A 56,584-nucleotide genomic window follows, 5' to 3' on the forward strand; every position below is an offset into this window, starting at 1 on the left:
AATGCTGCGCAAGGTCGCCAAGATCGCCCAGGAAACCGATGGCGTGGCCCACACCATCTCGTTCCCGGGTCTGAACGCGCTGCAGTTCACCAACACGCCCAACACCGGCGTGGCCTTCATCCCGCTCAAGCCGTTCAACGAGCGCCACGGCCGTACCGCCGCGCAGATCAATGCCGAGATCAACCAGAAGATCGCCGGCCTGCAGGAAGGCTTCGCGTTCTCGATGATGCCGCCGCCGATCCTCGGCCTGGGCAACGGCAACGGCTACCAGATGTTCATCGAAGACCGCGGCAACCTGGGCTATGGCGCCCTGCAGAATGCGGTGCAGTCGATGCAGGGTGCAGTGGCACAGACCCCGGGCATGGCGTTCCCGATCACCAGCTACCAGGCCAACGTGCCGCAGCTGGATGCGGAAGTTGACCGGGTGAAGGCCAAGGCGCAGGGCGTGCAGCTCACCGAGCTGTTCGACACCCTGCAGACCTACCTGGGCTCGGCCTACGTGAACGACTTCAACCAGTTCGGCCGTACCTGGCAGGTGATCGCCCAGGCCGATGGTCCGTTCCGTGAAAGCGTGGAAGACATCGGCAAGCTGCGTACCCGCAACGACCGTGGCGAGATGGTGCCGATCGGTTCGATGGTCACCGTGAAGCAGACCTACGGCCCGGACCCGGTGCTGCGCTTCAACGGCTACCCGGCCGCCGACCTGGCCGGTGAAGCCGACCCGCGCGTGCTGTCCTCGGCCGAAGCCATGAACAAGCTGACCGAGATCGCCGGCAAGGTGCTGCCGGTGGGCATGACCACCGAATGGACCGACCTGAGCTACCAGCAGGCAACCCAGGGCAAGGCCGCCTTCATCGTCTTCCCGGTGGCGATCATGCTGGCCTTCCTGGTGCTGGCTGCGCTGTACGAAAGCTGGTCGCTGCCGCTGGCGGTGATCCTGATCGTACCGATGACCCTGCTGTCGGCCCTGTTCGGCGTGTGGCTGACCGGCGGTGACAACAACGTGTTCGTGCAGGTGGGCCTGGTGGTGCTGATGGGCCTGGCGTGCAAGAACGCGATTCTGATCGTCGAGTTCGCCCGCGAGCTGGAAATGGGCGGCAAGGGCATTGTCGAGGCCGCCCTGGAAGCCTGCCGCCTGCGCCTGCGCCCGATCGTGATGACCTCCATCGCCTTCATCGCCGGCACCGTGCCGCTGGTGCTGTCGCATGGCGCAGGTGCCGAGGTACGCTCGGTTACCGGCATCACCGTGTTCGCCGGCATGCTGGGCGTGACCCTGTTCGGCCTGTTCCTGACCCCCGTGTTCTACGTCGCCCTGCGCAAGTTCGTCACCCGCAACGGCGGTGGCCAGCTGGTGCAGCACGGCGAACCGACCATCCATCACTGACCTGGAAAACAGCGATTGCGCCGGCCCGGTGCCGGCGCCCGCTTTCCCCTATCGAGGCATGACCCCATGAACACCCATCAGAACAAGATTGCCCTGGTTACCGGCGCCACCCGCGGCATCGGCCTGGAAACCGTGCGCCAGCTGGCGCAGGCCGGCGTGCACACGCTGCTGGCCGGTCGCAAGCGAGAAACGGCGGTGGAACAGGCGTTGCAGCTGCAGGCCGAAGGCCTGCCGGTGGAAGCCATCCAGCTGGACGTGACCGATGCGGCCAGCATTGCCGAAGCCGCCGAACAGGTGCGCCAGCGCCACGGTCGCCTGGACATCCTGGTGAACAACGCCGGCATCATGATCGAAAACCCGGCGCAGGCGCCGTCCGAGCAGTCGCTCGATACCTGGCGCCGCACCTTCGACACCAACGTATATGCGCTGGTGGCCGTTACCCAGGCCTTCCTGCCGCTGGTCAAGCAGGCCAAGTCGGGCCGCATCGTCAACGTGTCCAGCATGCTCGGGTCGCAGACCCTGCATGCCGACCCGAACTCGGGTATCTACGATTTCAAGATTCCCGCCTACAACGCTTCCAAGGCAGCGGTGAACAGCTGGACCCTGGCCCTGGCCTACGAGCTGCGCAACACGCCGATCAAGGTCAACACCGTGCACCCCGGTTACGTGAAGACCGACATGAACGGTGGCAACGGCGAAATCGAAATCAGCGAAGGCGCCCGTTCCAGCGTGGAAATGGCGTTGATCGGCGAGGCCGGCGCCAGCGGCAGCTTCACCTACCTCGGCGAGGTGCTGCCGTGGTGATCCGTACCTTGGCCGCCGCCGTGTCCAGCCTGGTGCTGGCCGGCTGCGTGACCGTCGGCCCCAACTACAAGGCACCGGTGCAGGAACCGGTGGCCCTGCAGAGCGCGCAGCAGACGGTGTTCAGCACGGCCGCGCCGGTGGCCAGCTGGTGGGCGCAGTTTGACGATCCGGTACTGGAAGAGCTCGTCCACGGCGCCCTGTCGGACAACCTGGACCTGCGCGTGGCCGTGGCCCGCGTCAGCCAGGCCCGCGCAGTGTTCGTGGAAAGCCGCTTCGACCAGGCCCCGCATGTCACCGCCGGTGGCAGCTACGACCGCCGCAAGCAGCCCGATGCACAGCAGGGTGGCGAGCGGGTGTTCAGCGAAAGCTACCAGCTCGGCTTCGATGCCGGCTGGGAACTGGACCTGTTCGGTCGCAAGCGCCGCGCCGCCGAAGCCGCGCGTGCCGACCTGGGCGCCGAGCAGGCCAACCTGGCCGACGCGCAGGTGCTGGTGGCGGCCGAAGTTGCGCGCAACTACTTCGAACTGCGTGGCACCCAGAAGCGCATCGCGGTGGCCCAGCACACGCTGGAAAACCTGCGCGATACGCAGAAGCTGACCGAAGCACGCTGGGAATTGGGCGCCGGCAGCGAACTGGACGTGCAGAGCAGCCGTGCGCGCCTGAAGGCGATCGAGGCCGACATTCCGCTGCTGGAAGTGGCCGAAGCACAGTCGCGCAATCGCCTGGCCGTACTGCTGGGCCAGCGCCCGGAAGTGCTGACCGCGATGCTGGCCCCGCATGACGTGCCGGCATTCGCCAAGGCGCTGCCGCTGGGCGATACCCGCGAGCTGCTGCGCCAGCGTGCCGACGTGCGCATGGCCGAACGCCGCCTGGCTGCTGCCACTGCCCGGGTCGGCGTGGCCACCGCCGATCTGTTCCCACGCCTGTCGCTGTCCGGCTTCGTCGGTTTCCTCGGCGGCGATGCCAGCGGCCTGGTCAACGGCAACAACAAGGCGTGGTCGCTCACCCCGTCGATCAGCTGGGCTGCATTCGACTTCGGCACGGTGAAGGCGCGCCTGCGTGCCAGCAAGGCCGAAGCCGAAGGCGTGGCGGCGCAGTACGAACAGGCGGTGCTGCTGGCCCTGGAAGACACCGAAAACGCGCTGACCCGCTATTCCAAGCAGCAGGCGCGTCTGGCGATCGTGGTCGAGCAGGCGCAGGCGGCACGACGTGCCGAATCGCTGGCGCAGATCCGCTTCCGCGAAGGTTCGGAAGACTTCCTGACCCTGCTGGATGCGCAGCGCACCCAGTTGGCCGCCGACGATGCGCTGGCCGCAGCCGAGGCGGAAGTGAATGTCAGCGTGGTCGGTGTCTACAAGGCACTGGGCGGTTGGGGGCAGGCGCCGCAACCGGCGGTGGCCAGCCGCTGACAGCAGGCAAGGGCATCACGTCGTATCCAGCGTGGCTGGCGGCGTGATGCCCGCGCGCTGCACGGTCTGGCGGCAACGCCTGTCGGCGCCATGTCGTTTCTGACTCTGCCGGAATCTGCCTGCGCGGTGTACCTAGTGGGACACCCCCCCAGCAAGGACCGGCGATGCGTGACGAAAAGCGATCCACCCAGCGGATGCTGTTTGGCGATCCCGGCCTGCCTGGCGCAGGGCTGTCGGTGGCGGTGGTGGTGCTGATGGTGCTGGCCGCGCTGACCGGCGCCGTGGGTTTCATGCGCCTGCCCGATTCCATGCTCGGCGTCGGCCTGATCTGCGTGGCCCTATTCCTGGCGGTGGCCGCACGCATCTTCCAGGCGCGCGACCAGCACCAGGCGCTGTTCCGTCTGTTGGACAAGCGCCCCCCGCCCTGAGCAGAGGGCGTATCGGTCAGGGTGTCGGCCAGTCCAGTTCCACCACCAGCGGGAAGTGGTCCGAGGGCAGCACGCCGCCGATGCGGCGGTCGTCGGTGGTGAAGCTGCGCGCGTGGAAGCCGCGCACCAGCACCCAGTCCAGCTGCGTGGTGGCCTTACCGGTGAAATCATGGAAGGTCTTGCGCGGCCCCTTCGGAGCGGCCACCTGGGTGCGGGTGTCCTGCAGCACGCGGGTGAAGGCCTGGTAGGTGCCGCTGCCCGGTTCGCTGTTGAAGTCGCCGGTCAGCACCACTGGCAGATCCGCCGGCAGGCCGGCTACGCGCTGGGCGATCAGCTCGGCGCCTTTCTGCCGGCGCGGCTCATCCTCGTCGCGGTAGGGCAGGTGGGTGTCCATGAAGTAGAAGCGGCGGCCGTCGTCCAGGCGACGGAACAGCGCCCAGGTGACCATGCGCGGGTACAGGTTGCCCCAGGTGATGCTGCCCGCTACGTCCGGGGTGTCCGACAGCCAGAAGTCGCCGGACTGCTCGATCGCGAGCACCTTGCTGTCGTAGAACACGCCCATGTGCTCGTCGCCGTCGCCGCCGCGGCGGCCCTTGCCGAACCAGCGGTAGCCGGGCAGGTGCTCGGCCAGGTAGCTGGCCTGTTCGGGCACCAGTTCCTGGGTGCCGATCACCGCCGGGTGGGCCTCCAGGATGACCTTGACCATCGCATCGCGGCGGTCCGGCCAGCGCTTGCCCGGCTCGGTATCGGCCGGCGTGCGCACATTGAACGACATGACTTTCAGGGGTGCCGGGCTGGCAGCCCAGGCGGCGGCCGGCAGGGCCAGGGCCAACAGCGCGCAGAGCGCGGTGCGGCGGACGTGCTGCAACATCGTGGAATCCCTCCATTCCATGAAAACGATTCCAGAGGATCGCACGGATGGCACCCCGCGGATATGCCGGGTGTGGCCGCTGGCGGCCGGCAGGGGCCTCAGTCGCGTGGCGCGTCGTGCGCCTGCATGTCCTCGTGCAGGATGCGCCGCAGCTCGACGATGGCCGGTGTCGCTTCCTGCACGCTGTGGCCGGACACGATCACCTTTTCAGACCGCGCATGCGGCAGGTGCGAGCTCCAATAGGGCACCAGACCATCGCTGCTGTCCTGCAGCGGGCCCTGCGCACTGGAGCGGGCAATGATGGAGTGATAGCGCACCTTCGGCGCCATCGGCAGGTCGGCCACCGCCTTGATGAACGCATCGTCCTTGTCCAGGTTCTGGATGCTGTTCATGCGGTAACCGTGCTTGTCATCGTTGCGTTCGATCTGGCCGTCGTTGGCCAGGCTGGCCACGTCTTCCAGCACGGTCAACGGCAGGCGCACGAACTTGCCGATCCATCGGCCCAGGCGCGTGCCGGCCACATCGGTGCCACGGTGCGGGGTGGCGATGAACACCACCCGCGAAATCTCCGGTTCCGGCTGGAAGTTCAGCAGCGGTGCGCCGCGCGTGCGCAGCAGTTCGCGCTGCACCGGCGACATCTGCGCAGTGTCCAGCAGGGTCTGCACCAGATGGTCGCCGGACGAAGAAACCAACAGCCGCGAGATCACCCCGCCCATGCTGTGCGCGACCACCACCATGTCGTGCGAAGCCATATCCTTGCCGGCCGGATCGAAGTGCGCCAGCACATCGTCCAGCGTGTGGCGGATCGCATCGTGGCTGAGCGCGATCGGCATGTTGGTGGGGTAGTAGAACTGCCAGATCTGGAAGTCGCGACGGATCTCTTCGTCGCGCATCAGTTCGTTGGCCACGTTCACCCACGCTTCGGGGCTGCTGGCCAGGCCGTGGATCATCAGCAGCACGCGCCGGTCCGGGTCGAACGGCTGCATCATGAACAGATGCGGGCGCTCGATGCCGCCCTTGCCGCCGAACAGCGAGCGCAGCGACTGCCGGCTGAAATTGGAGCGCGCCAGCCACAGCGCGTAGCCGGCGGTGAAGTTGGCTGCCAGCGGCACCTGTTCGCCGTGCAGCTGCACTTCGGACACCTGGTAGGGGTCGTGGATTTCCAGCGTGGGCGCGTTGTCGTGCAGCACTTCCCAGAGGTTGGCGCCGGCAAAGCGCAGCAGCACCGTCATCGACGGCGAGGGCATCTCGCTCCAGTCGCGCACGGTCGCGGCGGCGGCCGCCTGCGGGCTGCCCGGCGCGGGCGCTGGCGCGGCAGGCTGCTCCGTGGGGTCGGCCATCACCGCCACCAGCTCGGCACCGAAGCCATCGCGGCGGTGCACGCTGCGCAGGGTGCCGGTGAAGGACATCGACGCGGCCGGCACCAGCTCGACCAGTTGTCGGCCGTCCTGGGTGGCACCGTCGGCATCGGGGGCCAGCACGAAGGTCCACGGCCCCACCTGCAGGCGAGAACGGTCGCTGCCGGCGTCGCCGCGCGAATACACCTCGAACAGCATCACCGATGCTTCCTGCACGGCCAGGTTGTAGTAATCGCGCACCTGGGTCTGGCGGTCTTCGAAGCCGCGCTGGTTGGCGGTGCGCTCGGTGAAGAACAGATACGCGTAGGCCTGGCGGGCCACCTGCATCCACGCATCCAGCCGCGGCTGGAAACCGGCATCGAGCGGGGCCAGCGGCTGCGTCGGCGTCGCCGCACGTGCCGCGGCCGGCGATTCGCGCTTGGGCGCGGGCAGGCTCATCGCATACTGCAGCCATAGTTCGGCCAGGCTGGAACGCTTGTCCTCCTCGCGCACCACGATGCTGGCTTCCATCGCCTCGATGCAGGCCGGCCCCGGCTTGGCGCACGCGGTTTCATCCAGCCCGGCCACGCGCAGGGTTTCCCAGGTAGCCGCACTCAGCTTGCCGCTGGTCAGGATGTCACCGCGCTTCAGCGCGATGTACTGGCCCGGGGTGACCGTGCCCACCTGCACCGACGGGCCGAACTGGCGAAGCGTGGCGCAGCCACTCAGCAGCAGCAGGGCGGTGGCGGCCAGCGCCATGTGGCGAACGACGGTGAAACCGGGTAATGCCATGCGGTCCTCCTGCGCAGTGGCGCCACTCTAGCCGGAGCGGCGTCAACGCGGAAGAAAGTGGTGGCGTGTGTGACACTGCGGGCCTTGCGCTTACACCCGGGGATGCCGATGCACCTGCTGGAAACCCGCATTCCGCCCCCGCTGGTCATGCTGCTGTGCGGCCTGGCGGGCTGGGCGCTGGGCGGCCTGCTGGCCCGGTGGCCGCTGCCGGTGCCGGCCTGGGCAGCGGTTTCCATCGGCGTGCTGGGCCTGCTGCTGAACCTGCTGCCGAAGTGGACCTTCGGCCGCGTGCGCACCACGGTGAACCCACTGCGGCCGACTTCGACCACGGTGCTGGTGACCAGCGGGATCTATCGCTACAGCCGCAACCCCATGTACCTGGGCCAGGCGCTGGTGCTGCTGGGCGCGATGCTGCTGCTGCGCAACGCGCTGGCGCTGCTGGTGGTGCCGCTGTTCGTGGCCTGGATCACCCGCCTGCAGATCGTGCCGGAAGAACGCGCGCTGGCCGCGCGCTTTGGTGCCCGCTACGAGGCATTCCGCAGCCAGGTGCGGCGCTGGCTGTAGGCGCCGTGCCGCGCAGGGTTACGGCGAGATCTGGCAGCTGACCGCGGCCGAATAGCCCTCGTAATCGTCGGCCGCGCCCACGTGCTGGGTGTGGCGTGCATCGACCCTGCGGATGTAGGAGGGCGCTTCGCTGTCGGCATCGTCGTTCACCGTGGTGACCGACAGGCTGCGGCCGACCTGCGCGGCGGTGATGCCCTGCAGGTACACATGGATGCTCTTCTGCCCGCCGGCAATCACGCTGACATCGGCACTGGTCACGCTGCCGCCCAGCAGCGCCACCTTGCCGCCCTTGGGCTGGAACACACCGCCCGGAACCGGGGTCAGCCCGGCCGAGCGCAGCGCCTGTTCGGCCTGGGCCTGGGTGAAATCGGAACCGGGCCGGCAGGCCAGCAGGGTTTCCAGGGCAGCGGTGGGCTTGGCGGCGGGGGCGGCGGTGGCGGTGGTGGTAGCGGTAGCGCCAGTGGCCAGAGCGAGCAGCAGGGTGGGCAGGCGGAGGTTCATTGCAGATCCTTCTGGGGTGGCCGGGCAGGGCGTGTGGCCGTTGGTTCTGCAGTGTGCGGCAGGCATGGGGGGACTGTCACCGCGCGCAGGAAAACGGCAACAAAAAAGCCGGAACCCCTTGGTAGGAGATCCGGCTTCTTGCGGCCTCGACAGGCCATACAGATGGTGGAGGTGGGCGGAATTGAACCGCCGTCCGAAGGCACTCCATCCCCAGCACTACATGCTTAGCTCACCGTTGGATCTCGCCCCCGAGCAGCACGGTGTGCAAAGCGCACCCGGGGACCAGCCTGTTGTGTTCTAGTGCCGGACTGACAGGCAGCCGCCCAGCGCGATTCCATGATAGTGACTCTACACCGCGAGCATGGACACAAGCGGTTTCGAGGCTTAGGCCTTAAGCGGCCAGAGCGTAGTTGTCGTCGTTGGCAACTAGAGTTTTGCAGCTGGATTTACGAGGAAAGCTACCCCCTCGGCATGCGCCAGGCGACTTCACAACCCCCGTCGAAACCAATGCACCCCCGGTTTCTACAGTGCTGCAAGGTACAAGGCCGGTTCCGTGTTGCCACGGCACAGGCCTGCCCAACGCCTGTAATGCTACGGCAAAAATGCTGAACCGTCACCTTCGCCGGTTTTTCAATCCGCAACAGGTTGTAGAGCCTTTGTCATAGCGGATTGCTAACTTCCCTGGCACGAAATTGCGACACACTGGCAGCGACCATCCGAGCCAGGATCGACACGGAGACAGTGGGTGACCGAAGCCAAGCAACAGCGCAGCCTGCGACAACTGGTCGGGCCGGTGGGCGCCGACTACCAGCGCCGGGCGGTGCCGCCGGCCTGGGTGTGGGCGGTCATGGCGATGCTGCTGGCGGCCACCTGGCTGAGTGAGTTGCCGGCCACGGCCGCGGCGGCGCTGGTGGCCAGTGCGGTGGTGGTGCATTGGCCGCAGCGCGGGCGCATGCACTGGCTGGGCTGGCGGTTGCCGGCGCTGGCCGTGCTGGCGGCGCTGCTGTGGGGGCCGGACGTGCTGGCACAATGGTTCGAGCACGGGCTGGCGCTGACCCTGATGTCGCTGGCCAGCCTGAGCATGGGCGTGCATGTGTGGCAGTCGCGGCAGACCGCGCGGCAGCTGCAGGGTGCGGCCGATGCGCTGGATGATGCGCAGCTGCTGTCGCTGCTGCCGGCCGACGCGGCGCGCCTGGCCCAGCAGTGGCGCGCCGGTGATGATCGCCATGCGCCGGAACTGGCGGTGGTGATGCACCTGGCGGTGATGCATGCAGCGCTGGCGCCGCGCCTGGGCGGGCGGGGCATGCTGGCCGGGTGACCGGGGCGGTGGGTAGAGTCGAGCTTGCTCGACTGATCCACGCCCTGGGTAGAGTCGAGCTTGCTCGACTGATCGGTCCGCGACAGTCGAGCAAGCTCGACTCTACGAAGCGAGGCAACAGCAGTCGAGCAAGCTCGACTCTACGAAGGCAGGCAACAGCAGTCGAGCAAGCTCGACTCTACGAAGCAGGGCAGTCGAGCAAGCTCGACTCTACGAAGCAGGGCAGTCGAGCAAGCTCGACTCTACCAAGCAGGGCAGCCGAGCATGGCTCGGCTCTACCGGTGCGGGGCGGTGCTTCAGGCGTCGCGGTTGCCGCGGCGCATGACGCGCTGCTTTTCGATGGCCCAGTCGCGGTCCTTGGCGGCATCGCGCTTGTCGTGGGTCTGCTTGCCCTTGGCCAGCGCCACTTCCAGCTTGATCTTGTTCTTGCTCCAGTACATGGCGGTGGGCACGATCGTGTAGCCATCGCGCTCGACCTTGCCGACCAGCTTGTCGATCTCGCTCCGGTGCAGCAGCAGCTTGCGCTCGCGGCGGTCGTTGGCCACCACGTGGGTCGAGGCCTGGATCAACGGGGTGATCTGCGCGCCGATCAGGAAGATCTCGCCCTGCTTCACGTAGGCGTAGGCGTCGATGATGTTGCCGCGCCCGGCGCGGATCGACTTCACCTCCCAGCCCTGCAGGGCCAGGCCCGCCTCGAAGCGCTCTTCGATGTGGTACTCGTGGCGGGCACGCTTGTTCAACGCGATGGTCTTGTTGGCCGTCGCGTTCTTTGCTTTATCCTTGCCGCTGTTCTTGCTCATTTCCGTATTGTCTCCGATTCGGGCCCGCCCGGTCGATTGCCGAGACGTTCCTTCTTTATGCCTACTATCCGCCGCAGCGCCCTGGTCGAACATTCCTCCGCCCGCATGTTCGATCTCGTCAACGACGTGCAGGCCTATCCGCGCCGCTTCCGCTGGTGTTCCGATGCCCGCATCCTGGAACAAGGCGAGGACCGGCTGGTGGCCCGCCTGGACCTGGGCCTGGGCTCGTTCAGCACCTGGTTCCAGACCGAAAACACCCTGCAGCGCCCGCACAGCATTGATATGCAGCTGCGCGACGGCCCGTTCAAGCAGCTGCACGGCCGCTGGGAGTTCCATGCCCTGGCCGAGGATGCCTGCAAGGTGACCCTGACCCTGGAATTCGAACCCAGCTCACGCCTGCTGGGGCCGGCGCTGGCCATCGGCTTCCAGGGGCTGGCCGATCGCATGGTCAACGATTTCGTGCGCGTGGCCGACGAGGGCTGAGCGATGATCGAGGTCGAGGTGGTGCTGGCCTGGCCGCAGCGCGTGCTGGCGCGCCGGCTGCAACTGGAAGAGGGCGCCACCGTGGCCGATGCGGTCGCTGCCGCCGCGCTGGAAGGCAGTGCCGACTGCCCGGCGCTGGCCGTGCATGGCGTGCTGGCCCGCCCGCAGCAGGTGCTGCACGACGGCGACCGGGTGGAACTGCTGCGCCCGCTGCTGGCCGACCCCAAGGACAACCGGCGCAAGCGCGCACGCGGCGACTGAACCGCGCCACCTTCAGGCGGCGCGGCGAAGCGGGGCTCAGCGGCCCTTCTTCTTGTCCTTCGGCAGGTTGCGGCCGAACTGGCGCACAGTCTGCTGGGCCAGGGCCTTGTCGTTGGCCGGGAAGTAATCGCCTTCCCAACGGGTGACCACGTCGTTTTCGAAGTACACGGTGAAGTTCTTCACTTCGGTACGGCCGAGGCGGTTCACGCGCTCGCTGGAGGTGTAGTCCCAGCGCTGGGCGTGGAAGGGATCGGGCACCGAGGGCGTGCCCAGCAGCGCATTCACCTGCTGCTTGCTCTGGCCGACCTGCAGCTTGGCAACGGCGTCCTCGCGGATCAGGTTGCCCTGGTAGATCGGTTGCTTGTAGATGATGCCGCACCCGGTGGTGGACAGAGCGATGGTGGCGACCAGCAGGAGATTGCGCATCGGAAAGGGCGTTTGGGGAAATCGAACCGATGATACACTCCCGGCGTGCCACCGCGACCCAATCCGAGGCAGCTGGCGCTAAATCGCCAATGAACGGAGACCTATGGAAACCCACGACCTGCGCAAAGTCGGCCTGAAGGTGACCCATCCGCGGATGCGGATCCTGGCGCTGCTCGAGCAGCGCAACGCCCAGCACCACATGACCGCCGAAGACATCTACCGCCAGCTGCTGGAGCACGGCGACGAGATCGGCCTGGCCACGGTGTACCGGGTGCTGACCCAGTTCGAGGCCGCCGGCCTGGTGCTGAAGCACAACTTCGAAGGCGGCCAGGCCGTCTACGAGCTGGACCGCGGCGGCCACCACGACCACATGGTCGATGTGGACAGCGGCAAGATCATCGAGTTCGAAAGCCACGAAATCGAAGAGCTGCAGCGCAAGATCGCGGCCGAGCATGGCTACGAACTGGAAGAGCATTCGCTGGTGCTGTACGTGCGCAAGAAGCGCAAGTAACGGTTTCCCGCCTGCTGTGATGTGCGAAGACCCCGGGCCTGGCCCGGGGTTTTTCGTTGCTGGGGTCAGAGCCCCTTGCTGGCGCAAGGGGATCCGACCCCGGGGTCAGATCCCTTTCCGCCAGGAAAGGGCTCTGACCCCCGTCCCCCCATGCGTGGAGGGTTCTGTCAGAACGCCCAGATCCACCGCCTCGGCCATGGCCCGGTTGCCGGCATCACCGGGGTGCAGGTGGTCGCCCGAATCGTAGGCTGCGGCCAGCCGTGACGGTTGCGCCGGGTCGCGCAGGGCGGCGTCCAGGTCGATCACCGCATCGAATGGGCTGTCGGTGCGCAGCCAGGCGTTCAGCTGCTGACGCAGCGCGTCCTTGTCCGGCTGGTAGTAGTCCTGCAGCGGGGTGCCCGGCAGCGCGCCGGCAAACGGTGGCAGGGTGGCGCCAATGACGTGCACGCCGCGCGCATGGGCCCGTTGCGCCAGGGCGCGGTAGCCGGCCTGCAGGTCGGCCAGCGCCGGCCGGGGCTGGTCGCGGGCGAAGGCGGTGCCCGGCCAACTGATGTCGTTGATGCCGATCAGCACGATCACGCTGGCGGTGCCGGGCAGGTCCAGCACATCGCGCTGGAAGCGGGCGAGGGCGGACAGCCCCATGCCATCACGCAGCAGGCGCCCCCCGGAGATTCCCGCATTGACCACGGCCACCCCGTGCGGCGCCAGGCGCGCGGCCAGATGGTCAGTCCAGCGCTGGTCAGCGTCCAGGCTGGCGGTGGCCCCGTCGGTGATCGAGTCGCCGATCACCACCACGCTGCGTGCCGCGGACGGGGCCGCGACCTCGATGCCGCTCACGAACAGGCGCGCGGTGGTGGTGCTGGCGCCATGCAGGGCGCTGGCCAGACTCTGGTTGCCGGGGGCGATCCAGCTGGTCTGTCGGCCGTCCCAGTGGAAGGTCTGCAGCGGCGTCGGCCCAGCCACGTACACGCTCACCTGCAGTGCCTGCTGATCGGCGGTGATCACTGGCAGCGGGTCGCTCAACCGGTCCTGGCCGGGGCCGATCACGACATCGGGTTGCCCATCGAAGGCCAGCGGCAACGGCGTCGCGCCGGGCTGGCTGGCCACGCTGGCCCGGTCGATCCGCAGCGGCTGGCGGCCGTGGGCATTGCTCAGGCGCACCCGCAGTGCGCTGCCGCCCAGGCTGAGGCGCAGTGTCTGGCGGAAGGTCTGGTCGTGCAGGCTGGCCGGAATGAGGGTGGGGAACAGGAAGTCCTCGCCCCAAACCGGCTGCGGGCTGGCCTGCCAACTGGCCACCCAATGGGGCTGGGCGGGGCCCGCGTGGGCGGAAAGCGGCAGCAGGGCGGTGGCGGCAAGCAGGTAACGGCGCATGGCAGGCGTCCTCGGAAGGGATAGCCAGCGTGGCCGTTGCGCCACCTGTGAACTAGACTGCGCACGGACAATCATCTGTGAACAGGATTCACCATGGCGCGCCCCGACATCAACCGATCCGGCGAACTGGAAGTGTTCGTGCGGGTGATCGAGACCGGGGGCTTTTCCGCCGCCGCGCGCAGCCTGGACATGACGCCTTCGGCGGTCAGCAAGCTGGTGGCGCGGCTGGAACAACGGCTGGGCACGCGCCTGCTGCAGCGCTCCACCCGGCAACTGCAGTTGACCCCGGAAGGCTGCAGCTTCTACGAGCGCGGGCTGCGCGTGCTGGCCGACCTGGAAGAGGCCGAACGCTGCGCCAGCGCCCATGCCGAACCGCGTGGGCGGCTGCGGCTGAATTCCAACGTGCCGTTCGGGCGCCATTTCCTGCTGCCGCTGCTGCCGGCGTTCCTGCAGGCGCACCCGCAGGTGGGGGTGGACCTGAGCCTGAATGACGAGGTGATCGATCTGCTGGAACAGCGCACCGATGTGGCCGTGCGCGCCGGGCCGCTGAAGAGCTCCAGTCTGGTGGCGCGGCAGCTGGGCGCGACGCGGATGATGATCGTGGCAGCGCCGTCCTATGCGGCCCGGCACGGCCTGCCTGCCGACGCCGATGCGTTGCTGTCACACAACCGGCTGGATATCGGCCATGCGCGGACGTTGCAGGGCTGGCCGCTGCTGCACGACGGCCAACAGGTGCGGGTGCCGACCCAGGGCAACCTGCGCGCCGGCAATGGCGACGCGCTGCGCCAGCTGGTGCTGGGCGGTCTGGGCATGGCGCGGCTGGCGGCCTTCCAAGTACGCGACGACCTGGCTGCCGGGCGCCTGCTGCCGGTGCTGGAAGACGCCAATCCCGGTGATCTGGAAGAAGTGCACGCCGTGTTCGTGGGGCAGGGCGGCTACCTGCCGCTGCGGGTGCGCGCGCTGCTGGATTTCCTGGTGGAACACGTGGATCTGGCCAAACCCTTGGCGTGACCCCGGCTTGGTTGAGTCGAGCCATGCTCGACTGCTCTTGGTCTGACGCCAGAAGCAGTCGAGCATGGCTCGACTCTACAGACTTGGCACCCCGTAGATCCACGCCATGCGTGGATGCGCGTGCTCAGTCGAGCAAGCTCGACGCGACCAACAGCTTGCGCGCGGCCGCGCGTGCTTCCTTGCTCACTTCCACCCCGCCCAGCATGCGCGCCAGTTCTTCCTCGCGGGCCTTGGTGTCCAGCTTCTCCACCGCGCTCTGGGTCATGCCTTCCACCGGCGCCTTGCTGACCCGGTAATGGGCGTGGCCCTTGGAAGCGACCTGCGGCAGGTGGGTGACGCACAGCACCTGGCGCTTCTCGCCCAGTGCGCGCAGCTTCTGGCCGACGATGTCGGCCACGGCGCCGCCAATGCCCGAATCCACTTCGTCGAACACCATGGTCGGCACCGCGTCCAGATCCAGCGCGGCCACTTCGATCGCCAGCGAGATGCGCGACAGTTCACCACCGGAGGCCACCTTGCGCAGGGCGCGCGGCGGCTGGCCGGCGTTGGCGGCAACCAGGAATTCGACGCGCTCGGCGCCCTGCGGGTCGGGCTTGCCGGCGTCCTGCGGTTCCAGCTCGATCAGGAACTGGCCGCCGCCCATGCCCAGCTCGGCAATGATGCCGGTGGTGGTGGCCGACAGTTCGGCGGCCGCCTTGCGCCGGCTGGCGGTCAGTACCTCGGCCTGCACCCGCCAGGCGGCCACGGCCTTGTCGATCTCGCCGGCCAGGCGCTGCAGGCGCTCGTCGGCGCCGCGCAGCTGTTCCACTTCGGCATGCATGCGCTCGCGCTGCGCGCCCAGCTCGTCCATCGGCACCCGGTGCTTGCGCGCCAGGTCGTGCAGGCGGCCCAGGCGGCGCTCGTTCTCTTCGAACTGTTCCGGGTCGGCGTCCAGGTCGTCATGCACCCGGTCCAGCAGCGACAGGGCTTCGTGCAGCTGGATCGAGGCGTTTTCGATCAGGCCGTCCACCTCGCCCAGGCGCGCGTCGTGTTCTATCAGGCGCGACAGGTCGTGGCGCACCTGCTGCAGCAGGTCCAGCGCGGAACTGCCGTCGTCGCCGTTGAGCTGGTTGCTGGCAGCCTGGCAGGCGGTAAGCAGGGCGCTGGCATGGGCCTGGCGGCGGTGGCTGGCGCCGAGGGCGGCAATCGATTCCGGTTCCAGGTCCTCGCGGTCCAGTTCGCGCAGCTGGTGTTCCAGGAAGCCGATGCGGTCGCTCACGTCGCCCTGTTGCGACAGCGCCAGCGATTCGTCCACCAGCGCCTGCCAGGCAGCAGCGGTACGGCGCACCTGGCGGCGGGCCTCTTCGTTGTTGGCGAAGGCGTCCAGCAGGGCCAGCTGCGACGGCCGCGCCAGCAGCGCCTGCTGTTCGTGCTGGCCGTGGATTTCCACCAGGTGCGCGGCCAGATCGCCCAGCTGCGCCAGGGTGACCGGGCGGCCGTTGATCCAGGCGCGCGAGCCGCCATCGGCGCGGATGACCCGGCGCAGCTGGCATTGCTCGTCGTCGTCCAGCTCGTTGTCGGCCAGCCACTGGCGGGCGGCCTGCAGCTGGTCCAGGGCGAATTCGGCCGACAGCTCGGCGCGGGCGGCGCCGTGGCGGACCACGCCGCTGTCGGCGCGCAGGCCGGACAGGAAGCCCAGTGCGTCGACCATCAGCGACTTGCCGGCGCCGGTCTCGCCTGAAACGACAGTCATGCCGGGCCCGAATTCCAGTTCGGTGGCGCGGACGACGGCGAAATCCTTGATCGAAAGATGTCTGAGCATGGGTAATGGGGTGTCTGCAGCCGCGCAACGCTAGCATGTGCGGCCGGGTGGTCCAATGACTTGCCAAGGTGCTGCGCCGCCATTATCTAGTGTCCGTGTCTCACAGGTTGATTCCATGCACGGTTCCGCCGACCAGCTAGCCCCGCGCGCGCGCCATCTGCTGCGTACGCTCATCGCGCGTTACATCCAGGACGGCGAGCCGGTGGGCTCGCAGACGCTGGCGCGCGTGGCCGGGCTGGAAGTCAGTCCGGCCACCATCCGCAACATCCTGGGCGACCTGGAAGACCTGGGCCTGCTGGCCTCGCCGCATACCTCGGCCGGGCGCATTCCAACCGCCCACGGCTACCGGGTGTTCGTCGACAGCCTGCTGCAGATGCAGCCGCCGGGCGAGGGCGAGCTTGCCCGGCTGCGCCTGGAGCTGGCCGGCGGCGGCAGCACCCAGGCCCTGCTGGGCAGCGCCTCGGAGCTGCTGTCGGCCATGAGCCATTTCGTCGGCGTGGTCAGTGCCCCGCGGCGCGAGCAGTTCGCCTTCCGGCAGATCGATTTCGTGGCCCTGGACGGGCGCAGGGTGCTGGCCATCCTGGTGTTTGCCGACAATGAAGTGCAGAACCGGGTGATCGAGACCCGCCAGGACTTCGCCCCGGGCCAGCTGGAACAGGTCGCCAATTACCTGAACGCGCATTTCGCCGGCCTGCCGCTGGCCGAGATCCGCACCCGCCTGCTGCTGGAGCTGCGCGATGCCCGTTCCGAGCTGGAGCAGCTGCTGGCGCACAGCATCGAGCTGGCCGAGCAGGCCCTGCAGCCGCCGGCCGACGACATGCTGGTGGCCGGGCAGACCCGGCTGATGGGGGTGCAGGACCTGTCCGACCTGGAACGGCTGCGCGAACTGTTCGAGCTGTTTTCCAGCAAGCGCGAGATCCTGCAGTTGCTGGAACGGACCATCCAGGCCCCGGGCGTGCGCATCTTCATTGGCGAAGAGACCGGCATGATGCCGCTGCAGGGTGTCTCGCTGGTCACCGCGCCCTATACCGCCAACGGCCAGGTACTGGGCGTGCTGGGGGTGATCGGGCCCAAGCGCATGGCCTACGACCGCATGATTCCGCTGGTGCAGGCCACCGCCGACGTGCTGGGCGCGGCCTTTTCGCCGTCCGGGCGAACGCCGGGCACATCCGACGCTTGAAACGCAGCATCCCGCCCACACTAGGGTGGGTGGAGGCGGGCTGTGACCGCCAGGGACCCAGACATGAACCACGAAAACCCCGATATCGAATCCCAGCAGAGCGCGGCCGATGCAGCGGCTGCTGCCGGCGTGAGTGACGAAACCGAGCGCCTGCGCGCCGAGATCGAGCAGATCAAGGCCGACGCCCTGCGTGAACGCGCCGACCTGGACAACCAGCGCAAGCGCGTGGCCCGCGACATCGAGCAGGCCCGCAAGTTCGCCAACGAAAAGCTGCTGGGCGAGCTGCTGCCGGTGTTCGACAGCCTGGATGCCGGCCTGAAGGCCGCTGGCGATGACGCCCATCCGCTGCGCGAGGGCCTGGAGCTGACCTACAAGCAGCTGCTGAAGGTCGCCGCCGACAATGGCCTGGTCCTGCTGGACCCGACCGGCCAGCCGTTCAACCCGGAACACCACCAGGCCATCAGCCAGGTGCCGACCCCCGGCGCCGCCCCCGGCAGCGTGGTTACCGTGTTCCAGAAGGGCTACCTGCTGAACGAGCGCCTGCTGCGGCCGGCGCTGGTGGTGGTGGCCGCCGACTGACCCGGCGTCCCGGGCGAACGGCCGCCGGGCAGGGCCCGGCGCTACCCGCCTGGGATCGGTAGCGCCGGGCCATGCCCGGCGTACCTTGAACGGTTGAACACAGCGTTCGGGGGATGGCTTGAATGTTCCACGAGCCTCCCCCACATCCCATTCATCCACCGGCACACCGGCCGGACTGAACCCAACAAGCATTCTTCAGGAGTCTCCCCCATGGGCAAGATCATTGGTATCGACCTCGGCACCACCAACTCGTGCGTGGCGATCATGGACGGCGGCAAGGCCCGCGTCATCGAGAATTCGGAAGGCGATCGCACCACCCCGTCGATCGTCGCCTACACCAAGGACAGCGAAGTGCTGGTCGGTGCCTCGGCCAAGCGCCAGGCCGTGACCAACCCCAAGAACACCTTCTACGCGGTGAAGCGCCTGATCGGCCGCAAGTTCACCGACGCCGAAGTGCAGAAGGACATCGCGCACGTCCCGTACAGCATCCTGGCCCATGACAATGGTGATGCCTGGGTGGCCACCAGCGACGGCAAGAAGATGGCCCCGCAGGAAATCTCGGCCAAGGTGCTGGAAAAGATGAAGAAGACCGCCGAGGACTTCCTCGGTGAGAAGGTCACCGAAGCGGTCATCACCGTGCCGGCCTACTTCAACGACAGCCAGCGCCAGGCGACCAAGGACGCCGGCCGCATCGCCGGCCTGGACGTCAAGCGCATCATCAACGAGCCGACCGCGGCCGCGCTGGCCTATGGCCTGGACAAGGGTGACAACAAGGATCGCAAGATCGTGGTGTACGACCTGGGCGGCGGCACCTTCGACGTCTCGGTGATCGAAATCGCCAACGTCGATGGTGAAAAGCAGTTCGAAGTGCTGGCCACCAACGGCGACACCTTCCTGGGCGGCGAAGACTTCGACAACCGCGTCATCGAGTACTTGGTTGAAGAGTTCAACAAGGACCAGGGCATCGACCTGCGCAAGGATCCGCTGGCCCTGCAGCGCCTGAAGGATGCTGCCGAGCGCGCCAAGATCGAGTTGTCCAGCGCCCAGCAGACCGAAGTGAACCTGCCGTACGTCACGGCCGACGCCTCGGGTCCGAAGCACCTGAACATCAAGCTGACCCGCGCCAAGCTGGAAGCGCTGGTGGAAGACCTGATCAAGAAGTCGATCGAGCCGTGCCGCGTGGCCCTGAACGATGCCGGCCTGCGTTCGAGCGACATCAGCGAAGTGATCCTGGTCGGTGGCCAGACCCGCATGCCGAAGGTGCAGCAGGCGGTGACCGAGTTCTTCGGCAAGGAACCGCGCAAGGACGTCAACCCGGACGAAGCCGTGGCACTGGGTGCGGCGATCCAGGGCGGCGTGCTGGGCGGCGACGTGAAGGACGTGCTGCTGCTGGACGTGACCCCGCTGTCGCTGGGCATCGAAACCATGGGCGGCGTGTTCACCAAGATCATCGAAAAGAACACCACCATCCCGACCAAGGCTTCGCAGGTGTTCTCCACCGCCGAAGACAACCAGTCGGCCGTGACCGTGCACGTGCTGCAGGGTGAGCGCGAACAGGCCCGCTTCAACAAGTCGCTGGCCAAGTTCGACCTGTCCGGCATCGAGCCGGCCCCGCGCGGCCTGCCGCAGGTGGAAGTGTCCTTCGACATCGACGCCAACGGCATCCTGCACGTGTCGGCCAAGGACAAGAAGACCAACAAGGAACAGAAGGTCGAGATCAAGGCCGGTTCGGGTCTGTCCGAGGAAGAAATCGCGCGCATGGTGGCCGATGCCGAAGCCAACCGCGAAGAAGACAAGAAGTTCCAGGAACTGGTGCAGGCCCGTAACCAGGCTGATGCCCTGATCCACGGCACCCGCAGCGCCATCACCGAGCACGGCAGCAAGGTGGGCGGCGATGTCATCGGCAAGGTGGAAGCAGCCCTGGCCGATCTGGAAACCGCGATGAAGGGCGACGACAAGGCACAGATCGAAGCCAAGTCGAAGGTGCTGGAAGAAGCCGGCCAGGCGCTGTTCGCTGCTGCTTCGGCTGACCAGGGCGGTGCCCCGGGTGCCGACGCCGGCAATGCAGGCAAGGCGCAGGATGACGTGGTGGACGCTGAGTTCACCGAAGTCAAGGACGACAAGAAGTCCTGATCCGGACCGACACGGGGCGCTGCCTGGCAGCGTCCCGTTGTCGCATCAGGGTCCTGACCGCCACCCGGCGTGTCGGGGCGCCCGACGCAAGAGCGGACCTGGTTCCGCTCTTCCGCTTTGACGAATCCCGACTTTCCGGAAGCTGATTCACCCTATGAGCAAGCGCGATTACTACGAAGTGCTGGGCGTTGCCCGCACCGCCACCGACGAAGAGCTGAAGAAGGCCTACCGTCGTTGCGCGATGAAATTCCATCCGGACCGCAACCCGGGTGATGCGGCGGCCGAAGCCTCCTTCAAGGAGTGCAAGGAAGCCTACGAAACGCTGTCCGACGGCAACAAGCGCCGCATGTACGATGCCCACGGCCACGCCGCGTTCGAGCACGGCATGGGCGGTGGCGGTGGTCCGGGCGGCCCGGACATGAACGATATCTTCGGCGATATCTTCGGCAATATTTTTGGTGGCGGCGGCGCGGGCCCGCGCCAGGCCCGTCGCGGTGCCGACATCGGCTACGTGATGGAACTGGACCTGGAAGAAGCGGTGCGTGGCGTTGAGCGCCGCATCGAGATTCCGACCCTGGCCGAATGCGGTGACTGCGATGGCAGTGGTTCGGAAGACGGCAAGGTCGAGACCTGCAACGTCTGCCATGGCCGTGGCCAGGTGCGCATCCAGCGCGGCATCTTCGCCATGCAGCAGGCCTGCCACAACTGCAACGGCCGTGGCCAGATCATCGCCAAGCCCTGCAAGACCTGCCACGGCAACGGCCGGGTGGAAGAAGACAAGGTGCTGTCGGTGAAGGTGCCGGCCGGTGTCGACACCGGCGACCGTATCCGCCTGTCCGGCGAAGGTGAGGCCGGTCCGGCCGGTACGCCGCCGGGCGATCTGTACGTGGAAGTGCGCGTGCGCGAGCATGCGATCTTCCAGCGCGACGGTGACGACCTGCACTGCGAAGTGCCGATCCGCATTTCGCAGGCCGCGCTGGGCGATACCGTGCGCGTGGCTACCCTGGGCGGCGAAGCGGAAATCCGCATTCCGGCCGAAACCCAGACCGGCAAGCTGTTCCGCCTGCGCGGCAAGGGCGTGCGTTCGGTGCGCAGCCGCAGCGAAGGCGACCTGTACTGCCGCGTAGTGGTGGAAACCCCGGTGAACCTGACCGCTGACCAGCGCAAGCTGCTGGAGCAGTTCGAGGCGACCTTCAACGGTGAGGACGCACGCAAGCACTCGCCGAAGTCGGCCACCTTCATGGACGGTGTAAAGGGCTTCTGGGACCGGATGACGTCCTGAGGTTTCACCGCAGACGGTGAACGGTAACGCCGGGCCATGCCCGGCGTTTCTGTTTGTGGACATCGCACGCATTCCGCCGGGCATGGCCCGGCGCTACCAGGGGGACTGTTCTCTGGTAGATCCACGCCATGCGTGGATGTGGTTCGAGGAATCAACGGAAAAACGCCGCCGGCGTCTGCCCCAGCTGCCGCTTGAACATGCTGGTGAACGCGCTGGGACTGTCATAGCCCATCGCCAGCGCCACATCGATCACCTTTTCGCCCACCGCCAAGCGCTCCATCGCCGCCAGCAGGCGGGCCTGCTGCCGCCATTGGCCGAAGGTCATGCCCAGCTCGCTGGCGAAATGGCGCTGGATGGTTTTCACGTCCACCGCCAGCGCCTGCGCCCAGTCCTGCAGCGTGGCCTCGTCGCCGGGGTGCTTCTGGATGTGCTGGCAGATGCGCTGCAGGCGCGGGTCGGCCGGCGTTGGCAGGTGCAGCGGCAGCACATCCATGCGATGCAGCTCGTCCAGCAGCAGGCGCACCACGCGGCCATCGCGGCTGTCGTCTTCGTGCTCGCCCTGGATCTGGCTGGCCGCGTGCAGCAGTTCGCGCAGCAGTGGCGCCACCTGCACCGCGAACGGTTCGGTGGCCAGCTGCGGGGCGAAGGCAGGATCGATATACAGGCTGCGCATGTGTACGTCGGCAATGCAGTCCACCCCGTGCGCCATGCCGGCCGGCATCCAGATCGCGCGGGTGGACGGCACCACCCAGCGGCCCACTTCCGAGCGCACCACCATCAGGCCCGACATGGCATACACCAGCTGGTGGCGGCGATGCCGGTGCGGCGACACCCGGGTGCCGGCGGGGTAGTCCTTCACCCGGCAGGTCACCGGCCGGTGGCCGGGCACCTCGTTCCAGGGCGCGGACTCCCGGATCGCGCAGGGCGTGTCCTTTTTGCGATATGGCATGACCAGAACGCGGCGGAAGGGAAGGGACGGGCACCGTAGCATGCGTGGCTCGCCCCCATCCTGACTGCGCACCATGTCCAGCTTGGCTTCCCCGGTTCCACGCACCCGCAGCACGTCCCCGGGCGTGCTGGCGGCGATTTCCACCTCCCATGTGGTCAACGACATGATGCAGTCGCTGATCCTGGCCATCTATCCGGTCATCAAGGGCGGTTTCAATCTCAGCTTCACCCAGATCGGCCTGATCACGCTCACCTACCAGCTGACCGCGTCGATCTTCCAGCCGCTGGTGGGCCTTGCCACCGACCGCAAGCCGGCGCCGTATTCGCTGCCGATCGGCATGGCCTCGACCCTGTGCGGCATGCTGCTGCTGGGTTTCGCACCGAACTACGCCATGGTGCTGCTGGCCGCGGCGCTGGTGGGCGTCGGCTCGGCCATCTTCCACCCGGAAGCCTCACGCATCGCGCGCCTGGCTTCGGGTGGCCGCCATGGCTTCGCGCAATCGGTGTTCCAGGTCGGCGGCAATTTCGGTACCGCGCTGGGCCCGCTGATCGCCGCGGCGGTGATCGTGCCGTACGGCCAGCACGCCGCATCGTGGTTTGCCGGCGCGGCGCTGATCGGCATTGCCCTGCTGACCTATGTCAGCCGCTGGTACGCGCTGCACCTGGGTACGCCGCGGCCGGCCGGGCAGGGCACGGTCGCCCCGCGTCATCCCCGGCGCACGGTGGCGCGGGTGATGGCCATCCTGCTGGTGCTGATCTTCAGCAAGTACTTCTACATGGCCAGCATCGGCAGCTACTTCACCTTCTATCTGATCCACCACTTCGGCATTCCGGTGGCGCAGGCGCAGCTGCATCTGTTCGCGTTCCTGGTGGCATCGGCGGCTGGTGGCTTCCTGGGCGGGCCACTGGGTGACCGCATTGGCCGCAAGCCGATCATCTGGGCCTCGATCCTGGGCGTGGCGCCGTTCGCGTTGGCGTTGCCGCATGCCGATCTGCTGTGGACCACGGTGCTGGCGGTGCTGATCGGTTTCGTGCTGTCGTCGGCGTTCTCGGCCATCGTGGTCTACGCGCAGGAAATGATGCCGCACCGGATCGGCATGGTGTCGGGGTTGTTCTTCGGTTTTGCCTTCGGCATGGGCGGGCTGGGTGCAGCGGTGCTGGGCCTGCTGGCGGACAAGACCAGCATTGAGTTCGTCTACCAGTTGACCGCGTTCCTGCCGCTGCTGGGCATCGTCGCGGCCTGGCTGCCACCGTCGCGGCCGGCTGCACACTGAGGGGGGTGTTGGTCTGCAGGGCTTGCAGCCCTGCACCTGCTGTAGAGTCGAGCCATGCTCGACTGAAGCAACGTCAACGTCAAAAGCGGGTTTCCGGTGGGTAGGCGGGGCGGTGTCGGATTGCGGGGACGCCGCAAGTCCCCCTCCGGGGCCCGGCCCAGCCGCTGGCGGCTGTGCGTTCGGGCGCTTGCGAAGCAGTGCTTCGCAAGCAAAGCGCCCTCACCCTTGTAGGCTTGGCAGCGGCATCCATGCCGCTGACACCCCGCAATCCGACACCGCCCCGCCTTCGACAGATTGCCGCGATCTGTTGGAACCACACGGGGTCGGATCCCGTTGCTGCGTAACGGGCTCCGACCCCATTTTGAATGTCGATATTTGACAGATTTCATCCACGCATGGCGTGGATCTACTGTGTCGACCAAGGTCGACACCTACCAACAGCTGCGGGGGACTGTCAGAGGTGGGGCGGTGTGGGTGGGCAGGACCGCAGGCGCCATGGGCCCGAGGCATGCCTCGGGCGGGTTGGGCAGGACGCCCAACCCCGGTCTTGCCGGGCGCGCAGGATTGCGCGCGCGAGCAAGGCGCCTACGAGCCTCCATGGATGGATTCACGGCGTGTCCTGCCCACCCACACCGACCCGCCATCCCACGCAATGTTGCCGTTGCCGTTGCTTCAGTCGAGCATGGCTCGACTCTACAGGGGTGCAGGGCTGCAAGCCCTGCCGAAAACTCCCTTGGGCGTAGAATGCGGGGATGAGCGAATCCCTCGAAAACCACTTGCTCCACGGTCGTCGCCAGCGGCCCGACGGGCCCTCGCCGATCGATGTCATCTCGGTCCAGTCGCAACTGGTCTACGGCCACGCCGGCAACAGCGCCGCGGTGCCGCCGATGCGTGCGCTGGGCCTGCGCGTGGCCGAAGTGCCGACCGTCCTGCTCAGCAACGCGCCGTTCTACGACACCACGCGCGGCCGTGTGCTGCCCACCGACTGGTTCGCCGACCTGCTGCGCGGCGCCGCCGAACGTGGCCTGCCGCAACGGGCGAAGATGCTGGTGTCCGGCTACTTTGGCAGCGCCGACAATGGCGCGGCGTTCGCCGACTGGCTGGACACCCTGCTGCCGGCCTGCCCGCAACTGCGCTACTGCCTGGACCCGGTGATCGGCGATACCCATACCGGTCCCTACGTGGAGCCGGGGCTGGAAGCCATCTTCGCCGAACGGCTGCTGCCGCACGCCTGGCTGGTCACGCCCAATGCCTTCGAGCTGAACCGCTTGACCGGCATGCCCGCCTTGGCCGAGGCCGATGCCATCGCCGCCGCACGCACGCTGCTTGATCGCGGCCCGCACTGGGTGATCGCGCATAGTGTGGGCGGCAACCCGGGCGAACTGGTCACCCTGGCCGTGGGCCGCGAGGAGACCTGGCGCTGGACCTCGCCGCTGCTGCCGGTGGATGTGGCTGGCACCGGCGATGTGCTGATGGCCCTGGTCGTGTCGTTCCTGCTGCGTGGGGAATCGATGCAGCAGGCGATCTCGCGTGCCGTGGCCGGCACCCATGCGGCGTTGGAAGCGACGCTGGCGCAGGGCTTCGAGGAATTCGATGTGATCGCAGCGGCCCCGGCCGCGCTGGCCGACGGCGCCCGCTTCCAGGCCGAACGGCTGGCATGACCGCTTCGCAGGCACGCACGCCGCGCACGGTCGGCATCGTTGGCAGCGCCGGCGCCTACGGGCGCTGGCTCAGCCGTTTCTTCCAGCGGCACATGCAGCTGCAGGTGATCGGCCATGACCCGGCCGACCCCAGCTCACATTCGCCGGAGCAGTTGCTGGCACAGGCCGATGTGCTGGTGTTCTCCGCACCGATCCGGCATACGCCGGCGCTGATTGCCCGCTACGTGGAACAGTCGGGCGGGCGCGAGGCTGGGCGGCTGTGGCTGGACGTGACCTCGGTGAAGGAAGCACCGGTACAGGCCATGCTGGCCTCGCAGGCCGAGGTGGTCGGGCTGCACCCGATGACCGCGCCGCCGAAGGCGCCCACGCTGAAAGGCCGGGTGATGGTGGTCTGCGAGGCGCGGCTGCAGCAGTGGCAGCCGTGGGTGGATGCGCTGTGCAGCGCCCTGCAGGCCGAATGCGTGCGCGCCACGCCGCAGCACCACGACCAGATGATGGCGCTGGTGCAGGCGATGGTGCATGCCACCCACCTGGCCCAGGCCGGCGTGCTGCGCGAGTACCAGCCGCAGTTGGGTGACCTGGCCGCGATGATGCCGTACCGCTCGGCGTCCTTCGAACTGGATACGGCAATCATTTCGCGCATCCTGTCGTTGAACCCGTCCATCTACGAGGACATCCAGTTCAGCAACCCGTATGTGGCGCCGATGCTGGAAAAGCTGGTCGGTCATCTGCAGCGCCTGCAGGTGCAGGTGGGGCAGGGCGACGATGCGGCGCGCAGTGCGTTCCGCGAGCAGTCGCTGGCGGCCAACCACGCGGCCTTCGGCGAGCCCGCGCTGGCGGCGGGCAACTACACCTTCGAACGGGTGGGTTACCTGCTGGCCGACCTGACCGAGCGCAACGCGCTGTCGGTACACCTGCCGGAAGACCGCCCCGGTTCACTGCGCGAGCTGCTGAACGTCTTCGAGCAGCATGGCATCAGCCTGGCGTCGATCCATTCCTCGCGCACGCCGGCCGGCGAAGTGCACTTCCGCATCGGCTTCGTGGCCGGCAGTGATGCCGCTGCCATCGCCCTGGCGGCGGCGGACGTCGATGCCAGTGGCATCGGCCGGGTGCTGGACTAGTTGCATTCATCCACAGGGGATGTGGATGGTTTCTGCGTAAAGGTGTGGATAACCGCGCGCAGCCCTTGGCAGGCAATGCTGTCAAGACGATTGGTGAAAAATTGGCCACACCTTTTTGTAGCATCGAGCCTGCTCGACCGAGGCCCTGTGTCGACCAAGGTCGACACCTACCGTTGAGGTCGACACCTACCGTTGAGGTCGACACCTACCGGTGATCGGGCCATGCCGGGCGGGCCGATCAGATCGTCAGGTGCAGTTCGCCACCGGTGGTGGTGAATTCGCGGCCGTTGCGCACCAAGTGCCGGCCATCGTCCAGTTCGTAGCGCGGGGTGGCCTCGGACGCATGCCCGCTGCCATCGGCGTCGGACTTGAATTCGATGATGACATGGGTTTCGCCGTGGCTGTCCACGGCGGGAAACTGACGGAACGACATCGCCCAGCTCCTGTCTGCAGCCGGTTCGCTGCGACGCCAGCGTGGGCTGCCCCGCGTTAGCGGGGCGTCATCAATCGATGAACTGCAGGCGCGCCAGTTCAGCGTACAGGCCGCCTTCGGCCAGCAGCTGCGCATGGGTGCCTTCGGCCACGATGCGGCCGTGGTCCATCACCACGATGCGATCGGCCTTGAGCACGGTGGCCAGGCGATGTGCGATCACCAGCGTGGTCCGCCCGGCCATCAGGCGTTCCAGTGCCTGCTGTACGCCATGTTCGCTCTGCGCGTCCAGCGCGCTGGTGGCTTCGTCCAGCAGCAGGATCGGTGCGTCCTTCAACAACGCACGGGCAATGGCCACGCGCTGCTGCTGGCCGCCGGAAAGGCGGGCACCGCGCTCGCCCAGTTCGCTGTCGTAACCCTGCGGCAGGGCGCGCAGGAAGGCATCGGCTTCGGCGGCGCGGGCGGCGTCTTCCACCTCGGCATCGCTGGCCTGCAGGCGGCCGTAACGGATGTTGTCGCGTGCGCTGGCGGCGAACAGCGTGGGCTGCTGCGGCACCAGTGCCAACTGCGCGCGCAGCGCGGCCGGGTCGGTCTCACGCACGTCGATGCCGTCCACGCAGACGCGGCCCTGTTCGGGATCGTGGAAGCGCAGCAGCATCGACAGCACCGTACTCTTGCCGGCGCCGGAGGGACCGACCAGGGCCACGGTTTCGCCGGGGCGAACGTGCAGGCTGAAGTGGTCCAGTGCGGCCTGGTCGGGGCGCTGCGGGTAGTGGAACACCACATCGTCGAACTGGATCTCGCCGCGCAGCGGCTGCGGCAAGGCACGCGGCTGCGCGGGCGCGCGGATTTCGATGTCTTCCTGCAGCAGCTCGCCGATGCGGCCCATGCCACCGGCGGCGCGCTGCAGTTCGTTCCACACTTCGGCCAGCGCGCCCACCGAACCGCCACCGATCAGGGCATACAGCACGAACTGGCCCAGGGTGCCGGCGCTGAGGCGGCCGGCGATGACGTCGTGGGCGCCGAGCCACAGCACACCGACGATGGCACCGAAGATCAGCAGGATGGCGCTGGCGGTGACCAGCGACTGCGCACCGATGCGCCGGCGCGCGGCACCGATGGCATCGGCCAGGGCGTGGTCGAAGCGGCCGCGTTCGTATGGCTCGCGTGCATGCGCCTGCACAGTGCGCACCGCGCCCAGGGTTTCGCTGGCCAGGCTGTTGGCATCGGCAATGCGGTCCTGGCTGTTGCGCGCCACCGTGCGCAGCTTGCGTGCGCCGATGATGATCGGCAGCACCGCCAGCGGAATGCCCAGCAGTGACCATGCGGCCAGCCGTGGGCTGGTGACGAACAGCATGCCCAGGCTGCCGACCACGGTCACGCTGCTGCGCAGGGCGACGGACATGGTGGAGCCGACCACGCTGCGCAGCAGCTCGCTGTCGGCGGTCAGCCGCGAGACCAGTTCGCCGCTGCGGCTGCGGTCGTGGAAACCGGCGCCCAGCTGGATCAGGTGTGCGTACAGCTTGCTGCGCAGGTCGGCCACCACTTTTTCGCCCAGCAGCGATACGAAGTAGAAGCGGGCGGCGGTGGCCAAAGCCATCACCACGGCCACCAGCATCAACAGGGCGAAGGCGCGGTTGATCTGGCCGCCGCTGCTGAAGCCATGGTCGATCATCTGCTTGACCGCCGGCGGCAGGCTGAGCGTGGCCGCCGAGGAGATGGCCAGCGCCACCAGCCAGGCACTGAACAGGCCGCGGTGGCGACGCACGAAGGGCCACAGCGTGCGCAGGCTGCCCAGGCGGCGCAGCGGCGGGGTCGAGGCGGTGGCGTCGTCCTTGTCAGTCATGCAGGTCGTCGTTGTAGATGCGGATACGATCACGGGTGGCGTCGCGCAGGCGCGTTTTCAATGCTTCCACCTGCTCTGCGGGCAATTCCACCCGCAGCCGCACACCGTGGCTGTCGAACTGTTCATCGCGTTTTTCGGCCCCGTGCGCGGGCAGGGCAGCGTGCAGGGCGCCCAGATCCTCGAAAGCGGCGGCCAGTTGCAGCCGTGCCAGTTCCACCAGGGGCTGGCGTGGCGCGGTGCGCAGGCATTCTGCGGCAGTACCGCCATAGGCGCGTACCAGGCCGCCGGCGCCCAGTTTGATGCCGCCGTACCAGCGCGTGACCACCACCACCACCCGATCAAAGCCCTGGCCATCAATGGCGGCCAGGATCGGCCGACCGGCTGTGCCGGCGGGCTCGCCATCATCGCTGGACCGGTAATCCTGGCCGTGCCGGTAGGCCCAGCAGTTGTGGGTGGCGTCGGCCACGGCGACCTGCTGCAGGAACGCCAACGCCGCCGCGGCACCGTCGATGGGCGCGGCATGGGCGGTGAAACGGCTGTGCTTGATCTCCAGCGTATGGCTGACGGGCTGGGCGAGGGTATCGGGCATTGCACGCATTCTACGGCGTTGCTGCCTGCTTGCCTCAGTCGTCCAGCAGCGGGCGCAGGTCCTTGGGCAGGCGCGATTCCGGGTACTGCTGCAGGTAGCGCTCCAGGCTGATGCGGGCCAGGTCGCGCTGGCCGGCATCGCGGCGCTCGCGGATCTTCTGCAGCCACTGCCGGCGCGGCAGTTTCGCATCGGCCAGTACTTCGGCGTGTACGTCCTGTGCGCTCAGCCCGGCATCGCTGGAGCGGCGCAGCATCACCCCGGGCGCGCGGGCGGCGGGCGCACTGGCCGGCGCCGGGCTGGCCTTGAAGGCGGCCGGTGCTTCGCGCTGCTGTTGGCGTGCGGCGGCTGCCGGTGCTGCTTCTGTGGCCATGTCGGCGCTGTCCGCTGCGACGGCTTCCGTTGCAGGCGCGGGCGCGGCGTACGCGACGGGCGCGGGCGGTGCCGGAGGTGCTGGCGGTGCCGGTGGCGCAACAACATTTTTGGCCACCGCTGCGGCCGCCGGTTGCGGTTCGGGTGCTGCCGGCGGGGGCGCGCGCTGCGCCCTCTGCGGTGCAGGCGCGGCCTGGGCCGGTGGCGGGGGCGGCAGGGTCGCCGGTTCGGCGGCGCGGCCGACCACCGCAGGCTCGGCTGCGGGCGCAGCTGCTGCGGCGTCTGCGGCTGCATGTTCGGCCTGGGCCGGCGCAGTGGCTTCCATCGGCGGTGGCGCAGGGGGTTCCGGCCGTATCTGCCAGGCGATGCCCACGGCCAGCACGGTCGAGGCGGCGATGCCGAACACCGCCGGCCAGCGCCCACCCTTGCGCGTACGCCGGGCCCGATCAACCGGCCGCGGCGTTGCGGCCGCGCCCTGTGCAGGGGGCGCCGTATCCTGCACCGCGGCGCGTGCGGCGGCCAGGATGGTCGCGTCCAGCGATGCCGGCGGCGCCTGTTCGCTGCGGCGCCCCAGCAGGCCGGCCAGTGCGCGTTCTTCCGGGGTCAGTGGATCGTCTCGGTTCATGCGTTCAGTCCCGCACGCAGCTTGTCCATCGCATAGCGCAGCCGCGATTTCACAGTCTCCCGGCCAACGCCGGTGATCTGGCCGATCTCCTCCAGGCTCAGTTCCTGTTCCAGCCGCAGTTGCAGCACTTCGCGCTGTTCCGGCGGCAGGTCTTCCATCGCGCGCTGGATGCGCCGGCGCTGCTCGAATTCAGACAGTTCAGCTTCCGGCGTGTGCCCGTCTTCCAGTGCAGCCAGGCGCAGGTCGGCATCGGCCGGTGCGGCGGGCCGGTGTCGCGCCGCGCGCCAATGATCGTTCAGCCGGTTGTGGGCGATGCGGAACAGCCACGTGCTGAATGCGGCATCAGGCTGCCAGCCGGCGCGCGCGCTGATCACCCGCTGCCAGACGTCCTGGAAGATCTCCTCGGCCAGCGCGTTGTCGCGCAGTTGCCGCAGCAGGAAACCGAACAGGCGCTTGCGATGCCGCGCATACAGGCTTTCGAACGCATGCAGGTCGCCACCGGCCCAGGCCAGCATCAAGGCTTCGTCGGTTGGCAGGGCGGCGGCGTCCACGCTGCACAGAGTAAGCGCTGCGGGCGGTGGCGCATAGCCGGTGGCAGGCAGGGGCAGGGCAGCGTTCAAAGGGCGCATTGCGTTCGAAGGTGCACGCAATAACGGCCCGCCATGCGAATCGGGGTTGTTGGGCTTCCATTTCCCCCCCGGTGGCGCGCTATGCTCGGTGACTCAGGGGAGGCGCTGCGTTGCAGTGCCAAGAGAACGTGATTTTGTCCATGCAAGCCGAACGCGTGCAGCCGCAATCACCACACGAGGCCGTGCTGAGCACGGCGCTGGTGCGCGCGCTGCATGCGCTGCTGCCAGCGGAAGCCAGCGTGCGCGTGGGCTGGGACGACCCGCAGCTGGGCCGCGGCCAGGATGCTTGGCCGGCCGGTGGCGGGGCCGGGGCGGTGCTGTGGTCGTCGCCCTGCGCGGTCGATGCCGGCTGCCAGCAGTGGGACCACGACGGCGCGCAGTTGCGCTTGCAGGTGCAGGGCGCCGATCCCGCACCGGCGTGGTGGGACATGGCGCGGCAGTCGATGGAACTGGCCCTGCAGCGCGGCCGCCAGGCCGGGCAGATCCGCGCGCTGGAACAGGCCGAGCGCCTGCAGCAGGCGCTGTTCCAGATTGCCGACCTGGCCGGTGCCGATCTGGAAATGGGCGAAATGCTGCGCCACGTACACGGCGTGCTGGGATCGCTGATGTATGCCGAGAACTGCTACATCGTGGAATACGACGATGTGCGCCGGCAGATCCGCTTCCTGTACTTCGCCGACCAGCTGGACGATTTCGTAGCCGATCCGGCACGCGGCTATGCCGCCGATGACATGCCGCACAGCCTGACGGTGGCGCTGCTGCAGCATGGGCGGCCGCTCAGTGGCCCCTCGCGCGTCCTGTTGGCGCAGGTGGGCGGGCTGGAATACGACCCGCAGCGCGGGCCGGAAAGCGAGGACTGGCTGGGCGTGCCGATGCTGCGCGACGGCCGGGTCTGCGGCGCCATCGTGGTGCAGAGCTACGAAGCCGGTGCGCGCTATGGCGAGGCCGAGCGCGCGCTGCTGGGTTTCGTCGCCCAGCACGTGCAGACCGCGATGGACCGGCGCCAGGCGCAGGTGCGGCTGGAACAGCAGGTGGAGCGCCGCACCCTGGAACTGCAGCGGGCCAACCGCAGCCTGCAGGATGAAGTGGCCGAGCGCCGCCGCGCCGAGCAGCTGCAGACCGCGCTGTACAACATTGCCGAACTGGCCATGTCCGCCGAGAGCCTTGCCCAGTTCTACGGCCAGGTGCACGGGGTGGTGGGGCGCCTGCTGGATGCGCGCAATTTCTACATCGCGCTGGTCAACGCCCGCGGCAATGGCCTGGATTTCGTCTATTCGGTGGACGAGCACAACGCCAGCCGGGCACCGCGCGCCTTCAGCCACGGCCTGACCGAGTACGTGGTGCGCCACCGCTGCCCGCTGCTGGCCTCGCGCGCGCAGATCGATGCGCTGCTCGACGCCGGCGAGGTGCGCGAGCACGGCGCGCGTTCGCAGTGCTGGCTGGGCGTACCGCTGCTGCGCGATGACGAAGTAGTGGGCGCCATCGTGGTGCAGAGCTACAGCGCGCAGATCTCCTTCAGCGTGCACGACCAGCGCCTGCTGACCTTCGTGGCGCAGAACATCGGCACCGGGCTGGCCCGTCAGCGCGACCAGCAGAACCTGCGGCTGGCCCACGCCGAGCTGGAAAAGCGCGTGGAAGAGCGCACCCGCGAACTGGCCGAGGTGAACGACAAACTGCTGGGCCAGATTGCCGAGCGCCTGCGCGCGGAGCAGCGGCTGACCCACCAGGCCATGCACGATGCCCTGACCGGCCTGCCCAACCGCCTGCACCTGCTGGACCGCCTGCAGGACGCGCTGGCGCGTGCGCGGCGCGAGGGTGGCCCGGTGTTCGCGGTGCTGTTCCTGGACCTGGATCGCTTCAAGCTGGTGAACGACAGCATCGGCCACGCTGCGGGCGACCGCATGCTGGTGGAAGTGGCCAAGCGCATCGTCTCCATGGCCGGTGACAACGATGTGGTGGCGCGGCTGGGCGGCGACGAATTCGCCGTGCTGCTGGAATGCCCCAGCGGCCTTTCGCAGGCCCTGGAGTTCGGCCAGCGGCTGCTGCTGGCGCTGCAGGAATCGGTCTGGATTGCCGGGCGCGAGCTGTTCCCGTCCGGCAGCCTGGGCATTGCGCTGTGGAACAGCCACTACCGCACCGGTGAAGAGCTGCTGCGCGACGCCGATGCGGCCATGTACCGCGCCAAGGCGCAGGGCCACGACCGCTGTGCGATCTTCGACGAGGACATGCGCGAGCAGGCCATGCGCAGCCTGGACCTGGAAGCGGACCTGCGGCGGGCGATCAACAACCGCGATTTCGTGCCGTTCTACCAGCCCATCGTGCGCCTGGCCGATGGCGAAGTGGTCGGCCATGAGGCGTTGCTGCGCTGGCAGCACGAGCGCCGTGGCCTGCTGCTGCCCGGTGCATTCCTGGAGCTGGGCGAAGAAAGCGGCCTGATCGAACAGGTTGACTGGCTGATCTACGAACAGGTGATCGCCGGCCTGGCCGATGGCGGCCGCGGCTATGTGTCGGTGAACGTGTCACCGCGGCATTTCCGCTCGGCCGATTTCAGTGCGCGCCTGTTCGGCCTGCTGGAAGCCTGCGATGCCGATCCGCGGCGCCTGCGCCTGGAGATCACCGAAGTGGCGTTGCTGGACGATGGCCCGCATACGCTGCGCACGCTGAAGGGCCTGCGCGAGCGCGGCATCCAGGTGCAGCTGGACGATTTCGGTACCGGCTTCTCGGCGCTGTCCTACCTGCACCGGTTCCCGATCAGCACGCTGAAAATCGACCAGAGCTTCATTGCCGGCCTGCACGGGCCGGAAGCGCAGAGCACGCGCGCGCTGGTGGAAGGCGTGCTGTCGCTGGCGCGCACGCTGGGCATTGAAACCATCGGCGAAGGCATTGAGACCGAGCCGCAGCGGCAGAGCCTGCTGGAGCTGGGCTGCGACTACGGCCAGGGCTACCTGCTGGGGCGCCCGGCGCCGTGGACGCGCGCGGTGGCCTGAGCCGCCGCGCGCGGGTGCATCAACGCAGCGCGGCGCGGCGCTTTTCGTCGATCCACTTCGAGGCCTGGGCCGGTTGGTAGTTCTTCATCCAGACCAGCATTTCCTCGATGTCCGAGCCGTACCACAGGTCCTGGCGCTGTTCCGGGTGCAGGAAGCGCTCTTCGACCATGCGATCGATCATGCCGATCAGCGGCGCGTAAAAGCCGTCCACGTCCAGGAAGGCGCAGGGCTTGTTGCCGATGCCCAGCTGGCGCCAGGTCAGCATTTCGAAGATTTCTTCCATGGTGCCGAAGCCGCCGGGCAGGGCGACGAAGCCGTCGGACAGATCGAACATGCGCGACTTGCGCTCGTGCATGGAGCCGACGATTTCCAGTTCGGTCAGGCCACGGTGGGCCACTTCCCAGTCGGCCAGCTGGCGCGGAATCACGCCGGTCACTTCGCCGCCGGCGGCCAGCACTGCATTGGCCACGGTGCCCATCAGGCCGACGTTGCCGCCGCCATACACCAGGCGCATGCCGTCACGGGCGATGCGGTCGCCCAGCGCAATGGCGCGTTCGGTATAGGCCGGCTTGCTGCCGGCGTTGGAGCCACAGTAGACGCAGATCGACTTCATGGTGTGCCTGTCTCTTGATGCGGAAACGAAAACGCCCCGCCGGCAACCGGTTCAGCGGTTGCGGGCGGGGTGTGTCGTGATTATGAGGCCTCGGGCGGGGTTGTGCCCGACTGCGCGCTGTCCGTCGTGCTTCGTAGAGTCGAGCTTGCTCGACTGCGTTTCGTCCGGATATCGGCAAAAGCCAGTCGAGCAAGCTCGACTCTACCAAGGCTGGCGGCAACGGCGCAGTCGAGCATGGCTCGACTCTACAGATCAGGCGGCGGCGGCCTGCTGGCGGCGCGGGCCTTCACGCAGGGCGCGGCCGACCATGCCCACCAGCAGGTCCAGCTCGTCGCTGTCCATGCCGAAGTGCGGGGTGAAGCGCAGCGAGTTCTCGCCGCCGTGGATCACGTTGATGCCGTGCTGGCGCAGCCATTCCTCGGTGGACTGGGCGCCATAGCACTTGAACTGCGGGGCCAGCTCGCACGAGAACAGCAGGCCGGTGCCCTGCACCTTGGTGATCAGCCCGCCCAGCTCGTTCTTCAGCTGCTCCAGCTTGCGCACCGCTTCGGCGCCGCGTTCGGCGATGTTGGCGCGCACCTGCGGGGTCAGCTGGGCCAGGGTGGCGCAGGCCACGTCCAGCGCCCGCGGGTTGCTGGTCATGGTGTTGCCGTAGATGCCCTTGCGGTACAGCTGGGCGGCGTGTTCGGTCACTGCCAGCACCGACAGCGGGTACTGGGCCGCGTTCAGTGCCTTGGAATAGGTTTCCATGTCCGGCGGGTCCAGGCCTTCGAAGCCGGGGTAATCGACCACCGACAGCACGCCATGGGCGCGCAGGCCGGCCTGGATCGAATCGAGCAGCAGCAGGCTGCCGTGGGCACGGGTCAGTTCGCGGGCCAGGGCATAGAAGGCCGGCGGCACCGAGCGGCCCGGGTCGCCTTCACCCATCACCGGCTCCAGGAACACCGCTTCGATGAACCACTGGTTGCGCGCGGCATCGTCGAAGACCTGGCGCAGGGCGGCCTCGTCATAGGGCGCTACGGTGATCACCGAATCCTCGCCGCGGTAGCTGGCCAGGTGCTGCAGGTAGGTCTTGCGGCTGGAATCGGAATACAGCGCCGGGCGGTCGGTGCGCCCGTGGAAGCTGCCCTTGACGACCACCCGCTTGATCGCGGCACCGGCGTGGCGCGCACCCGGGTCGGTCTGCAGCTTGGCGTTCACATCGGCGATGCGCGCGGCCAGGCCGACCGCTTCCGAGCCGGAATTCAGGCACATGAAACGGGCATAGGGGCAGCCGCCACGGCGGTGACCGACTTCGGCGCGCAGGGCGGTAATGAAGCGCTGCTGCGACAGGCTGGGGGTCATGATGTTGGCCATCACCTGCGGCCGCGCCATCGCTTCCAGCACGGCATCGGGGGTGTGGCCGAAGCCGAGCATGCCGTAGCCGCCAGCGTCGTACAGCACCGCGCCCTTCAGGGTGACCACCCACGGGCCGCGTGCGGCCAGCGCCACGTACGGGGTCACCGCATCGTCTGCATAGAAGTTCACGAAGCCGTCCTGCATGGCCTCGATCTGGGCCTGCTCGTCCTGTGCCAGCAGCGGCCCCAGTTCGCCCTGCACGCGCGCGAATTCCGCTGCGGCGGCGTCCACCGCGGCAACCAGCTGCGGGTGGCGGTCGGCCAGGGCGGTCAGGGTGGCATCGTCCAGGCCGGTGGTCAGGCGGGTGCCGGGCTGGGTGCGCAGGGGGGCAAGACGTTCGATGAAGCTCATTGCAGATCTCCTGAAACGATGGTTCACACGGGCCTGAAAATGCAGAACGCGCGTCATCACGCGCGCTTTGGGGCAGGCTCGTGCAGCGGACTTCCTTCCCGATGCTAGCACTTGTTTTTTTGCGCGATAACCCCGCAGAAACCTGCTGCATAGCAGCATAATGCCCGACGTTCGCCACGATGCGCGCTGCCTGGCCGATGCTGGACGTACAATGCGCGCCATTGTCGACCTGATGCCGCCACCGCCTTGAAGAAGTCCGATTTCCATTACGACCTGCCGGCCGAACTGATTGCCCAGGCGCCGTTGGCCGAGCGTTCGGCCAGCCGCCTGATGGTGGTGCCGCCGGCGCCCGCCGCCTTCACCGATGTGCAGGTGCGCGACCTGCCGTCGCTGCTGCAGCCGGGCGATCTGCTGGTGTTCAACGATACCCGGGTGATTCCGGCGCGCCTGTTCGGGCAGAAGGCCAGCGGCGGGCGGGTGGAGATCCTGATCGAGCGCCTGCTGGGCGGCCAGCAGGTGCGGGCCCAGGTGGGCGCCAGCAAGTCGCCCAAGGCCGGCAGCCGCATTGCCCTGGACGCCGGCGGCGAGGCCGAAGTGCTGGGCCGCGATGGCGAGTTCTACCTGCTGCAGTTCCATGTGCCCGAATCGCTGGAGCAGTGGCTGCTGCATGCCGGCCGGCTGCCGCTGCCGCCGTACATCCAGCGCGAACCGGGCCAGGATGACCGCGAGCGCTACCAGACTGTGTTCGCCCGCGAAGTGGGCGCCGTGGCCGCACCGACCGCCGGCCTGCATTTCGATGAGGCCCTGCTGGGCGCACTGAAGGACAAGGGCGTGGCGTTCGGCCACGTGACCCTGCATGTGGGCGCCGGTACCTTCCAGCCGGTGCGGGTGGATGACCTGAAGGACCACGTGATGCACCGCGAGTGGCTGAACGTGGGCGCCGAACTGGTGCAGCAGGTGCGGCGCACGCGCGAGGCCGGTGGCCGGCTGATCGGCGTGGGCACCACCGTGGTGCGCGCGCTGGAAAGTGCGATGCGTGACGGCGAGCTGCTGCCGTTCGCCGGCGAGACCCAGATCTTCATCACCCCGGGTTACCGCATCCGCAGCGTCGATGCGATGGTGACCAACTTCCACCTGCCCGAAAGCACGCTGCTGATGATGATTTCGGCCTTCGCCGGCCGTGAGCGGGTGTTCGAGGCCTACCAGCACGCGATCGAGCAGCGCTACCGCTTCTTCAGCTACGGCGACGCGATGCTGCTGTTCCCGCAGGCGGGCTGACGATCCATCCGTGGTGGGTGCGCACCGTTGGTGCGCACGCCCCGAACCACCCAAGGTAGGTGCGCACCTTGGTGCGCACGCCCCGAACCACCCGCGGTAGGTGCGCACCTTGGTGCGCACGCCCGGATGGGAGACAATAGGCAACTATTTGCCTGAATGACCGCTCCATGTCCCGACTGCAGTTCCAGCTCCAGACCCGTGACGGCCGTGCCCGCCGTGGCCGCCTGACCTTCCCGCGTGGCACGGTGGAAACCCCGGCGTTCATGCCGGTGGGTACCTATGGCTCGGTCAAGGGCATCCTGCCGGATCAGGTGCGTGCGCTGGGCGCCGAGATCATCCTCGGCAACACCTTCCACCTGTACCTGCGCCCGGGCCTGGACATCATCGCCGACCACGGCGGCCTGCACGGCTTCTGCCGCTGGGACGGCCCGATCCTGACCGATTCGGGTGGCTTCCAGGTGTTCTCGCTGGCCCACCGCCGCAAGATCACCGAGCAGGGCGTGACCTTCGCCTCGCCCACCGACGGTGCCCGCGTGTTCCTGGGCCCGGAAGAGAGCATGAAGATCCAGAAGGTGCTCGATTCGGACGTGGTGATGATCTTCGACGAGTGCACCCCGTACCCGGCCACCGAAGAGGTGGCGCGCCGTTCGATGGAGCTGAGCCTGCGCTGGGCCCAGCGCAGCCGCAACGCCCACGACGAGCTGGGCAACGACGCGGCACTGTTCGGCATCGTGCAGGGTGGGGTGCATACCGACCTGCGCAGCCGCTCGGCCGACGCCCTGCAGGCCATCGGCTTCGACGGCTACGCCATTGGCGGCCTGGCCGTGGGCGAGCCGGAACACGAACGCAATGCCATGCTGGACCACCTGGACCCGGAGCTGCCCAGCGACCGCCCGCGCTACCTGATGGGCGTGGGCCGGCCGGAAGACCTGGTGGAAGGCGTGGTCCGCGGCGTGGACATGTTCGACTGCGTGATGCCGACCCGCAACGCCCGCAACGGCCACTATTTCACCTCGTTCGGCACCGTACGCATCCGCAATTCGCAGTACGCCCGCGACATGGACCCGATCGAGCCGGGCTGCGGCTGCGTGGCCTGCACCGGCGGCTACACCCGCTCGTACCTGCGCCACCTGGACCGCTGCAACGAGATGCTGGCGCCCATGCTGGGCACCCTGCACAACCTGTTCTACTACGAAAAACTGATGGCCGACATCCGCGCGGCCATCGAGGCGGGAACCTTCCAGGCCTTCCGCGAGTCCTTCTATGCGGCCCGTGGGGCGGTGGCGCCCCCGCTGTAACCCCGTGGTACCCCTGCCGAACGGCCCAAGGACGAACGTCCGGGGCCGTGGCATACTTCAAGGCTGACCCAGATCCGCGGTCGACACCCCCGCCCGTGAACGGACGGGAGCGCCGCCCAACCAAAGGACCAACGATGAACCTGCTTGCCTTCCTGATTCCCGCCGCCCACGCCCAGGCCGCCGGCGGCCAACCGCAGGGCATGGGCCTGACCACGCTGCTGTTCCCGATCATCCTGATCGCCATCATGTACTTCCTGATGATCCGCCCGCAGATGAAGCGGCAGAAGGAGCACAAGGCCATGCTGGAAAAGATCAAGCGTGGCGACGAAGTGCTGACCAACGGCGGCATCGCCGGCGTGGTCACCGACATCGGCGACAACTTCATCACCATCGAAGTGGCTGACAACGTGCGCATCCGCGTGCAGAAGGGCGCTGTCGGCAACGTGCTGCCGGCCGGTACCCTGAACTCGGCCAAGTAAGCCACTCCCTTTCCGATGCACAACCGCGGCGCCGGGGATGGCGCCGCGCGGGACCCAAGCAATGCTCGAATTTCCACGCTGGAAGTACGTCGTCATCCTGATCGTACTGGCGCTCAGCACCCTGTACGCGCTGCCCAACATCTACCAGAAGGACCCGGCCATCCAGATCACCGCCAACCGTGGCGGGCAGGTTGACGATGCGCTGCGCGACCGTGTGCTGGCCGACCTGAAGAAGGCCGGCATCAACACGATCGGCGCGGAGAAGGAAGGGGAAAGCCTGATCGTCCGCCTGCCGGACCTGAAGACGCAGTCGGCCGCCAGCGATGCGCTGCGCGACAGCGTGGGCGAGAACTACACCGTGGCCCTGAACCTGGCCTCCACCGTGCCGGACTGGCTGGCCAACCTGGGCGGTCGCCCGATGGTGCTGGGCCTGGACCTGCAGGGCGGCGTGCACTTCGTGCTGCAGGTCGACCAGAAGGCCGCGCTGGAAAAGCGCCTGGATGCCTACACCGAAGACGTGCGCAGCACCCTGCGTGATGCGCGCATCGCCTACCAGTCGGTGGAACGCCGCGCTGACAACACCATCGTGGCCAACCTGAGCCCGTCGGCTGGCGCCGATGCGGCCAGCCGTGCCCGCGTGGCGCTGGGCACCGCGCAGCCGACCCTGGGTTATGACGTTTCTGGCAACCGCATCACCGTGACCGTGCCGGACGCGGAGATCGCGCAGATCGCCAACGGCGCGATCGAGCAGAACATCAACACCCTGCGCAACCGCGTGAACCAGCTGGGCGTGGCCGAGCCGATCATCCAGCGCCAGGGTGCTGACCGCGTGGTCGTGCAGCTGCCCGGCGTGCAGGACACCGCCGAAGCCAAGCGCATGATCGGTGCCACCGCCACCCTGGAATACCGTGCGGTGGTGGAAGGCAACGCGCAGGACGCCATCGCTTCGGGCCGCATTCCGCCGGAAGCCAAGGTCTACCAGCAGCGTGATGGCCGTGGCCCGATCCTGCTGAACAAGCGCGTGATCGTCACCGGCGACCAGATGGTGGCCGCGCAGGCGGTGACCGATTCGACCAGTGGTTCGCCGGCGGTCAGCGTGACGCTGAACAATGTCGGCGGCCAGCGCATGTTCGACTTCACCAGCGCCAACGTGAACAAGCCGATGGCCGTGGTCTACACCGAGCGCGTGCCGACGGTGACCGTGGTTGATGGCCAGGAAGTGCGTGGCTTCAAGGTCAACGAGGAAGTGATCTCGGTGGCCAACATCAACGGTGTGTTCGGCAAGAACTTCCAGACCACAGGTCTGCAGAAGAAGGAAGCCGAAGACCTGGCCAAGCTGCTGAAGTCGGGCTCGCTGGCTGCGCCGATGGACTTCGTGGAAGAGCGCGTGGTCGGCCCCAGCCTGGGCGCCGAGAACGTGAAGAACGGTATCACCGCGGTGGTCTACGCCTTCCTGTTCACCCTGGTGTTCTTCAGCATCTACTACCGCGTGTTCGGCCTGATCACCTCCATCGCGATGCTGTTCAACCTGCTGATCGTGGTGGCGGTGATGTCGCTGTTCGGTGCCACCATGACCCTGCCGGGCTTCGCCGGTCTGGCGCTGTCGGTGGGCCTGTCGGTGGACGCCAACGTGCTGATCAACGAGCGCATCCGCGAGGAACTGCGTGCCGGTGTGCCGGGCAAGACCGCCATCGTGACCGGTTACGACCGCGCCTCGGGCACCATCCTGGACGCCAACCTGACCGGCCTGATCGTGGGCGTGGCCCTGTTCGCCTTCGGCACCGGCCCGCTGAAGGGCTTCGCGCTGACCATGATCATCGGTATTTTCGCCTCCATGTTCACCGCGATCACCGTGTCGCGCGCGCTGGCGACGCTGATCTACGGCGGTCGCAAGAAGCTCCAGAACGTGGCCATCTGACGGGACGACACGCACAATGAAACTGTTTCCGCTGCACATCCTCCCGAACGACACCAAGATCGACTTCATGCGGTGGCGCCATGTCGCCATGGTCGTCACGATCGCCGTGTTCATTGCCTCGATCGCCATCATCGGTGTGAAGGGCTTCAACTACGCACTGGACTTCACCGGCGGCACCCTGATCGAAGCCCGCTTCGACAAAGCGGTGGACGTCGAGGACGTCCGTACCAAGCTGGAGCAGAACGGCTTCGACGGCGCGCAGGTGCAGAGCGTGGGTGGCAACACCGACCTTCTGATCCGCCTTGCGCCGCACGGCGAGCACGCCCCGGGTACCGGTGGCGCGTCGGCTGAAGACAAGGCCACCGCGGCCGCCGTGGTCAAGGCGGTCTCTTCGGCCGACAACCAGGCCACCGTGCTGCGCAATGAATTTGTCGGTCCGCAGATCGGCAAGGACCTGGCGATGAATGGCCTGTACGCCACCATCTTCATGCTGGCCGGCTTCCTGATCTACATCGCCGTGCGCTTCGAGTGGAAGTTCGCCGTCACCGCCAGCATCGTGGCGCTGTTCGACCTGCTGGTCACCGTGGCCTACGTGTCGCTGCTGGGTCGCGAATTCGACCTGACGGTGCTGGCCGGCCTGCTGTCGGTGATGGGTTTTGCGATCAACGACATCATCGTGGTCTTCGACCGCGTGCGAGAGAACTTCCGCAGCCTGCGCGTGGAGCCGATGGAAGTGCTGAACCGTTCGATCAACCAGACGCTGTCGCGTACGGTGATCACCGCGGTGATGTTCTTCCTGTCGGCGCTGGCGCTGTACCTGTATGGCGGCAGCTCGATGGAAGGCCTGGCCGAGACGCACATGATCGGTGCGGTGATCGTGGTGCTGTCCTCGATCCTGGTGGCCGTGCCGATGCTGACGATCGGTTTCCTGCGCGTAAGCAAGCAGGACCTGCTGCCCAAGGCCAAGGACATCGAAGCCCTGGAGCGTCGCCCGTAATCCTTACGGCACGCAGCACACAGAGAACCCCGCGCAAGCGGGGTTTTTTGTGGGCAGGGCTTGCAGCCCTGCACCTCTGTAGAGTCGAGCCATGCTCGACTGAAGCAACGTCAAAAGCTCGGTGTCCGTGGAATGGCGGGGCGGTGTGGGGTGGGTGGGCAGGACACGCCGCAAGTACGTCCCTGTAGGCTCGTAGGCGCCATCCATGGCGCCTGTGGTCCTGCCCACCCACACCGCCCCGCCTCTGACAGGTTCACGCGGCTGTTGGTAACGGCGCCTGTTGTTCCGCGCGGCTGTTGGTAGGTGTCGACCTTGGTCGACACATCGTTCAGATATCGAACGAATCATCCACGCATGGCGTGGCTCTACTGTGTCGACCAAGGTCGACACCTACCAGAGCAGAGCGCTGCTCCGACAGGTTGTTGGTAGGTGTCGACCTCGGTCGACACATCTGTCAGATATCGAGATCCGCCTGGGGTCAGAGCCCGTTGCGGAGCAACGGGATCCGACCCCTGTCTCGACCAAGCCAGAACGCCGTTCCGACAGGTCGCGGCCAACTGTCGAAGTCGGGGTGGGTCCGGTTGCGGGGGTGTCCGCGGCATGGATGCCGCGGCCAAGCCTACATGGACGTACTTGCGGCGTCCCCCGCAACCGGACCCACCCCGCCAACCCACGGATCGCCCGCTTTTGACGTTGATGTTGATCCACGGCAGGTGCAGGGCTGCAAGCCCTGCAAAAGAGAAACCCCACCCTACGCCTGCGTCGGTTGTGCAATCGTCCCCCGCGCACTACGATCCTGCGGTTCGCGTGCGCCCGCGTGCGCCGCATCTGCCAACCCGAGGTATCCATGGTCATCAAACCGCGCGTCCGCGGCTTCATCTGCGTCACCACCCATCCGACCGGCTGCGAGGCCGCGGTCAAGCAGCAGATCGACTACATCCGCGCCCGCCCGCCCATCCAGAACGGCCCCAAGCGCGTGCTGGTCATCGGCGCATCGACCGGCTATGGCCTGGCGGCACGCATCACCGCCGCCTTCGGCAGCGGCGCGGCCACCCTGGGTATCTTCTTCGAACGCCCGGGCAGCGAAACCAAGCCGGGCACCGCCGGCTGGTACAACTCGGCCGCCTTCCACAAGTACGCCGACGAAGCCGGCCTGTACGCCAAGAGCATCAACGGCGATGCCTTCTCCGATGAAGTGAAGGCCAAGACCATCGAGATGATCAAGGCCGACCTGGGCCAGGTCGACCAGGTGGTCTACAGCCTGGCCGCGCCGCGCCGCAAGCACCCCAAGACCGGTGAGATCATCAGCTCCACGCTGAAGCCGATCGGCGAACAGATCACCCTGCGTGGCCTGGACACCGACAAGGAAGTGATCACCGAAACCACCCTGCAGCCGGCCACCCCGGAAGAGATTGCCGGCACCGTTGCGGTGATGGGCGGCGAAGACTGGCAGATGTGGATCGACGCGCTGGCCGATGCCGGCGTGCTGGCCGATGGCTGCACCACCACCGCCTTCACCTACGTGGGCGAGGAGATCACCCAGGCCATCTACTGGAACGGCTCGATTGGTGCCGCCAAGAAGGACCTGGACAACAAGGTGCTGGGCCTGCGCGAAACGCTGGCCAGGATCGGTGGCGACGCCCGCGTGTCGGTGCTCAAGGCCGTGGTGACCCAGGCCAGCTCGGCCATTCCGACCATGCCGCTGTACCTGTCGCTGCTGTTCAAGGTGATGAAGGCGCAGGGTACGCACGAAGGCTGCATCGAGCAGCTCGATGTGCTGTACGACATCCTGTACGGCGGCAAGGCTGACGGCGTGGCCGTCGACCGCCTGCGCCACGATCTGGTCGATGGCCAGGGGCGCAAGGTTGCGCTGGTGGACGAGGAAGGCCGCCTGCGTGCCGACTACAAGGAAATGGCGCCGGAAGTGCAGGGCAAGGTGCTGGAACTGTGGCCGCAGGTGACCAACGAGAACCTGTACGAGATCAGTGATCTGGCCGGCTACAAGGCCGATTTCCTGCGCCTGTTCGGGTTTGGCGTGGAAGGCGTGGACTACGAGGCCGACGTCAATCCGGACGTGAAGATCGCCAACCTGGTCGATCTGACCTGAGAACCGAGGTAACGCCGGGCATGGCCCGGCGGATGCCTTGAATGCCGCTGCGCTCGCCGGGCATGGCCCGGCGCTACCGGTGCCGATCTGCGGCCCGGCGCATGCCGCTCAGCCGAACTCGAAGTTCATGACCGGCAGGGCAGGGCCGACGAAATCACCCTGCACGTAATCCACGCCCGCACTGAACAACAGGGTCATGGAATTGGCGTCGCTGACGAACTCGGCGACGGTGCGGATGCCGGCTTCCTGCGCACGCGCGGTGATCTGGCTGATCAGATCGATGTTCTCGCGGGTCGACACCAGGTCGCTGGTGAAGCTGCGGTCCAGCTTCAGCACCTGCGGCTGGAAGTGCGCCAGCAGCTGGAACGAATCCAGCCCCGAACCGAACTGCTCCAGGCCGATGCGGCAGCCCAGCGGGGCAACTTCGGCCAGGAACTGCTGTGCGGCGCGCAGATGGGTGAACACCTTGGCCTCGGGCGCGTGCAGCCACAGCCGTTCGCCTGGCACGCCGTGGGCCTGCAGTTCGCGGCGCAGGGTGGCGATCATCTTCGGGTCATCGAAGGATTCGGGCGTCACCTTCACCAGCATCTGCGTGGCATGGCCCTCGCGCGCGCGCGCGCCGAGCACGCTGATCGCGCGCGACACCACCCAGCGGTTGATGTCGGCCAGCAGGCCATGTTCTTCGGCAATGCCGAGGAAGGCCGTGGGGCTGAGCAGCTCGCCGTTGTGTTCCAGGCGCAGGTAGGCCTCGTACAGTTCCAGCGATTCACCCTGCAGATTCAGCACTGGCTGGTAGTGCAGCTGGAAGCCTTCACCGGCCAGGGCTTCGCGGATGCGCGCCACCCAGCGCTGCACGCGTTCTTCCTCCACACGGTCGGCAGCGGCCGGGTCGAAGATGCGGCAGGTATTGCCCAGCGCGGCGGCGGCCTGTGTGCATTCGCTGGCGCGGGCCAGCACCTGGCCGATGCTGGCGATTTTTTCGCCCACCTGCACGCCACCCACGCTGACCGTGACCGTGGCCGAGCGCGCACCAATGCTGAACACATGCGCGGCATAGGCGGCGCGGATGCGTTCGGCCAGCGCTTCGGTCTGCGCATACGGGCCCGACTGCAGCACCGCAAAGCTGTGTTCGCCGAAGCGCGCCAGCTGCGCCTGGTCACCCACCACCTCGGCCAGCAGCCCGGCCAGGGCGCCGATCAGGGTGTCGGCCGAGTCCAGGCCGATATCGGGGATCAGGCGGGCGTAGTGGTCCGGCTCGACCAGCAGCAGGCCGAACTGGCCTTCGCTGCGGCCGGCCTGGGCCACCGCATCTTCCACCTGCAGCATGAAGGTGGGGCGGTTGAGCAGGCCGGTGACCTGGTCGCGCTGGCGCAGGTCTTCCACTTCGCGCGCCAGTTCGGTGTCCAGTTCCAGGCGGCGGCGGAACACCACCTGCAGGCAGGCCTCGCCTTCATAGGTGGCGGCGGTGAATTCCATGGTGGCCGGGAATGCGCTGCCGTCCTGGTGGCGGGCATCCAGCTGGTACTGCGGGGGCGGTGCTTCGCCGCGGCTGAGTGATTTCAGTAGCTGCTTGAAGCCATCCACGTGCTGTGCGGCCACCATGTCCAGCAGCGAGATGCCTTCGATATCGTCGAATTCGTCGTAGCCGAACATGCCCAGGTAGGCGTCGTTGGCGCGGATGTGCATGCCTTCATGCACGTAGGCGATGGGGTCGCGGGACGAGGCGATGAGCGCGTCGCAGCGGCGTTCGGTCTCGCGCATCTGTGCTTCGATGCGGCGCAGGCCGCGGCGTGCCTGCAGATCCACCCACTGGTCACGCACCACGGCCAGCAGGTGCTCGTTGCGCTGGCGCAGGGCCAGGGCCCGCACGCCGTTGCTGCTGGCCTGCACCAGTTCGTCTTCGTCGATGCGGTCGGCCAGCAGCACCAGCGGAATATCCTTGCCGCTGGCGGCAATGTGCTGGGCCACCAGTGGCAGGGGGATGCCCTGCGACGGCGAGGCCAGCACCAGATCGATGGCCTGGCTGGCCAGCACCTGTGACAGTTCGGCCGAATCCTGTGGGCGCCACGGGCGAACGGCAATGCCGCTGTTGCGCAGGGTGCTGACGATGGCTTCTGCGTTTTCGCCGCTGTCGTCCACGATCAGCAGGCGGATGGTGATGTCGTTCGCGTTCTGCATGCACTGCTCCCCAATCTGCGAACCTAGATACACGATGCGCGGCGGCACGTCCATGCGCTGGCCCCGGCCGAGCACCGAACGGCGATGCGGTTCACACCACGCTGCCGGCGGCGTGACCGCTGGCCCACGCCCACTGGAAGTTGTAACCGCCCAGCCAGCCGGTCACATCCAACACCTCGCCGACGAAATGCAGGCCGGGCACGCGCTTGGATTCGAACGTGGAAGACGACACTTCGGCCGTATCCACCCCGCCCAGGGTGACTTCGGCGGTGCGGTAGCCTTCGGTGCCGCTGGCCACCAGCGGGAACGCGCCCAGCACCTGCGCGGCCTGGCGCAGCACCGGTTCGTCGAGCTGGCGCACCGGCCGGTCCGGCAGCCAGTGCTCGCACAGGCGCTGCGCCAGCCGCTTGGGCAGTACCTCGCCCAGCACCGTGCGCAGTTCGGCGGCAGGGCGCTCGCGCTTCATCTGCCGCAGCCACTCGCCGGCGTCCTGGCCGGGCAGCAGGTCGATCTCCAGGGTGTCGCCGGGCTGCCAGAACGAGGAGATCTGCAGGATGGCCGGCCCGCTGACGCCACGATGGGTGAGCAGCATGAAGTTCTGGAAGCTCTTGCCATTGCAGTGCGCCTGCACCGGCAGGGCCACCCCGCTCAGCTCGGCCAGGCGTTCCTGGTGCTTGCCGCTGAGGGTGAGCGGCACCAGGCCGGCGCGGGTGGGCAGCACGTTGTGGCCGAACTGGCGGGCCAGTTCGTAGCCGAAACCGGTGGCGCCCAGGCTGGGAATGGACAGCCCGCCGGTAGCCACCACCAGCGACGCGCAATGGAACAGCCCCTGCGTGGTGTGCACGCGGAAGCCATCGCTGGCGTGTTCGATGCGCTCGATGCTGCACTGGGTGCGGATCTGCGCGCCCGCGGCCTGGCATTCCTCCACCAGCATCTTCACGATCAGCTTCGATGAGACATCGCAGAACAGCTGGCCCAGTTCCTTTTCGTGATAGGCGATGCCGTGCTTCTCCACCATGTCGATGAAGTGCCACGGCGAATAGCGGGCCAGCGCCGATTTGCAGAAATGCGGGTTGGCCGACAGGAAGTTGGCCGGGGTGGTGCCGGTGTTGGTGAAGTTGCAGCGCCCGCCGCCGGACATCAGGATCTTCTTGCCGACCTTGTTGGCGTGGTCCAGCACCTGCACCTGGCGCCCGCGGCGGCCGGCGGTGAGCGCGGTCATCAGCCCGGCGGCACCGGCGCCGATGACCACCACGTCGCAGCGGGTAATGCTCATGCCTTGGCGCGCTTGCGCCAGCTGGGAATCACGTCCAGCTGGATCTGGTCGTTGAGGATCTGCACTTCGCCGTCCTGGATGAGCACGCTGAAACGCATGGCGCGCTGGATCTGCTGGCCCCACTGTTCAACGAAGGCGCCATCCAGGTCGACCACCGACAGGTTGTCGAAACGGGCCAGGCCCTTGCCCTGCTTGTTCCACCAGATATCGGACGCGTTGCCGCCGTAGTTCATCACCTGCACCGAACGGCTGCGGTTGCTGGCCTTGCGGATGCGCGATTCGTCGGGGTGGCCCAGGTCGATCCACTGCAGGATGTCGCCGGTGTAGTCGTGCTGCCACAGGTCCGGCTCGTCGTCGGTGCTCAGGCCGCGGCCGAACTCCAGGCGGTCATCGGCGTTCAGGGCGAAGGCCAGCAGGCGCACCATCAGGCGCTCGTCGGTTTCGGACGGGTGCTGGGCAAGGGTCAGGTTGTGGGTCGCGTAGTAGCCGCGATCCATGTCGCTGATCTGCAGTTCGGCCTTGCGGATGGTGGCGGTGAGGGCCATGGGCGTTCCGGGGGCAAAGACCGCCCATGATAGAGGTTTGCTGGCGGGGTGTCCGTGGCAGGGGTGTCTGCGCGGTGTCAACGGTGGCACTCTGGCCCGGTCTTTCCTGCGTGTGTGTTCGATGAGCCTGCCCAGCCGCCTGCAGCTGCCCCCCGGTGACTGGCCGACCCTGCTGGACGGCCTGTGCGCGCGCTTTCCGCGCATTGATCGAGGCCAGTGGCTGGACCGCTTCGCGCGTGGGCGGGTGCAGGATGCGCAGGGCAGGGCGCTGGCGGCCGACCAGCCGTGGCAGGTCGGGCTGGAGATCGTCTACTTCCGCGAAGTCAGCGACGAGCCGGTCATTCCGTTCAGCGAGACGGTGCTGTACCAGGACGCGCACCTGCTGGTGGCCGACAAGCCGCACTATCTGCCGGTCACCCCGGCCGGGGGCTATGTGCGCGAGACCCTGTTGGCGCGCCTGGTGGCACGCACCGGCAATCCCGACCTGGTGCCCCTGCATCGGCTGGATCGGCTGACCGCCGGGCTGGTGCTGTTCTCGCAGCGGCCCGATTCACGCGACGCCTACCAGCGCCTGTTCCGTGAACGGCGCATCGAAAAGATCTACGAAGCACTGGCGCCGGCCCTGCCTGGCCTGCCGTTCCCACAGCAGCGGTTGAGCCGGATCGTGCCGGGTGAGCCCTTCTTCCGCATGGCCGAAGTGGCGGGCGAGGCGAATGCGCGCACGCAGGTGGAGGTGATCGCCGACGATGGCGCGGTGTGGCACTACCGGCTGCGCCCGCAGACCGGGCGCAAGCACCAGCTGCGCGTGCACATGGCCGCGCTGGGGGCGCCGATCCTGGGCGATGACCTGTATCCACAGCTGCAGCCGTCGGCCGATCCGCTGCAGGCGCCGCCGCTGCAACTGCTGGCGCGGGCCCTGGCCTTCCAGGATCCACTCAGCGGGGAGCCGCGTGTGTTCCGCAGCGAGCGCTCGCTGCGCTGGCCGGCCGACCCGGTGCCGGGCGCCTGATCAGCGCGGCCGGGTCACCGTGGCTTGATCACCGTGGCTTGATCCGGGCCAGCCAGCGATCCAGTTCCGCGGCGAACAGCTGGCGGTCGCGCGCGCCCAGCGGCGGTGGGCCACCGGTCTGCACGCCCGCACCGCGCAGTTCCTCCATGAAATTGCGCATGGACAGGCGCTCGGCCATGTTGTTGGCGGTGTACAGCTGGCCGCGCGGGTTCAGCGCCACGGCCTTCTTATCCAGTACCAGCGCCGCCAGCGGGATGTCCTGGGTGACCACCAGGTCACCGGCGGCCACCCGTTCGACGATGGCGCTGTCGGCCACGTCCAGGCCCTGCGGCACCTGCAGCGAGCGGATCCAGCGCGAGGGCGGGGTGCGCAGCCACTGGTTGGCAACCAGGGTCAGCTCCAGGCCGACCCGTTCGGCGGCCCGGAAAAGGATGTCGCGAATGACCGTCGGGCAGGCATCGGCATCGACCCAGATGCGTGGGCGGGCGTGTTCAGCGGGGGTTTCAGCTTCAGTCATCAGCCCAGTGTAGGGTAGGAAAAACCTGAATAGGGACTCGGGTTTAGCCCTGATCTGGGCCCAGCCCTTGTCACGCCTAGCGGGCGGGGCTCTGCCGCTGAATGCCGGGGCTATCGCTTTTTGCTGAAAACACGCGTATCGTTCGATCCACTGTGTTTGCTAGGGTCACCGTGAATCGTGGCCTGGTGCAGTTGATCTCACGATCCGCTCATCGATCCGCTTTACCAACGCCTGCAACTCAGTCTCGGCCCCGATTCCCGGTGGCTGCGATTTTTTCAACATGTGTTTCAGGAGTTAGTCAAATGTCTGATCGTCAGACCGGCACCGTCAAGTGGTTCAACGACGCCAAGGGCTTCGGCTTCATCACCCCGGAAAGCGGCCCGGACCTGTTCGTGCACTTCCGTGCCATCCAGGGCACCGGCTTCAAGACCCTGCAGGAAGGCCAGAAGGTTACCTTCATCGCCGTCCAGGGCCAGAAGGGTATGCAGGCTGACCAGGTGCAGGCGGTCTAATCCGTCTGCTACCGTTTGGTAGCCAGAACGCCGGAAGCGAAAGCTTCCGGCGTTTTTTTTTGCTTTTGTAGAGTCGAGCCATGCTCGACTGCAGCGTGAAAGCAGTCGAGCATGGCTCGACTCTACAATTCGTCATGTCCCTCAGGAGTTTCCGCATGCGCATCGTCCACCACCTGGAAAACTCGCGTTCGCTGCGCGTGCTGTGGATGCTGGAAGAACTGGGGCTGGACTACGAACTGCGGCGCTACCCGCGCGATCCGAAGACGCTGCTGGCGCCGCCGGAGCTTCGGCAGATCCATCCGCTGGGCAAGGCGCCGGTGCTGCAGGACGGTGACCTGGTGCTGGCCGAATCCGGCGCGATCCTGGACTACCTGGTCGACCGCTACGACACCCAGCGCGTGCTGTCGCCGTCGCCGGTGCCGGCCGACAGTGCCGAGCGCATCGCCTATCGCTACTGGCTGCATTACGCCGAAGGGTCGGCCATGCCGCCGCTGCTGCTGACCCTGGTGGTCGGGCGCATCCGCAGTGCGCCGATGCCGTTCTTTGCCCGGCCGATTGCACGCAGCATCGCCGACAAGGCCGAGCGCAGCTTCATCGGCCCGCAGCGTCGCCTGCATCTGGACTGGATGGAGCGGCGCCTGGCCGAAAGCCCGTGGTTCGCCGGTGAACGGTTCAGTGCGGCCGACATCCAGATGAGCTTCCCGATCCAGGCCGCGGCCGCCCGTGGCGGCGGGCTGGACGACAAGCCGGCGTTGCGGGGCTTCCTGGAACGCATCGGCCAGCGCCCGGCCTACCAGCGCGCCGAGGCCCACGGCGGCGCACTGCAGGCCCTGCGCGGCGATTGAGGCCGGGGCCGACCGCCCCCATCCTGCTGGCATGGATACCCACGCCCCCCGTTTCGACAACCGCTTGCTGACTGCCCTGCCGGGCGACCCCGAAACCGGCCCACGCCGCCGCGAGGTGCGCGAGGCGGCCTGGTCGTCGGTGCTGCCGACCCCGGTCGCGGCGCCGACCGTGCTGGCCTGGTCGCCGCAGGTTGCCGCGTTGCTTGGCTTCGACGCCGCCGACGTGCAGGGCGCCGACTTCGCCCAGGTCTTCGGCGGCAACGCGCTGTACGACGGCATGCAGCCGTGGGCGGCCAACTACGGTGGACACCAGTTCGGTCATTGGGCCGGGCAGCTGGGCGACGGGCGTGCGATATCGCTGGGTGAGCTGGTGGCCGCCGACGGGCGCCATTGGGAGCTGCAGTTGAAGGGCGCCGGGCCCACGCCCTATTCGCGCGGCGCCGATGGACGCGCCGTGCTGCGCTCGTCCATCCGCGAATTCCTGTGCAGCGAAGCCATGCATCACCTGGGCGTGCCGACCACGCGTGCGCTGTCACTGGTCGGCACCGGCGAGGACGTGGTACGCGACATGTTCTACGACGGCCACCCGCGCGCCGAGCCCGGCGCGATTGTCTGCCGCGTGGCGCCGTCGTTCATGCGCTTCGGTACGTTCGAACTGCCTGCCTCGCGCGGTGAGACCACCCTGCTGAAGCAGCTGGCCGACGTCTGCATTGCCCGCGATTTCCCTGAGCTGCAGGGGGAAGGGGAGGCGCTGTACGGCGACTGGTTCGCGCAGATTGCCGTGCGCACCGCCGAGCTGATGGCGCACTGGATGCGCGTCGGCTTCGTGCATGGAGTGATGAACACCGACAACCTGTCCGTGCTCGGCCTGACCATCGATTACGGCCCGTACGGCTGGGTGGAGGATTACGACCCGGACTGGACGCCCAACACCACCGACGCGCAAGGCCGCCGCTACCGCTTCGGCACCCAGCCGCAGGTGGCGTACTGGAATCTCAACCGGCTGGCGCAGGCACTGTCGCCGTTGTTCGCCGATGTGCAGCCGCTGCAGGCCGGATTGGCCGCGTTCCAGTCCACCTTCGTGGCATGCACCCGGCGCGATGCAGCGGCCAAGCTGGGGCTGGCGGCGGCTGACGACGAAGACCTGCAGCTGTACCTGCGCTGGCAACAGTTGCTGCAGGAAGGCGGCATGGACATGACCCTGGCGTGGCGCGCGTTGATGGGCGTGGATGTGGCCGCGCCGGACGTGGCCGCACTGGGCGATGTGTATTACGACCAGGCACGCCGGCAGGCGGTGCAGGCGCCGTTGCAGCAGTGGCTGCAGGACTACGCGGCGCGGTTGCGTGTGGACCCGCTGTCGGCCGAAGCGCGGCAGGCGAAGATGGCGGCAGCCAATCCGCTGTATGTGCTGCGCAACTGGCTGGCGCAGGAGGCCATCGATCGCGCCGAGCAGGGCGACCTGGGGGGCGTGCATGCGCTGCAGGAGGTGCTGCGCGATCCGTATACGCAGCGGCCGGGGCTGGAACATTACGCAGGCAAGCGGCCGGCCTGGGCCGAGCACCGCGCCGGCTGCTCGATGCTGTCCTGCAGTTCGTAGGGGAGTCTTTTGCAGGGCTTGCAGCCCTGCACCCGCGCAATGCAACGGCAACGTCAAAAGCTGGGTATCGGTGGGATGGTGGGGCGGTGTCGGATTGCGGGGACGCCGCAAGTACGTCCTTGTAGGCTTGGCAGCCGCATCCATGCGGCTGACACCCCGCAATCCGACACCGCCCCGCCTTCGACAGATTCACGCGGCTGTTGGTATCTGCGCCAATTGTCCCGCGCGGCTGTTGGTAGGTGTCGACCTTGGTCGACACATCTTTCAGATATCGAATGAATCATCCACGCATGGCGTGGATCTACTGACGCATGCCGAAGCAATTCCGGGGTCGGCGCCGGCTGTTGGTAGGTGTCGACCAAGGTCGACACCCGCCAGAGCAGAACGCCGTTCCAACAACACGCGGCTGTTGGTAGGTGTCGACATTGGTCGACACATCTTTCAGATATCGAACGAATTCATCCGTGTCGACCAAGGTCGACACCCACCAGAGCAGAACGCCCTTCCTGCAGATCGCGGGAAACTGTCGAAGGTGGGGCGGTGTCGGATTGCGGGGTGTCAGCCGCATGGATGCGGCTGCCAAGCCTACAAGGACGTACTTGCGGCGTCCCCGCAATCCGACACCGCCCCGCCATCCCACGGAATGCCGCTGTTGCTGTTGCTGTGGCTGTTGCTTTCGCCGTTGCCGTTGCATTGGGCAGGTGCAGGGCTGCAAGCCCTGCAAAGAACCCCCCTACAACCAACGTATTACCTATTCAGTGCGATATTCGCACGCGCAGTCGATTACCGCACTTGAATGGTGCAGTGCGATAAACCTAATTTCACTTCCGCAGTTTCATAGCAGTCCAAGCGATCCACCCCTGGCGGGGCGAGGGCAGCATCGGTCACGGTGCTGAAGCCAGGTGCAGGGGAAGACCGTTGGATCTCTTTCACCTGTGCGGAGTGATCGCATGTGCCATCGTCTGTCTATCGTTTCCCTGTCCCTGCTTGCCCTGCTGCCGTCGCTGGCGCTGGCCTACCAAGCCGAACCCCCGCGTGAAGCGCTGCAGGTGCTGCGTGTCGATCGCTACGCCGACGACAGCAACGCCGGCTCGCTGCGCTGGGCCATCAACACCGCCAATGCGACGCCGGGCCGCTACCGCATTGAAATCGATGCGGTGGGCGCGGCGCCGTACGTGATCAAGCCGGCCTCGCCGCTGCCGGAAATCAAGGGCCCGGTGCAGATCGTCGGCACGCCGTGGGCGCGCGACGGCCAGTTCGTGGCCATCGATGGCTCGGCCTACGTGACCGGCACCGGCACCGATGCCTGCCCGGGTGCCGAGCCGGGCCAGTCCGGCACCAATGTGCGCACCACCACGCTGCCAGGCCTGGTGCTGCGCGATACCCAGGGCGTTGAACTGACCGGCCTGGAGATCCGCAACTTCTGCATCGGCGTGCTGATCAACCGCGCCAGCCACAGCGAAATCCATGACAACCGCATCGTTGCCAACAAGGGCGGTGCCGGCATCATGCTCACCGGCGATGATGGCAAGGGCCAGTCCACCGCCACCACCACGGTGCACAACCGCATCGTGCGCAACGTGTTCCTGGACAACGGCGACGGCCTGGAACTGACCCGCGGCGCGGCCTGGAACCTGGTGGCCGACAACCTGTTCCAGTCCACCAAGGCCAACCCGGAACCGTCGCAGGGCATCGAAATCCTGTGGGGCAACGACAACAGCGTGGTGCACAACCGCTTCGTCGATTACTCCGATGGCCTGCAGATCAACTGGGGCAACCGCAACTACATCGCGGCCAACACCTTCACCGGCAACTCGATCGGGCTCAGCATCACCGGCAGCGGCAACGTGGTCGATGGCAACACCATCACCGGCAACGGCATCGGCATTGGCGTGCGCCCGCAGCCGGTCAGTGCACCCAACCGCTTCACCGCCAACCGCATCTTCGGCAACGGTCTGCCGATCGAGCGTTGCGAAGCCGGCGGTGCCTGCGTGAAGGGCCAGCCGCGCGGCGCCATCGTGTTCGGTGTGCCGGGGCTGGAACATGCCAGCTTCGTCGGCTCGCGCGGGCGCGGCGTGGACAACGATCCGGCCAAACGTGCGCGCATCTGCACCGCCGCCGGCCAGGCCGATTGCCAGCCGCTGGCCAACCTGGGCCAGGCGGCGCCGCAACTGGTGGCCGTGCAGGGCAAGGGCGCACAGCGCGCCGTGACCGGCAGCTTCCACGGCCAGCCGGACAGCCACTACCAGGTGGAAGTGTTCGGCAACCGTGCGGCCAACGGCAGCGAAGCCGAGCGCGTGCTGGGCACCGTGCAGGCGCGTACCGACAGCCAGGGCAACGGCACCTTCACCTTCCCCTTGGGCAATGGCGCCGATGCTGCGGATCTGGGCGGTGTGACCGCCACGGTCACCTCGCCGCAGGGCGCCACGTCCCCCCTGAGCGCGCCGCTGTCGCTGCGCTGATCACCTTTCCGAGACCCTGACCATGATTCCTGCAAAGCCTGTTTCCCTGACCGTACTGGCCGCGATGGCCCTGCTGCCGGCCGTCGCCAGCGCGCAATCCAGCAATCGCTACGCGGGCAAGACGCTCACCGGCGACTGGGGCGGTACCCGCACCGATCTGTACGAGCGCGGCATTGCCTTCCGCGGCGACTACGTGGGCGAGGCCATGGGCGTGGTGGATGGTGGCTACGGTGAAACCGGCGCCCGCTATGCGCAGCAGGTGCGCGTGGGCATGGACCTGGACATGGGCAAGCTGGCCGGCTGGGACGGCGGTGCCTTCCACTTCACGCTCAACGACCGGCGTGGCCGCAGTACCTCGGCCGATCTGGTCGGCAACCGCTTCCCGATCCAGGAAGCCTACGGCGGCCAGTACACGCGGCTGACCGAACTGAGCTACGACCAGACCTTCAACGGTGGCCAGTCGTACTACAAGCTGGGCTACTACGCGATGGGCAACCAGTTCGGCCTGCACAGCCTGCTGACCCATTTCGTCAACGCGGCGTTCTGCGCGCACCCGCTGGCGATGTCCGGCAACAGCGGCTGGTACAACTACCCGGTGGCGCGCTGGGGCGGTGAAGTGGCGCAGCAGGTCAGCCCGGCGCTGAACGTGCGCACCGGCTGGTTCCAGGTGAACCCGAACCTGGGTGGCAACATCGAACGCAATGCGTTCCGCCCGTTCGCCTCCGGCACCACCGGTTCGCTGTTCCCGGTGGAAGTGACCTGGACCCCGGCCAAGGGCAGCCGCTACGCCGGCGTCTACAAGTTTGGCGGCTACTACGACACCTCGCGCGTGGACCAGCGCGGCCTGGATACCTCGCCCACCACCGGCCGCCACGGCGCCTACGTGCTGGCCGAGCAGCGCCTGACCCAGGAGTCGGCCGACCCCAGCCGCGGCCTGACGGCCTTCGCGCAGTACATGGTGTCCGACGCCGATACCGCGCAGATCAAGCGCTGGTATGCAGTGGGTGGCGTGTACCAGGGCATCGGTTCGCGCGCGCAGGACAGCATCGCGCTGGGTTACGTGGGCGCCGATATCAACGACCGTCTGGTGGATGCGCGCCGCGCCTCGCTGGCCGCCGGTGGCGTGCCGGTGGATTCGCCGCTGTACAACCTGAGCCAGGCCGAGGAGCTGTTCGAACTGTCCTACAGCTTCCAGGTCAACCCGTGGCTGATGATCCGCCCCGACGTGCAGTACATCGTCAATCCCGGCACGTTCAATTACAGCGGCACCGACAACGCCTGGGCCGTGGGTGTCCAGGCCAAGGTGACCTTCTGATGGTCGCGCGCTCCTTCCACGCCCTGGTGACTGCCATGCGTATTCCGTTTGCCTCCCTTGTCCTCGCCGGTGCGCTGTGCACCGCCCCCGTGTTGGCCCTGGCCGCACCGCCGCCGGCGGTGCTGCAGGTGGGCTCGCTGCGCATCGGCGAGGGCAGTCCACGC

The 56,584-nt window shown here is 67.5% G+C and carries 50 protein-coding genes and 1 other RNA gene (2 of these 51 cut by a window edge); 31 read left to right on the forward strand and 20 right to left on the reverse strand.

The genetic code is table 11. From position 1 onward, the window contains the following. From C1933_RS07925 to C1933_RS07940, 4 genes are all read left to right on the forward strand, one after another. On the forward strand, positions 1-1,384 hold the final stretch of the coding sequence (locus tag C1933_RS07925) for a multidrug efflux RND transporter permease subunit (protein ID WP_108752810.1). It extends 1,787 nt beyond the left edge of the window; 1,384 of the gene's 3,171 nt are visible here — the last part of the coding sequence; its start codon lies off the left edge, out of view; the stop codon is at positions 1,382-1,384. Positions 1,385-1,450: 66 nt separating this feature from the next. Further along, entirely contained in the window at positions 1,451-2,188 is a 738-nt protein-coding gene (locus C1933_RS07930; protein WP_108752811.1) for an SDR family oxidoreductase, read from the forward strand. After that, positions 2,182-3,597, forward strand: coding sequence for an efflux transporter outer membrane subunit (locus C1933_RS07935; RefSeq protein ID WP_108752812.1), 1,416 nt, complete (start codon positions 2,182-2,184; stop codon positions 3,595-3,597). The genes C1933_RS07930 and C1933_RS07935 overlap by 7 nt, the downstream gene beginning before the upstream one ends. 164 nt (positions 3,598-3,761) lie before the next feature. Then, positions 3,762-4,025 (forward strand): hypothetical protein, encoded by a 264-nt coding sequence (locus C1933_RS07940; protein ID WP_108749314.1) that lies wholly within the window; start codon positions 3,762-3,764, stop codon positions 4,023-4,025. Between the two features lie 16 nt (positions 4,026-4,041). Here the strand turns inward: C1933_RS07940 and C1933_RS07945 are convergent, their stop codons facing one another. Both C1933_RS07945 and C1933_RS07950 read right to left on the reverse strand, forming a co-directional pair. Further along, a complete protein-coding gene (locus C1933_RS07945; protein WP_108752813.1) occupies positions 4,042-4,896 on the reverse strand; it encodes an endonuclease/exonuclease/phosphatase family protein in 855 nt (284 codons plus the stop codon). A gap of 98 nt (positions 4,897-4,994) precedes the next feature. Continuing rightward, positions 4,995-7,025 carry a hypothetical protein gene (locus C1933_RS07950; RefSeq protein WP_108752814.1) on the reverse strand — a complete coding sequence of 677 codons (2,031 nt, stop codon included), beginning with the start codon at positions 7,023-7,025 and terminating at the stop codon, positions 4,995-4,997. A 108-nt stretch (positions 7,026-7,133) separates the two neighbouring features. On the opposite strand from C1933_RS07950, the gene C1933_RS07955 reads away from it, so the two are divergent. Further along, a complete protein-coding gene (locus C1933_RS07955; protein WP_108754775.1) occupies positions 7,134-7,589 on the forward strand; it encodes an isoprenylcysteine carboxylmethyltransferase family protein in 456 nt (151 codons plus the stop codon). Positions 7,590-7,607: 18 nt separating this feature from the next. On the opposite strand, the gene C1933_RS07960 is transcribed toward C1933_RS07955, so the two are convergent. Beyond that, positions 7,608-8,090: a hypothetical protein gene (locus tag C1933_RS07960; RefSeq protein WP_108752815.1), complete on the reverse strand. Its 483-nt coding sequence runs from the start codon at positions 8,088-8,090 to the stop codon at positions 7,608-7,610. A gap of 163 nt (positions 8,091-8,253) precedes the next feature. Further along, positions 8,254-8,607: a transfer-messenger RNA gene (ssrA, locus tag C1933_RS07965) on the reverse strand. A 228-nt stretch (positions 8,608-8,835) separates the two neighbouring features. Between ssrA and C1933_RS07970 the strand changes: the two genes are divergently transcribed. Further along, positions 8,836-9,408 carry a hypothetical protein gene (locus C1933_RS07970; RefSeq protein WP_108752816.1) on the forward strand — a complete coding sequence of 191 codons (573 nt, stop codon included), beginning with the start codon at positions 8,836-8,838 and terminating at the stop codon, positions 9,406-9,408. 296 nt (positions 9,409-9,704) lie between these two features. On the opposite strand, the gene smpB is transcribed toward C1933_RS07970, so the two are convergent. Beyond that, a complete protein-coding gene (gene smpB / locus C1933_RS07975) occupies positions 9,705-10,208 on the reverse strand; it encodes an SsrA-binding protein SmpB (protein WP_065722998.1) in 504 nt (167 codons plus the stop codon). 57 nt (positions 10,209-10,265) lie between these two features. Here smpB and C1933_RS07980 point away from each other — a divergent pair, with 57 nt between their 5' ends. Together C1933_RS07980 and C1933_RS07985 are read left to right on the forward strand one after the other, a co-directional pair. After that, on the forward strand, positions 10,266-10,691 hold the full coding sequence (locus C1933_RS07980) for a type II toxin-antitoxin system RatA family toxin (RefSeq protein ID WP_108749327.1): 426 nt from the start codon (positions 10,266-10,268) through the stop codon (positions 10,689-10,691). A 3-nt stretch (positions 10,692-10,694) separates the two neighbouring features. Further along, the gene (locus tag C1933_RS07985) at positions 10,695-10,952 is read left to right on the forward strand and encodes an RnfH family protein (protein WP_108752817.1); all 258 of its coding nucleotides are present in this window, start codon (positions 10,695-10,697) and stop codon (positions 10,950-10,952) included. Positions 10,953-10,988: 36 nt separating this feature from the next. Here the strand turns inward: C1933_RS07985 and bamE are convergent, their stop codons facing one another. After that, a complete protein-coding gene (gene bamE / locus C1933_RS07990) occupies positions 10,989-11,378 on the reverse strand; it encodes an outer membrane protein assembly factor BamE (RefSeq protein WP_108749329.1) in 390 nt (129 codons plus the stop codon). A gap of 103 nt (positions 11,379-11,481) precedes the next feature. Here bamE and fur point away from each other — a divergent pair, with 103 nt between their 5' ends. Beyond that, positions 11,482-11,889, forward strand: a complete 408-nt coding sequence (fur, locus tag C1933_RS07995; RefSeq protein WP_108749330.1) for a ferric iron uptake transcriptional regulator — start codon at positions 11,482-11,484, stop codon at positions 11,887-11,889. A gap of 105 nt (positions 11,890-11,994) precedes the next feature. On the opposite strand, the gene C1933_RS08000 is transcribed toward fur, so the two are convergent. Then, positions 11,995-13,260, reverse strand: coding sequence for an SGNH/GDSL hydrolase family protein (locus tag C1933_RS08000; RefSeq protein ID WP_108752818.1), 1,266 nt, complete (start codon positions 13,258-13,260; stop codon positions 11,995-11,997). A 93-nt stretch (positions 13,261-13,353) separates the two neighbouring features. Here C1933_RS08000 and C1933_RS08005 point away from each other — a divergent pair, with 93 nt between their 5' ends. Beyond that, complete coding sequence (locus C1933_RS08005; protein WP_108752819.1) at positions 13,354-14,271, forward strand: LysR family transcriptional regulator; 918 nt, start codon at positions 13,354-13,356, stop codon at positions 14,269-14,271. Positions 14,272-14,395: 124 nt separating this feature from the next. Here the strand turns inward: C1933_RS08005 and recN are convergent, their stop codons facing one another. Then, positions 14,396-16,072, reverse strand: coding sequence for a DNA repair protein RecN (gene recN / locus C1933_RS08010; protein WP_108752820.1), 1,677 nt, complete (start codon positions 16,070-16,072; stop codon positions 14,396-14,398). 115 nt (positions 16,073-16,187) lie between these two features. Here recN and hrcA point away from each other — a divergent pair, with 115 nt between their 5' ends. The 4 genes from hrcA to dnaJ all read left to right on the forward strand — a co-directional run bounded on the left by hrcA (position 16,188) and on the right by dnaJ (position 21,246). Further along, complete coding sequence (hrcA, locus tag C1933_RS08015) at positions 16,188-17,252, forward strand: heat-inducible transcriptional repressor HrcA (RefSeq protein WP_108752821.1); 1,065 nt, start codon at positions 16,188-16,190, stop codon at positions 17,250-17,252. Positions 17,253-17,315: 63 nt separating this feature from the next. After that, complete coding sequence (grpE, locus tag C1933_RS08020; protein ID WP_108749334.1) at positions 17,316-17,831, forward strand: nucleotide exchange factor GrpE; 516 nt, start codon at positions 17,316-17,318, stop codon at positions 17,829-17,831. A gap of 210 nt (positions 17,832-18,041) precedes the next feature. Continuing rightward, positions 18,042-19,964, forward strand: coding sequence for a molecular chaperone DnaK (gene dnaK, locus C1933_RS08025; protein WP_108752822.1), 1,923 nt, complete (start codon positions 18,042-18,044; stop codon positions 19,962-19,964). Between the two features lie 154 nt (positions 19,965-20,118). Further along, a complete protein-coding gene (gene dnaJ, locus C1933_RS08030) occupies positions 20,119-21,246 on the forward strand; it encodes a molecular chaperone DnaJ (protein WP_108749336.1) in 1,128 nt (375 codons plus the stop codon). A 151-nt stretch (positions 21,247-21,397) separates the two neighbouring features. Here the strand turns inward: dnaJ and C1933_RS08035 are convergent, their stop codons facing one another. After that, entirely contained in the window at positions 21,398-22,195 is a 798-nt protein-coding gene (locus tag C1933_RS08035) for a helix-turn-helix transcriptional regulator (RefSeq protein WP_108752823.1), read from the reverse strand. Positions 22,196-22,268: 73 nt separating this feature from the next. Here C1933_RS08035 and C1933_RS08040 point away from each other — a divergent pair, with 73 nt between their 5' ends. From C1933_RS08040 to C1933_RS08050, 3 genes are all read left to right on the forward strand, one after another. Then, positions 22,269-23,468, forward strand: coding sequence for an MFS transporter (locus tag C1933_RS08040; RefSeq protein ID WP_108752824.1), 1,200 nt, complete (start codon positions 22,269-22,271; stop codon positions 23,466-23,468). A gap of 752 nt (positions 23,469-24,220) precedes the next feature. Further along, positions 24,221-25,129: a pyridoxal kinase gene (gene pdxY, locus C1933_RS08045; protein ID WP_108752825.1), complete on the forward strand. Its 909-nt coding sequence runs from the start codon at positions 24,221-24,223 to the stop codon at positions 25,127-25,129. Beyond that, a complete protein-coding gene (locus tag C1933_RS08050; RefSeq protein WP_108752826.1) occupies positions 25,126-26,250 on the forward strand; it encodes a prephenate dehydrogenase in 1,125 nt (374 codons plus the stop codon). The genes pdxY and C1933_RS08050 overlap by 4 nt, the downstream gene beginning before the upstream one ends. Positions 26,251-26,488: 238 nt before the next feature. Here the strand turns inward: C1933_RS08050 and C1933_RS08055 are convergent, their stop codons facing one another. From C1933_RS08055 to C1933_RS08075, 5 genes are all read right to left on the reverse strand, one after another. Further along, positions 26,489-26,683 (reverse strand): hypothetical protein, encoded by a 195-nt coding sequence (locus C1933_RS08055; protein WP_108752827.1) that lies wholly within the window; start codon positions 26,681-26,683, stop codon positions 26,489-26,491. Between the two features lie 70 nt (positions 26,684-26,753). Continuing rightward, positions 26,754-28,526 (reverse strand): ABC transporter transmembrane domain-containing protein, encoded by a 1,773-nt coding sequence (locus tag C1933_RS08060; protein WP_108752828.1) that lies wholly within the window; start codon positions 28,524-28,526, stop codon positions 26,754-26,756. Continuing rightward, a complete protein-coding gene (locus tag C1933_RS08065) occupies positions 28,519-29,115 on the reverse strand; it encodes a YigZ family protein (RefSeq protein WP_108752829.1) in 597 nt (198 codons plus the stop codon). The genes C1933_RS08060 and C1933_RS08065 overlap by 8 nt, the downstream gene beginning before the upstream one ends. A 34-nt stretch (positions 29,116-29,149) precedes the next feature. Next, positions 29,150-30,109, reverse strand: a complete 960-nt coding sequence (locus C1933_RS08070; protein ID WP_108752830.1) for a hypothetical protein — start codon at positions 30,107-30,109, stop codon at positions 29,150-29,152. Beyond that, entirely contained in the window at positions 30,106-30,624 is a 519-nt protein-coding gene (locus C1933_RS08075; RefSeq protein ID WP_234412775.1) for an RNA polymerase sigma factor, read from the reverse strand. The genes C1933_RS08070 and C1933_RS08075 overlap by 4 nt, the downstream gene beginning before the upstream one ends. A gap of 254 nt (positions 30,625-30,878) precedes the next feature. On the opposite strand from C1933_RS08075, the gene C1933_RS08080 reads away from it, so the two are divergent. Beyond that, a complete protein-coding gene (locus C1933_RS08080) occupies positions 30,879-33,725 on the forward strand; it encodes an EAL domain-containing protein (RefSeq protein WP_108752832.1) in 2,847 nt (948 codons plus the stop codon). A 19-nt stretch (positions 33,726-33,744) separates the two neighbouring features. On the opposite strand, the gene C1933_RS08085 is transcribed toward C1933_RS08080, so the two are convergent. Together C1933_RS08085 and C1933_RS08090 are read right to left on the reverse strand one after the other, a co-directional pair. Then, complete coding sequence (locus C1933_RS08085; protein WP_108749348.1) at positions 33,745-34,338, reverse strand: TIGR00730 family Rossman fold protein; 594 nt, start codon at positions 34,336-34,338, stop codon at positions 33,745-33,747. Between the two features lie 252 nt (positions 34,339-34,590). Continuing rightward, positions 34,591-36,087, reverse strand: coding sequence for an aminotransferase class III-fold pyridoxal phosphate-dependent enzyme (locus C1933_RS08090; protein ID WP_108752833.1), 1,497 nt, complete (start codon positions 36,085-36,087; stop codon positions 34,591-34,593). Between the two features lie 246 nt (positions 36,088-36,333). Between C1933_RS08090 and queA the strand changes: the two genes are divergently transcribed. From queA to fabV, 6 genes are all read left to right on the forward strand, one after another. Next, positions 36,334-37,365: a tRNA preQ1(34) S-adenosylmethionine ribosyltransferase-isomerase QueA gene (gene queA / locus C1933_RS08095; protein WP_108752834.1), complete on the forward strand. Its 1,032-nt coding sequence runs from the start codon at positions 36,334-36,336 to the stop codon at positions 37,363-37,365. Positions 37,366-37,532: 167 nt separating this feature from the next. Next, complete coding sequence (gene tgt / locus C1933_RS08100) at positions 37,533-38,663, forward strand: tRNA guanosine(34) transglycosylase Tgt (RefSeq protein ID WP_108752835.1); 1,131 nt, start codon at positions 37,533-37,535, stop codon at positions 38,661-38,663. Positions 38,664-38,797: 134 nt separating this feature from the next. Next, positions 38,798-39,142 (forward strand): preprotein translocase subunit YajC, encoded by a 345-nt coding sequence (gene yajC, locus C1933_RS08105; RefSeq protein ID WP_108749352.1) that lies wholly within the window; start codon positions 38,798-38,800, stop codon positions 39,140-39,142. Positions 39,143-39,203: 61 nt separating this feature from the next. Then, positions 39,204-41,060, forward strand: coding sequence for a protein translocase subunit SecD (gene secD, locus C1933_RS08110; RefSeq protein ID WP_108752836.1), 1,857 nt, complete (start codon positions 39,204-39,206; stop codon positions 41,058-41,060). Positions 41,061-41,076: 16 nt separating this feature from the next. After that, positions 41,077-42,057, forward strand: a complete 981-nt coding sequence (gene secF, locus C1933_RS08115) for a protein translocase subunit SecF (RefSeq protein ID WP_108749354.1) — start codon at positions 41,077-41,079, stop codon at positions 42,055-42,057. An 847-nt stretch (positions 42,058-42,904) separates the two neighbouring features. Next, a complete protein-coding gene (gene fabV / locus C1933_RS08120; protein WP_108752837.1) occupies positions 42,905-44,164 on the forward strand; it encodes an enoyl-ACP reductase FabV in 1,260 nt (419 codons plus the stop codon). 108 nt (positions 44,165-44,272) lie between these two features. Here the strand turns inward: fabV and C1933_RS08125 are convergent, their stop codons facing one another. The 3 genes from C1933_RS08125 to C1933_RS08135 form a co-directional block, all read right to left on the reverse strand. Further along, entirely contained in the window at positions 44,273-46,342 is a 2,070-nt protein-coding gene (locus tag C1933_RS08125; protein ID WP_108754776.1) for an EAL domain-containing protein, read from the reverse strand. 91 nt (positions 46,343-46,433) lie between these two features. Then, positions 46,434-47,618 carry an NAD(P)/FAD-dependent oxidoreductase gene (locus C1933_RS08130; protein ID WP_108752838.1) on the reverse strand — a complete coding sequence of 395 codons (1,185 nt, stop codon included), beginning with the start codon at positions 47,616-47,618 and terminating at the stop codon, positions 46,434-46,436. Next, positions 47,615-48,163: a YaeQ family protein gene (locus C1933_RS08135; RefSeq protein WP_108752839.1), complete on the reverse strand. Its 549-nt coding sequence runs from the start codon at positions 48,161-48,163 to the stop codon at positions 47,615-47,617. The genes C1933_RS08130 and C1933_RS08135 overlap by 4 nt, the downstream gene beginning before the upstream one ends. A gap of 121 nt (positions 48,164-48,284) precedes the next feature. On the opposite strand from C1933_RS08135, the gene C1933_RS08140 reads away from it, so the two are divergent. After that, positions 48,285-49,172 (forward strand): pseudouridine synthase, encoded by an 888-nt coding sequence (locus C1933_RS08140; protein WP_108752840.1) that lies wholly within the window; start codon positions 48,285-48,287, stop codon positions 49,170-49,172. Between the two features lie 28 nt (positions 49,173-49,200). On the opposite strand, the gene C1933_RS08145 is transcribed toward C1933_RS08140, so the two are convergent. Then, the gene (locus tag C1933_RS08145; protein WP_108752841.1) at positions 49,201-49,689 is read right to left on the reverse strand and encodes a YaiI/YqxD family protein; all 489 of its coding nucleotides are present in this window, start codon (positions 49,687-49,689) and stop codon (positions 49,201-49,203) included. 302 nt (positions 49,690-49,991) lie between these two features. On the opposite strand from C1933_RS08145, the gene C1933_RS08150 reads away from it, so the two are divergent. The 6 genes from C1933_RS08150 to aroD form a co-directional block, all read left to right on the forward strand. Then, positions 49,992-50,201 carry a cold-shock protein gene (locus C1933_RS08150; RefSeq protein WP_004153307.1) on the forward strand — a complete coding sequence of 70 codons (210 nt, stop codon included), beginning with the start codon at positions 49,992-49,994 and terminating at the stop codon, positions 50,199-50,201. A 155-nt stretch (positions 50,202-50,356) separates the two neighbouring features. After that, positions 50,357-51,046: a glutathione S-transferase gene (locus C1933_RS08155; protein WP_108752842.1), complete on the forward strand. Its 690-nt coding sequence runs from the start codon at positions 50,357-50,359 to the stop codon at positions 51,044-51,046. Positions 51,047-51,077: 31 nt separating this feature from the next. Continuing rightward, a complete protein-coding gene (locus C1933_RS08160) occupies positions 51,078-52,643 on the forward strand; it encodes a YdiU family protein (protein WP_108752843.1) in 1,566 nt (521 codons plus the stop codon). A gap of 950 nt (positions 52,644-53,593) precedes the next feature. Beyond that, the gene (locus C1933_RS08165) at positions 53,594-55,105 is read left to right on the forward strand and encodes a right-handed parallel beta-helix repeat-containing protein (protein WP_108752844.1); all 1,512 of its coding nucleotides are present in this window, start codon (positions 53,594-53,596) and stop codon (positions 55,103-55,105) included. A gap of 22 nt (positions 55,106-55,127) precedes the next feature. Continuing rightward, positions 55,128-56,420 carry a carbohydrate porin gene (locus C1933_RS08170; protein WP_108752845.1) on the forward strand — a complete coding sequence of 431 codons (1,293 nt, stop codon included), beginning with the start codon at positions 55,128-55,130 and terminating at the stop codon, positions 56,418-56,420. Next, on the forward strand, positions 56,420-56,584 hold the start of the coding sequence (gene aroD, locus C1933_RS08175; RefSeq protein WP_108752846.1) for a type I 3-dehydroquinate dehydratase. It continues 723 nt past the right edge of the window; the window shows 165 of its 888 coding nt (coding positions 1-165); it begins with the start codon at positions 56,420-56,422; its stop codon lies beyond the right edge, outside the window. Before C1933_RS08170 ends, aroD begins: the two co-directional genes overlap by 1 nt.

The organism is Stenotrophomonas sp. ZAC14D2_NAIMI4_6, from assembly GCF_003086875.1.
Taxonomy (GTDB): Bacteria; Pseudomonadota; Gammaproteobacteria; order Xanthomonadales; family Xanthomonadaceae; genus Stenotrophomonas.

Coding starts and splice junctions, on each gene's coding strand:
- fabV (WP_108752837.1), top strand. CDS start 42,905: ATGGTCATCAAACCGCGCGTCCGCGGCTTCATCTGCGTCACCACCCAT.
- C1933_RS08085 (WP_108749348.1), bottom strand. CDS start 34,338: ATGAAGTCGATCTGCGTCTACTGTGGCTCCAACGCCGGCAGCAAGCCG.
- C1933_RS08155 (WP_108752842.1), top strand. CDS start 50,357: ATGCGCATCGTCCACCACCTGGAAAACTCGCGTTCGCTGCGCGTGCTG.
- grpE (WP_108749334.1), top strand. CDS start 17,316: ATGAACCACGAAAACCCCGATATCGAATCCCAGCAGAGCGCGGCCGAT.
- C1933_RS08130 (WP_108752838.1), bottom strand. CDS start 47,618: ATGAGCATTACCCGCTGCGACGTGGTGGTCATCGGCGCCGGTGCCGCC.
- secD (WP_108752836.1), top strand. CDS start 39,204: ATGCTCGAATTTCCACGCTGGAAGTACGTCGTCATCCTGATCGTACTG.
- C1933_RS08125 (WP_108754776.1), bottom strand. CDS start 46,342: ATGCAGAACGCGAACGACATCACCATCCGCCTGCTGATCGTGGACGAC.
- C1933_RS08145 (WP_108752841.1), bottom strand. CDS start 49,689: ATGACTGAAGCTGAAACCCCCGCTGAACACGCCCGCCCACGCATCTGG.
- C1933_RS07950 (WP_108752814.1), bottom strand. CDS start 7,025: ATGGCATTACCCGGTTTCACCGTCGTTCGCCACATGGCGCTGGCCGCC.
- pdxY (WP_108752825.1), top strand. CDS start 24,221: ATGAGCGAATCCCTCGAAAACCACTTGCTCCACGGTCGTCGCCAGCGG.
- C1933_RS08040 (WP_108752824.1), top strand. CDS start 22,269: ATGTCCAGCTTGGCTTCCCCGGTTCCACGCACCCGCAGCACGTCCCCG.
- C1933_RS07945 (WP_108752813.1), bottom strand. CDS start 4,896: ATGTTGCAGCACGTCCGCCGCACCGCGCTCTGCGCGCTGTTGGCCCTG.
- C1933_RS07940 (WP_108749314.1), top strand. CDS start 3,762: ATGCGTGACGAAAAGCGATCCACCCAGCGGATGCTGTTTGGCGATCCC.
- C1933_RS08055 (WP_108752827.1), bottom strand. CDS start 26,683: ATGTCGTTCCGTCAGTTTCCCGCCGTGGACAGCCACGGCGAAACCCAT.
- tgt (WP_108752835.1), top strand. CDS start 37,533: ATGTCCCGACTGCAGTTCCAGCTCCAGACCCGTGACGGCCGTGCCCGC.
- C1933_RS08060 (WP_108752828.1), bottom strand. CDS start 28,526: ATGACTGACAAGGACGACGCCACCGCCTCGACCCCGCCGCTGCGCCGC.
- yajC (WP_108749352.1), top strand. CDS start 38,798: ATGAACCTGCTTGCCTTCCTGATTCCCGCCGCCCACGCCCAGGCCGCC.
- fur (WP_108749330.1), top strand. CDS start 11,482: ATGGAAACCCACGACCTGCGCAAAGTCGGCCTGAAGGTGACCCATCCG.
- C1933_RS08170 (WP_108752845.1), top strand. CDS start 55,128: ATGATTCCTGCAAAGCCTGTTTCCCTGACCGTACTGGCCGCGATGGCC.
- C1933_RS07955 (WP_108754775.1), top strand. CDS start 7,134: ATGCACCTGCTGGAAACCCGCATTCCGCCCCCGCTGGTCATGCTGCTG.
- hrcA (WP_108752821.1), top strand. CDS start 16,188: ATGCACGGTTCCGCCGACCAGCTAGCCCCGCGCGCGCGCCATCTGCTG.
- C1933_RS08005 (WP_108752819.1), top strand. CDS start 13,354: ATGGCGCGCCCCGACATCAACCGATCCGGCGAACTGGAAGTGTTCGTG.
- C1933_RS07980 (WP_108749327.1), top strand. CDS start 10,266: ATGCCTACTATCCGCCGCAGCGCCCTGGTCGAACATTCCTCCGCCCGC.
- smpB (WP_065722998.1), bottom strand. CDS start 10,208: ATGAGCAAGAACAGCGGCAAGGATAAAGCAAAGAACGCGACGGCCAAC.
- C1933_RS08075 (WP_234412775.1), bottom strand. CDS start 30,624: ATGCTGGCCTGGGCCGGTGGCGACCTGCATGCGTTCGAAAGCCTGTAT.
- C1933_RS08000 (WP_108752818.1), bottom strand. CDS start 13,260: ATGCGCCGTTACCTGCTTGCCGCCACCGCCCTGCTGCCGCTTTCCGCC.
- C1933_RS08140 (WP_108752840.1), top strand. CDS start 48,285: ATGAGCCTGCCCAGCCGCCTGCAGCTGCCCCCCGGTGACTGGCCGACC.
- C1933_RS08070 (WP_108752830.1), bottom strand. CDS start 30,109: ATGAACCGAGACGATCCACTGACCCCGGAAGAACGCGCACTGGCCGGC.
- dnaJ (WP_108749336.1), top strand. CDS start 20,119: ATGAGCAAGCGCGATTACTACGAAGTGCTGGGCGTTGCCCGCACCGCC.
- C1933_RS08150 (WP_004153307.1), top strand. CDS start 49,992: ATGTCTGATCGTCAGACCGGCACCGTCAAGTGGTTCAACGACGCCAAG.
- C1933_RS08165 (WP_108752844.1), top strand. CDS start 53,594: ATGTGCCATCGTCTGTCTATCGTTTCCCTGTCCCTGCTTGCCCTGCTG.
- C1933_RS07960 (WP_108752815.1), bottom strand. CDS start 8,090: ATGAACCTCCGCCTGCCCACCCTGCTGCTCGCTCTGGCCACTGGCGCT.
- C1933_RS08035 (WP_108752823.1), bottom strand. CDS start 22,195: ATGCCATATCGCAAAAAGGACACGCCCTGCGCGATCCGGGAGTCCGCG.
- C1933_RS08135 (WP_108752839.1), bottom strand. CDS start 48,163: ATGGCCCTCACCGCCACCATCCGCAAGGCCGAACTGCAGATCAGCGAC.
- recN (WP_108752820.1), bottom strand. CDS start 16,072: ATGCTCAGACATCTTTCGATCAAGGATTTCGCCGTCGTCCGCGCCACC.
- C1933_RS08160 (WP_108752843.1), top strand. CDS start 51,078: ATGGATACCCACGCCCCCCGTTTCGACAACCGCTTGCTGACTGCCCTG.
- bamE (WP_108749329.1), bottom strand. CDS start 11,378: ATGCGCAATCTCCTGCTGGTCGCCACCATCGCTCTGTCCACCACCGGG.
- C1933_RS08050 (WP_108752826.1), top strand. CDS start 25,126: ATGACCGCTTCGCAGGCACGCACGCCGCGCACGGTCGGCATCGTTGGC.
- C1933_RS07985 (WP_108752817.1), top strand. CDS start 10,695: ATGATCGAGGTCGAGGTGGTGCTGGCCTGGCCGCAGCGCGTGCTGGCG.
- C1933_RS08090 (WP_108752833.1), bottom strand. CDS start 36,087: ATGAGCTTCATCGAACGTCTTGCCCCCCTGCGCACCCAGCCCGGCACC.
- C1933_RS08065 (WP_108752829.1), bottom strand. CDS start 29,115: ATGCCCGATACCCTCGCCCAGCCCGTCAGCCATACGCTGGAGATCAAG.
- dnaK (WP_108752822.1), top strand. CDS start 18,042: ATGGGCAAGATCATTGGTATCGACCTCGGCACCACCAACTCGTGCGTG.
- secF (WP_108749354.1), top strand. CDS start 41,077: ATGAAACTGTTTCCGCTGCACATCCTCCCGAACGACACCAAGATCGAC.
- C1933_RS07930 (WP_108752811.1), top strand. CDS start 1,451: ATGAACACCCATCAGAACAAGATTGCCCTGGTTACCGGCGCCACCCGC.
- C1933_RS08080 (WP_108752832.1), top strand. CDS start 30,879: ATGCAAGCCGAACGCGTGCAGCCGCAATCACCACACGAGGCCGTGCTG.